The 57,671-nt window shown below is 40.5% G+C and carries 56 protein-coding genes, 1 pseudogene and 1 other annotated feature (2 of these 58 running past the window's edge); of the genes and pseudogenes, 49 read left to right on the top strand and 8 right to left on the bottom strand.

Annotated elements, in window-relative coordinates:
* The 4 genes and pseudogenes from kduI to BW961_RS01875 form a co-directional block, all read left to right on the top strand.
* Positions 1 to 60: pseudogene (gene kduI / locus BW961_RS01895) on the top strand (5-dehydro-4-deoxy-D-glucuronate isomerase); it begins 743 nt to the left of the window's first position.
* Between the two features lie 30 nt (positions 61 to 90).
* Positions 91 to 738, top strand: coding sequence for a bifunctional 2-keto-4-hydroxyglutarate aldolase/2-keto-3-deoxy-6-phosphogluconate aldolase (locus BW961_RS01890; protein ID WP_068589725.1), 648 nt, complete (start codon positions 91 to 93; stop codon positions 736 to 738).
* A gap of 1,234 nt (positions 739 to 1,972) precedes the next feature.
* Positions 1,973 to 3,292, top strand: a complete 1,320-nt coding sequence (locus BW961_RS01880; protein ID WP_068589727.1) for an NtaA/DmoA family FMN-dependent monooxygenase — start codon at positions 1,973 to 1,975, stop codon at positions 3,290 to 3,292.
* Positions 3,293 to 3,599: 307 nt separating this feature from the next.
* Positions 3,600 to 4,097 (top strand): Crp/Fnr family transcriptional regulator, encoded by a 498-nt coding sequence (locus BW961_RS01875; protein ID WP_068589729.1) that lies wholly within the window; start codon positions 3,600 to 3,602, stop codon positions 4,095 to 4,097.
* 100 nt (positions 4,098 to 4,197) lie between these two features.
* Here the strand turns inward: BW961_RS01875 and hmpA are convergent, their stop codons facing one another.
* The gene (gene hmpA / locus BW961_RS01870) at positions 4,198 to 5,403 is read right to left on the bottom strand and encodes an NO-inducible flavohemoprotein (protein ID WP_068589731.1); all 1,206 of its coding nucleotides are present in this window, start codon (positions 5,401 to 5,403) and stop codon (positions 4,198 to 4,200) included.
* Between the two features lie 517 nt (positions 5,404 to 5,920).
* Between hmpA and BW961_RS01865 the strand changes: the two genes are divergently transcribed.
* Positions 5,921 to 6,619, top strand: a complete 699-nt coding sequence (locus BW961_RS01865) for a YitT family protein (RefSeq protein ID WP_068589733.1) — start codon at positions 5,921 to 5,923, stop codon at positions 6,617 to 6,619.
* Between the two features lie 175 nt (positions 6,620 to 6,794).
* Positions 6,795 to 7,094 carry a hypothetical protein gene (locus BW961_RS01860; RefSeq protein ID WP_082867613.1) on the top strand — a complete coding sequence of 100 codons (300 nt, stop codon included), beginning with the start codon at positions 6,795 to 6,797 and terminating at the stop codon, positions 7,092 to 7,094.
* 101 nt (positions 7,095 to 7,195) lie between these two features.
* Here BW961_RS01860 and msrA read toward each other — a convergent pair whose 3' ends face one another.
* Positions 7,196 to 8,164 carry a peptide-methionine (S)-S-oxide reductase MsrA gene (gene msrA, locus BW961_RS01855; RefSeq protein WP_068589737.1) on the bottom strand — a complete coding sequence of 323 codons (969 nt, stop codon included), beginning with the start codon at positions 8,162 to 8,164 and terminating at the stop codon, positions 7,196 to 7,198.
* A 100-nt stretch (positions 8,165 to 8,264) separates the two neighbouring features.
* The gene (locus BW961_RS01850) at positions 8,265 to 8,825 is read right to left on the bottom strand and encodes a TVP38/TMEM64 family protein (RefSeq protein ID WP_244555836.1); all 561 of its coding nucleotides are present in this window, start codon (positions 8,823 to 8,825) and stop codon (positions 8,265 to 8,267) included.
* Positions 8,826 to 9,033: 208 nt separating this feature from the next.
* On the opposite strand from BW961_RS01850, the gene BW961_RS01845 reads away from it, so the two are divergent.
* The gene (locus BW961_RS01845) at positions 9,034 to 9,351 is read left to right on the top strand and encodes a hypothetical protein (protein WP_068589742.1); all 318 of its coding nucleotides are present in this window, start codon (positions 9,034 to 9,036) and stop codon (positions 9,349 to 9,351) included.
* A 50-nt stretch (positions 9,352 to 9,401) separates the two neighbouring features.
* On the opposite strand, the gene BW961_RS01840 is transcribed toward BW961_RS01845, so the two are convergent.
* Positions 9,402 to 10,229 carry an AraC family transcriptional regulator gene (locus BW961_RS01840; protein ID WP_068589743.1) on the bottom strand — a complete coding sequence of 276 codons (828 nt, stop codon included), beginning with the start codon at positions 10,227 to 10,229 and terminating at the stop codon, positions 9,402 to 9,404.
* Positions 10,230 to 10,490: 261 nt separating this feature from the next.
* Here BW961_RS01840 and BW961_RS01835 point away from each other — a divergent pair, with 261 nt between their 5' ends.
* From BW961_RS01835 to ric, 7 genes are all read left to right on the top strand, one after another.
* Complete coding sequence (locus BW961_RS01835; protein WP_068589745.1) at positions 10,491 to 11,261, top strand: sugar phosphate isomerase/epimerase family protein; 771 nt, start codon at positions 10,491 to 10,493, stop codon at positions 11,259 to 11,261.
* Entirely contained in the window at positions 11,254 to 12,333 is a 1,080-nt protein-coding gene (locus BW961_RS01830) for a Gfo/Idh/MocA family protein (RefSeq protein ID WP_068589747.1), read from the top strand. Before BW961_RS01835 ends, BW961_RS01830 begins: the two co-directional genes overlap by 8 nt.
* A gap of 48 nt (positions 12,334 to 12,381) precedes the next feature.
* Complete coding sequence (locus tag BW961_RS01825; RefSeq protein WP_068589749.1) at positions 12,382 to 13,350, top strand: sugar phosphate isomerase/epimerase family protein; 969 nt, start codon at positions 12,382 to 12,384, stop codon at positions 13,348 to 13,350.
* Between the two features lie 269 nt (positions 13,351 to 13,619).
* Positions 13,620 to 13,937 carry a winged helix-turn-helix transcriptional regulator gene (locus tag BW961_RS01820; RefSeq protein WP_068589751.1) on the top strand — a complete coding sequence of 106 codons (318 nt, stop codon included), beginning with the start codon at positions 13,620 to 13,622 and terminating at the stop codon, positions 13,935 to 13,937.
* A gap of 160 nt (positions 13,938 to 14,097) precedes the next feature.
* Positions 14,098 to 14,775: a hypothetical protein gene (locus BW961_RS01815; RefSeq protein ID WP_068589753.1), complete on the top strand. Its 678-nt coding sequence runs from the start codon at positions 14,098 to 14,100 to the stop codon at positions 14,773 to 14,775.
* Positions 14,776 to 14,817: 42 nt separating this feature from the next.
* Positions 14,818 to 15,276, top strand: a complete 459-nt coding sequence (locus BW961_RS01810) for a hypothetical protein (RefSeq protein WP_068589755.1) — start codon at positions 14,818 to 14,820, stop codon at positions 15,274 to 15,276.
* 132 nt (positions 15,277 to 15,408) lie between these two features.
* Positions 15,409 to 16,128, top strand: coding sequence for an iron-sulfur cluster repair di-iron protein (gene ric, locus BW961_RS01805; RefSeq protein WP_068589757.1), 720 nt, complete (start codon positions 15,409 to 15,411; stop codon positions 16,126 to 16,128).
* Positions 16,129 to 16,259: 131 nt separating this feature from the next.
* Here ric and BW961_RS01800 read toward each other — a convergent pair whose 3' ends face one another.
* Positions 16,260 to 18,020 carry a sulfatase family protein gene (locus tag BW961_RS01800; RefSeq protein ID WP_068589759.1) on the bottom strand — a complete coding sequence of 587 codons (1,761 nt, stop codon included), beginning with the start codon at positions 18,018 to 18,020 and terminating at the stop codon, positions 16,260 to 16,262.
* Positions 18,021 to 18,272: 252 nt separating this feature from the next.
* Between BW961_RS01800 and nirB the strand changes: the two genes are divergently transcribed.
* Genes nirB through BW961_RS01785 form a run of 3 tightly spaced genes read left to right on the top strand, consistent with a single transcriptional unit; the run spans position 18,273 to position 21,926 of the window.
* Positions 18,273 to 20,714 carry a nitrite reductase large subunit NirB gene (nirB, locus tag BW961_RS01795; protein WP_068589761.1) on the top strand — a complete coding sequence of 814 codons (2,442 nt, stop codon included), beginning with the start codon at positions 18,273 to 18,275 and terminating at the stop codon, positions 20,712 to 20,714.
* 37 nt (positions 20,715 to 20,751) lie between these two features.
* Entirely contained in the window at positions 20,752 to 21,078 is a 327-nt protein-coding gene (gene nirD, locus BW961_RS01790) for a nitrite reductase small subunit NirD (RefSeq protein WP_068589763.1), read from the top strand.
* A 56-nt stretch (positions 21,079 to 21,134) separates the two neighbouring features.
* The gene (locus tag BW961_RS01785) at positions 21,135 to 21,926 is read left to right on the top strand and encodes a formate/nitrite transporter family protein (RefSeq protein WP_068589765.1); all 792 of its coding nucleotides are present in this window, start codon (positions 21,135 to 21,137) and stop codon (positions 21,924 to 21,926) included.
* 115 nt (positions 21,927 to 22,041) lie between these two features.
* On the opposite strand, the gene BW961_RS01780 is transcribed toward BW961_RS01785, so the two are convergent.
* Positions 22,042 to 22,758 (bottom strand): Crp/Fnr family transcriptional regulator, encoded by a 717-nt coding sequence (locus BW961_RS01780; protein WP_068589767.1) that lies wholly within the window; start codon positions 22,756 to 22,758, stop codon positions 22,042 to 22,044.
* Between the two features lie 339 nt (positions 22,759 to 23,097).
* Here BW961_RS01780 and adhE point away from each other — a divergent pair, with 339 nt between their 5' ends.
* The 15 genes from adhE (at position 23,098) to BW961_RS01705 (ending at position 43,097) form a co-directional block, all read left to right on the top strand.
* Positions 23,098 to 25,710, top strand: a complete 2,613-nt coding sequence (adhE, locus tag BW961_RS01775) for a bifunctional acetaldehyde-CoA/alcohol dehydrogenase (protein WP_068589768.1) — start codon at positions 23,098 to 23,100, stop codon at positions 25,708 to 25,710.
* A 264-nt stretch (positions 25,711 to 25,974) separates the two neighbouring features.
* On the top strand, positions 25,975 to 28,236 hold the full coding sequence (gene pflB / locus BW961_RS01770) for a formate C-acetyltransferase (RefSeq protein ID WP_068589770.1): 2,262 nt from the start codon (positions 25,975 to 25,977) through the stop codon (positions 28,234 to 28,236).
* Between the two features lie 61 nt (positions 28,237 to 28,297).
* Positions 28,298 to 29,023 carry a pyruvate formate-lyase-activating protein gene (gene pflA / locus BW961_RS01765; protein ID WP_068589772.1) on the top strand — a complete coding sequence of 242 codons (726 nt, stop codon included), beginning with the start codon at positions 28,298 to 28,300 and terminating at the stop codon, positions 29,021 to 29,023.
* A 193-nt stretch (positions 29,024 to 29,216) separates the two neighbouring features.
* Positions 29,217 to 30,818 carry a glycoside hydrolase family 3 protein gene (locus BW961_RS01760; protein ID WP_068589774.1) on the top strand — a complete coding sequence of 534 codons (1,602 nt, stop codon included), beginning with the start codon at positions 29,217 to 29,219 and terminating at the stop codon, positions 30,816 to 30,818.
* Positions 30,819 to 30,962: 144 nt separating this feature from the next.
* Positions 30,963 to 33,065, top strand: a complete 2,103-nt coding sequence (locus tag BW961_RS01755) for a copper amine oxidase N-terminal domain-containing protein (protein WP_068589776.1) — start codon at positions 30,963 to 30,965, stop codon at positions 33,063 to 33,065.
* 188 nt (positions 33,066 to 33,253) lie between these two features.
* Positions 33,254 to 33,721 (top strand): Fur family transcriptional regulator, encoded by a 468-nt coding sequence (locus tag BW961_RS01750; protein WP_068589778.1) that lies wholly within the window; start codon positions 33,254 to 33,256, stop codon positions 33,719 to 33,721.
* Between the two features lie 2 nt (positions 33,722 to 33,723).
* Complete coding sequence (gene yidD, locus BW961_RS01745; protein ID WP_068589779.1) at positions 33,724 to 33,954, top strand: membrane protein insertion efficiency factor YidD; 231 nt, start codon at positions 33,724 to 33,726, stop codon at positions 33,952 to 33,954.
* Between the two features lie 83 nt (positions 33,955 to 34,037).
* Positions 34,038 to 34,306 (top strand) — a binding site (T-box leader).
* A gap of 77 nt (positions 34,307 to 34,383) precedes the next feature.
* Positions 34,384 to 36,354 carry a methionine--tRNA ligase gene (metG, locus tag BW961_RS01740; protein ID WP_068589780.1) on the top strand — a complete coding sequence of 657 codons (1,971 nt, stop codon included), beginning with the start codon at positions 34,384 to 34,386 and terminating at the stop codon, positions 36,352 to 36,354.
* A gap of 211 nt (positions 36,355 to 36,565) precedes the next feature.
* A complete protein-coding gene (locus BW961_RS01735) occupies positions 36,566 to 37,483 on the top strand; it encodes a metal ABC transporter solute-binding protein, Zn/Mn family (RefSeq protein WP_068589939.1) in 918 nt (305 codons plus the stop codon).
* A 32-nt stretch (positions 37,484 to 37,515) separates the two neighbouring features.
* Entirely contained in the window at positions 37,516 to 38,274 is a 759-nt protein-coding gene (locus tag BW961_RS01730) for a metal ABC transporter ATP-binding protein (RefSeq protein ID WP_082867614.1), read from the top strand.
* A gap of 28 nt (positions 38,275 to 38,302) precedes the next feature.
* Positions 38,303 to 39,112, top strand: coding sequence for a metal ABC transporter permease (locus BW961_RS01725; protein WP_068589782.1), 810 nt, complete (start codon positions 38,303 to 38,305; stop codon positions 39,110 to 39,112).
* A gap of 11 nt (positions 39,113 to 39,123) precedes the next feature.
* A complete protein-coding gene (locus BW961_RS01720) occupies positions 39,124 to 39,834 on the top strand; it encodes a cytochrome c biogenesis CcdA family protein (protein WP_455430247.1) in 711 nt (236 codons plus the stop codon).
* Between the two features lie 171 nt (positions 39,835 to 40,005).
* Complete coding sequence (mntR, locus tag BW961_RS01715) at positions 40,006 to 40,431, top strand: transcriptional regulator MntR (RefSeq protein WP_068589784.1); 426 nt, start codon at positions 40,006 to 40,008, stop codon at positions 40,429 to 40,431.
* A gap of 88 nt (positions 40,432 to 40,519) precedes the next feature.
* Positions 40,520 to 42,103: a family 10 glycosylhydrolase gene (locus BW961_RS01710; RefSeq protein WP_068589786.1), complete on the top strand. Its 1,584-nt coding sequence runs from the start codon at positions 40,520 to 40,522 to the stop codon at positions 42,101 to 42,103.
* A gap of 73 nt (positions 42,104 to 42,176) precedes the next feature.
* Positions 42,177 to 43,097, top strand: coding sequence for a patatin-like phospholipase family protein (locus BW961_RS01705; RefSeq protein WP_068589788.1), 921 nt, complete (start codon positions 42,177 to 42,179; stop codon positions 43,095 to 43,097).
* Between the two features lie 79 nt (positions 43,098 to 43,176).
* Here the strand turns inward: BW961_RS01705 and BW961_RS01700 are convergent, their stop codons facing one another.
* Together BW961_RS01700 and BW961_RS01695 are read right to left on the bottom strand one after the other, a co-directional pair.
* Positions 43,177 to 43,506: a hypothetical protein gene (locus BW961_RS01700; RefSeq protein WP_068589790.1), complete on the bottom strand. Its 330-nt coding sequence runs from the start codon at positions 43,504 to 43,506 to the stop codon at positions 43,177 to 43,179.
* A 7-nt stretch (positions 43,507 to 43,513) separates the two neighbouring features.
* Entirely contained in the window at positions 43,514 to 44,506 is a 993-nt protein-coding gene (locus BW961_RS01695; RefSeq protein WP_068589794.1) for a DUF1385 domain-containing protein, read from the bottom strand.
* Positions 44,507 to 44,712: 206 nt separating this feature from the next.
* On the opposite strand from BW961_RS01695, the gene BW961_RS01690 reads away from it, so the two are divergent.
* The 17 genes from BW961_RS01690 to BW961_RS01610 all read left to right on the top strand — a co-directional run.
* Entirely contained in the window at positions 44,713 to 45,207 is a 495-nt protein-coding gene (locus tag BW961_RS01690; RefSeq protein ID WP_068589796.1) for a YqhR family membrane protein, read from the top strand.
* A gap of 81 nt (positions 45,208 to 45,288) precedes the next feature.
* The gene (gene aroQ / locus BW961_RS01685) at positions 45,289 to 45,735 is read left to right on the top strand and encodes a type II 3-dehydroquinate dehydratase (protein WP_068589799.1); all 447 of its coding nucleotides are present in this window, start codon (positions 45,289 to 45,291) and stop codon (positions 45,733 to 45,735) included.
* A 49-nt stretch (positions 45,736 to 45,784) separates the two neighbouring features.
* A complete protein-coding gene (locus tag BW961_RS01680) occupies positions 45,785 to 46,861 on the top strand; it encodes a M24 family metallopeptidase (RefSeq protein ID WP_068589801.1) in 1,077 nt (358 codons plus the stop codon).
* 113 nt (positions 46,862 to 46,974) lie between these two features.
* Complete coding sequence (gene efp, locus BW961_RS01675; RefSeq protein WP_068589803.1) at positions 46,975 to 47,532, top strand: elongation factor P; 558 nt, start codon at positions 46,975 to 46,977, stop codon at positions 47,530 to 47,532.
* Positions 47,533 to 47,707: 175 nt separating this feature from the next.
* Entirely contained in the window at positions 47,708 to 48,955 is a 1,248-nt protein-coding gene (locus BW961_RS01670; protein ID WP_068589804.1) for an aspartate kinase, read from the top strand.
* Positions 48,956 to 49,125: 170 nt separating this feature from the next.
* On the top strand, positions 49,126 to 49,392 hold the full coding sequence (locus tag BW961_RS01665) for a YqhV family protein (RefSeq protein WP_068589943.1): 267 nt from the start codon (positions 49,126 to 49,128) through the stop codon (positions 49,390 to 49,392).
* Between the two features lie 193 nt (positions 49,393 to 49,585).
* Complete coding sequence (spoIIIAA, locus tag BW961_RS01660; protein WP_068589807.1) at positions 49,586 to 50,584, top strand: stage III sporulation protein AA; 999 nt, start codon at positions 49,586 to 49,588, stop codon at positions 50,582 to 50,584.
* The gene (gene spoIIIAB, locus BW961_RS01655; RefSeq protein ID WP_068589809.1) at positions 50,577 to 51,095 is read left to right on the top strand and encodes a stage III sporulation protein SpoIIIAB; all 519 of its coding nucleotides are present in this window, start codon (positions 50,577 to 50,579) and stop codon (positions 51,093 to 51,095) included. The genes spoIIIAA and spoIIIAB overlap by 8 nt, the downstream gene beginning before the upstream one ends.
* Positions 51,096 to 51,108: 13 nt before the next feature.
* Positions 51,109 to 51,312, top strand: coding sequence for a stage III sporulation protein AC (gene spoIIIAC, locus BW961_RS01650; protein ID WP_044876328.1), 204 nt, complete (start codon positions 51,109 to 51,111; stop codon positions 51,310 to 51,312).
* 10 nt (positions 51,313 to 51,322) lie between these two features.
* Positions 51,323 to 51,712, top strand: coding sequence for a stage III sporulation protein AD (gene spoIIIAD / locus BW961_RS01645; RefSeq protein ID WP_068589810.1), 390 nt, complete (start codon positions 51,323 to 51,325; stop codon positions 51,710 to 51,712).
* A gap of 11 nt (positions 51,713 to 51,723) precedes the next feature.
* Positions 51,724 to 52,920: a stage III sporulation protein AE gene (gene spoIIIAE, locus BW961_RS01640; protein WP_068589813.1), complete on the top strand. Its 1,197-nt coding sequence runs from the start codon at positions 51,724 to 51,726 to the stop codon at positions 52,918 to 52,920.
* A gap of 19 nt (positions 52,921 to 52,939) precedes the next feature.
* The gene (gene spoIIIAF / locus BW961_RS01635; protein WP_068589816.1) at positions 52,940 to 53,692 is read left to right on the top strand and encodes a stage III sporulation protein AF; all 753 of its coding nucleotides are present in this window, start codon (positions 52,940 to 52,942) and stop codon (positions 53,690 to 53,692) included.
* Positions 53,693 to 53,706: 14 nt separating this feature from the next.
* Entirely contained in the window at positions 53,707 to 54,345 is a 639-nt protein-coding gene (spoIIIAG, locus tag BW961_RS01630; protein WP_068589818.1) for a stage III sporulation protein AG, read from the top strand.
* Between the two features lie 42 nt (positions 54,346 to 54,387).
* On the top strand, positions 54,388 to 55,143 hold the full coding sequence (locus BW961_RS01625; protein ID WP_068589820.1) for a SpoIIIAH-like family protein: 756 nt from the start codon (positions 54,388 to 54,390) through the stop codon (positions 55,141 to 55,143).
* 156 nt (positions 55,144 to 55,299) lie between these two features.
* Positions 55,300 to 55,797, top strand: coding sequence for an acetyl-CoA carboxylase biotin carboxyl carrier protein (gene accB / locus BW961_RS01620; protein ID WP_068589823.1), 498 nt, complete (start codon positions 55,300 to 55,302; stop codon positions 55,795 to 55,797).
* Between the two features lie 192 nt (positions 55,798 to 55,989).
* Positions 55,990 to 57,333, top strand: a complete 1,344-nt coding sequence (gene accC / locus BW961_RS01615; protein ID WP_068589824.1) for an acetyl-CoA carboxylase biotin carboxylase subunit — start codon at positions 55,990 to 55,992, stop codon at positions 57,331 to 57,333.
* A 133-nt stretch (positions 57,334 to 57,466) separates the two neighbouring features.
* Positions 57,467 to 57,671, top strand: the 5' portion of a protein-coding gene (locus BW961_RS01610; protein ID WP_068589944.1) for an Asp23/Gls24 family envelope stress response protein. Its footprint extends 203 nt past the window's final position; only the first 205 of its 408 coding nucleotides appear in the window; it begins with the start codon at positions 57,467 to 57,469; its stop codon lies beyond the right edge, outside the window.

Raw genomic sequence — 57,671 nt, 5'->3', positions numbered from 1 at the left:
TTCATTTGGGCAATGGCAGGAGAGAACTACACGTACAAGGATATGGATGAGATTAGCTAATCTTTTTAACAGGGGAGGGACTTACACGAAATGCAGAAAATTAGAGTATTACAAAATATCTCATCGGTTGGGGTTGTTGCTGTTATTCGAGCAGATACGGCCGAAGCAGCTGTTCGAATGTCTGAGTCCTGTATCGAAGGGGGCCTTAATAATATTGAGGTGACCTTTACAACACCTGATGCAGATCAGGCTATTAAAAGTCTCGCTAAGAAATACGGAGATAAGGCTGTTATTGGAGCGGGTACGGTACTTGATCCATTAACAGCCAGAATTGCCATTTTGGCAGGTGCTGAATTTATTGTGAGTCCCTCTTTTGAAGAAGAGACAGCTAAGATGTGTAATCTGTATGGTATTCCTTACATGCCAGGTTGTTTGACTTTGAATGAAATGAAAGAAGCGTTGAAGCTGGGAGTTGATGTACTGAAATTATTCCCAGGTAGCGCCTTCGGACCCGATTACATTAAGGCTGTTAAAGGACCTATGCCTCATGTGAACATCATGCCAACAGGTGGCGTGGATCTGAATAACATGGAACAGTGGATTCGTAATGGTTGTATCGCTGTTGGAATTGGTGGGAACTTAACTGCTCCTGCAAAAGATGATCGTTATGACCTCATTACTGAACTAGCTGCACAGTATGTAGCCAAATTCCAAGAGATCATAACTTCAAATAAATAATAATAAACATTAGGAGGAACAAATGATGAGTTTAAATGAATTTTCATTGGATTTTTTCAGCTTGAAATGAAAGACAGTGATTGTTCTGGAGGAAATGCAGGTCTAGGTCAAGGTTTATGCAGTGGCATTAGCTAAAGCAGAAGCAGATCTATTCGTGGTTATTTATGACACGAACTGGGATGAGACATCCTTGATAGTCGTTCTCGGATTTTTTATCTAGTCTGTTAAAGCTTAGCAGTGCTTCCGCTAAGCCACCCACTACCAAAACCGCCAACGGCTCCCCTTACAGGTAAGTTGTTGTTAACAGCAATTGATAGAATATCAGGAGTTCCTAAGTTAAAGAACCCACCATAACGATATATGTAGTAGTATAATCGCAACAATGGAGAACATAGCAGTAAACGGAGTTGAGAATATCTGAAATATAATCGGTGATGATGATTAAACAAAGGATGTATTTTTTTCTGATTCAGATGTATAAATGATGGAATTTATGTTCATGATGTAACTATTAGTGCATTAATTGAAGATAGACCTCGATACAAATTAAATGAGTTCAAAAAGCTCAAGTTAGCATATGGTTTTATGATCTGCCTATCATTTTCTGCTTTGCAAAGATAGATTCCTTACTTGTTCAAGATTGTAGCAATTTAATAATCAGTGCTTAACGTTGACTGGATACGTCAAAGTTAAGCACTTTTTTGTCTGTATTTAATTTAAAAAGACTAGCATAGAATCAAAATGTATACAGTGCATAAATTTATATTTTGTGCTTTGCGGATATTCTCATCAATTATGACACCACACAGGCGGCGAACGCGTCATCATTTGCCATTTCTTCGACGTAAAATAAGATAGCGATATTCCGAACCTAAATTCTAATTTCTAAAAATAACGTAGACATCAAAATGGATTGGACGAACCGGTTGCTTAGTAGTGAAGATGCCGATGCTGGTTGATTGGCACTCATGTATCACTCCCCTTCTTTTTCCCCTTTCATTGAAATACTGTAGTACTCCTTATGAATATCACTGGAAAATACAACTACCAACAAGGTTCGCCAGAATGAAAGATCACTCCGTCTCGAGACCGATTCGTAAATGAATTGGAATAAATCGGCTTTGATTAATCTTAGAGAACTTGATATATTTAGCATATAATTTGATTGTGCACAATTTAATAGTTCAACATATATTGTTGGTTCTAAAACAATAGTAGATTGGAGACATAGCTAATGGAAAACAGAACAAACATGCAAATAGCCATGCAGTTAGGTGCAGGGTATGGGATAGATTCGGGTGCATGGAGAATGCCAGGTGGCGATCCGACGGCTTACACGAATATGGATAGCTACGTAAAACTAGCACAAACTGCTGAACGTGGAAAGATCCAAATGTTATTTATGGCAGATACACCGGCACTAGGTGTTGACTTAACTAATCGACCACCCCAAAGCCCCATGGATCCTATGTTGGCATTAACAGTGATTGCAAGAGAGACAGAGCGAATTGGACTCGTGGCAACCTTGTCCACTACATTTAATGATCCTTATAACGTAGCCCGGCAGTTTAAAGCATTAGATGTCATAAGTCATGGCCGTGCAGGATGGAACGCAGTAACTACTTCAAATCAAGCAGCTGCGGCAAACTTTGGTAGTCAAGTTGCGAGCCGTACGGAAAGATATGAGAGGGCGCACGAGTTCATTCAGCTGGTTCAAGCATTATGGGGCAGTTGGGAAGAAGGCGCAATGACTCTAGACGTGGAAAACGGTATTTACGCTAATATGAATAAGATTAAACCCATTAATTTAGGTGGGAAATACTTGTCTTCTCATGGTCCATTACCGATTCCTCCATCTGAACAGGGACAGCCTGTCATTTTCCAAGCAGGTGGTGGGCAGGAGGGACTAGAGCTTGCAGGTCTTTACGCTTCCGGCGTGTATGCTAGTCCTTACGATATTCCCTCGGCTAAAGCTTACCGAGAAGTGGTACGTCAGAGCGCAGTAAACTTTGGGCGTAACCCTGATGAAGTAAAAGTGTTACCAGGTTTTATCCCTTCGATTGCGTCAACTGAACATGAAGCACTAGAACGTCGAAAACATCTTGATGGATATACCGATTTGACTGGTAAAGTGAGTTATTTGGGAGCAATGCTCGGAGTTCCGTTGTCGTTTGACGATATAGATCGCCCTTTATCACCAGAATTACGGAAGTATGCTAATGCAAACCCACAGGACCCTCGGTCTCCACGGGCGTTAGAATTGGTGATGCGAGGTATGACCATTCGCGATGTTTTGGCACATGGGGTTATTAATTATCACCCAATAATTGCGGGAACTCCTGAGCAGGTAGCCGATTTTATGGAGGAATGGTATGTTTCAGGAGCCTGTGATGGTTTTGCAATCCAGCCAGATGCCAGCTTTGACGGCGTTTCCGCTTTCGTAGATCAGGTCATACCGATTCTACAAAAGCGTGGCCTGTTCCATAAAGATTACGAAGGGACTACTTTACGTGAACATATGGGAGTGTCCTATCAATATGGACTCAGGTTATAGGAAAATAAACTCCACCATTTCCGTTATTTTCATTAGAACTGAGAAAGCATCTCCAGATACTGAGGAGATGCTTTCTTAGTTCTATGTAGCTGAAAACCGGTCTTTTTTACTACATTCCCAATAACATCATTTGAATCGTTCCATTAAGCAAAGAAAACAGTAGTGGAATGTTATATGTGAATATCTCCGTTTTTGTTATAGGATTAGTATTGTTGAGGATTATTTGGGAGCGGGGCAACGTTTAGATATAATAGAATCAGAGCATAACAGCGGCTTGTTGAAAATCTATACATAACGGAGGGCATAGATGATTGTACATAAAGGTGAGATTTTGTTCCGACAAGGAGATAGTGGTGAATATCTATATCACATTAAGCGAGGGCTATTTAAGGTGACTCGCCTGCACGAGAACGGGAATATGGTGTTGTTCAACATCTTATATTCGGGGGAAACCGTTCCGCACCACTCGCTTATAACGGCTAAGGAGACACATGGTACCGCTATTGCATTGATGCAAAGCGAGGTAGAAGTGATACCTGCAAAAGAATGGTATAGCCAACTGGTGGAAAATCCCACAAAACCTATGGAGATTGCACTTTTACTTCAGGAGAAATTACGATTTATGCAACAACGAGTAGATCATCTGACCGCTGGAACGCCTGCAGAACGTCTAGAACTACTAACTGAATGGCTATACGATTACTCGCATGGGGTAGATGTCACAGAACTGCTGACACAAGAAGAGATCGGGCAATTGATTGGTGTGCGTAGAGAAACGATAAATCGCTTGATGCGTTTAAAATAATGAACTACTCAAATAAAGGTCTGTTCCTCAGGTAAGTATATACCTGAGGAATAGACCTTTTATGAATACATTCTACGCTGAAATTGTAGTTACCTCTTTATTATTCTTCTAAGCTACCTGCTGGACCGAAGAATTCAAAATGGATTCTGTCCTGTGGTATTGACCATGCTTGTAATGCTTTAAATATAGTACTCATAAAAGGGGTAGGACCACAGAAATAGAAATCAGAGTTCGAGTCTACGACCTTCTGCAGCCATGGTAAATCAATGTACCCGGATTTGTCGAAAGTGTCCCCTTCAGTTGGAGATTCATAGCACACATAGGATGACAGAAGAGGATGGGATTGATTTAGTTCATCAATTAATCCTTTCATTGCATGAAGTCTTCCGTTGATAGCGGCATGAATATACGTTACTTTACGCCCAGGTTGTTCATTAGCCAACGTCTCTAACATGCTTACCATTGGCGTTAGTCCGACGCCCCCACCGATAAGAACTACTGGAATGTCTATACTTTGATCTAGTGTGAAGTCTCCAGCTGGGGCGCTCACTTCTACTACAGTACCAACATCAACGGCTTCATGTAGGTAAGTAGATACGATTCCTGCTGGTTTATTGGCGGCACCGTCTTCTCGTTTGACGGTGATACGATAATAAGGTTGTCCTGGGGCGGCAGACAGACTGTAGTGACGAATGTGGGTGTATTCTTCACCGTCTGGCTGAACACGTAAGGTAATATATTGTCCTGGCAAATAAGCGGATATAGCTCCTCCGTCTTGAGGAGAAAGGTAGAAGGAGGTGATAAGTTCACTCTCTTTTATTTTTTTACTTACGATAAAGTTTCTGAATCCACTCCAGCCACCTGGCGCATCCGCTACTTTATGATACATATCTGCTTCAACACCGATAAATGCATCAGCGATTACGCCATAGGCCTGAGCCCAAGCATCTATGATTTCTGGTGTCGCTGCATCGCCAAGGACTTGAGAAATAGCAGCTAATAGCGTTTCACCGACAATTGGATAATGTTCAGGTAATACACCGAGTGCACGGTGCTTCTCGGAAATCTGTTTAACTACAGGTAGGATGTTCTCTAATTTATCAATATTGACAGCCGCAGCAAGTACAGCGTTTGCAAGGGCGGTCTGCTGTTTACCTTGACGTTGGTTAGCATGATTGAATATATTCAAAAGTTCTGGGTGGTTCTCAAATAACATTCCGTAGAAAGCGGTGGTGATGGTCTTCCCATAAACTTGTAATACGGGAACGGTTGATTTAATAATCTCAATAGTATGTTGGTTTAACATATATATGACCTCTTTCTTACAATGTATTATTATATTTGCTACGTATAAAGCATATAAGAGACATGAAAGAGGAAGTGTGTTCTTCGTCACAGTAAAAGTTGATAAAATGTGAACGAAATGAATATTGCAATGATATTACTCACGATCTACTTCATTATCCTGCACAAGGGGAGGAGACTTGATACAAAGTGTTCTGTTACCCGAAGGGTAAGGTTGGTTTTGAAATTAGAGGTTCAGAAACGCTCTGGATGGTGATATAATAGCAATAGAACACATCCCAAAAGAGAAAGGATCAGGATACCATGTGTCCCCGAAGGAACATTCCCCAAAGGACGATCTGGAAACGTTATGATCACTCATACACTTAGCGTCTCTCGTAGAGAACCGTCGGATAATTCATGACAACCTCTGCGAAAGAAGGGAACTAAGTATGCGAAGGACCGTGTCATATAAGTTTTCTCCAAGTAGAGGGTTGTCTCATTTATGACAAACAAACTACGATAAAGAGGGAACTTGTATGAGGAAAAGAGAACAACTGATTTCTACGTTACAACATATCGCTGTACTACTGTTTGGAACATTTTTATTAGCTTTTACGTATTATCACATTAATTTTCAGAACCATTTAACAGAAGGTGGATTTGTCGGCCTTGCCCTACTGGGTAAGTACGTATTAGGTTTGCCGCCAGCATTAAGCATACTGGCATTGGATATTCCGGTAATGGTGATTGCGCTGTTTCTAAAGGGTCGCAAATTCCTTGTGAGTACGATGATCGCAACAACATCCTTTTCGATTTTTTATGCATTATTAGAGCGCTATTCTGTTATCGTTATCGATCTACAGCATAATTTATTCATCGCTGCACTCTTGTCAGGAATACTGACGGGATTTGCTACTGGTATTGTACTACGCGTTGGTGGTGCAAGTGGTGGGGATGACATACTGTCGCTTCTTGTCAGTCGGTGGACTGGTATAAAGCTTGGTACAGTGTTCTTCCTATTTGATGGTATTGTTCTATTGCTTTGCCTATTCTATATGCCATTAAGAGAAACGTTGTATACGATTCTGGCTGTTAGTATTGCTGGGCAAATGATTACGTTGACTGTCACGTTTGGTGCTAAAAAGACTGCAACGAACCCCGTGTTACCTAAAGGGATTTCACCTCAACCCGTTAAGTCGAAGACTGTACAGGTTATGCAAAGTGCACATTTATGATGTGGTACGATGGAACGCCCTTTTTCAAAATATAAGTAGTCCAAGGGCAGTCGTGTCCAATCCATGATAACCACTAAGTTGTTGAACTTAGTGGTTATTTGCTGTCTAAGAACGCATGGATGGGCATGTGCATATGTTGTGCTATATGAATGCTCAATAAATGGAGGTAAGAAAGATGGAGAATGCTCCGGCTCAGCATATTCTTTTTCAGGCCGATCCTAATATGACGCAACAATTCCGACAAGTTAGAGAACATATTCATCATCAGATCAAGGGATGTGTAAATCGAACGATTCGTGTCCAAACGATCAATGGTTGTACGTATGAGGGAGTACTCATGAATGTTGAAGGAGGCATGTTATTCCTAAGCGTTCCAGCAACTCCATCGATGTCACGAGCCTACAATCCTTATTATAACAATGTGATTCTGCCGCTCGTTTTATTTGAATTATTGGTTATCGTATTACTCATGTGATGGACGTTGCATAAACAGCAATGCATATCATTGTTTGAATATAACAAAGAGGCAGCCCCTTTTCTGAAAAGGAAGCTGCCTCTTTGTGTATTTACGAAATATTACTCAAACAACGAACGATACTCAGGATATCCTTCTTCTTCTAGCTCCTCGATGGGGATAAAGCGAAGTGCTGCAGAGTTAATACAGTACCGTAAGCCGTTCGGTCCCGGTCCATCGTTGAATACATGGCCTAGGTGAGAATCTCCCTCTTTACTACGCACCTCTGTACGAACCATAAAGTGGCTGGAATCGACTAATTCTCGAACCGTATACTCCCGAAGAGGACGAGTGAAACTTGGCCAACCGCAACCGGAATCGAACTTATCAAGTGAGCTGAATAACGCTTCACCAGAGACGATATCTACGTAAATTCCTTCTCCATGATGGTCCCAGAACTCATTGCTGAACGCAGGTTCTGTGCCATTTTGTTGCGTAACCTGATATTGGATAGGGGTTAAACGTTGTTTGAGTTCATCTTTGTTCACGGGTGTTGACCAGACGCTTTCGAGGTAATCTTCACGTCCTGAACCTTTGCGATAGCGCTTATAATGACCTGGATTCTTCTTATGATAACCTTGGTGATAACCCTCGGCTTCATAGAAAGGACTAGCAGGTAAGATTGGCGTTACAATGGGTTTGTCGAAACGTTGACTCTGCCCTAATGCCTCTTTAGATTGTTCGGCTTTTATGCGTTGTTCCTCAGTATGATAGAAGATAGCTGTTCCATAGGATGTCCCTCTATCGTGGAATTGTCCACCCGCATCGGTAGGATCGATCTGTTGCCAGAACAGTTCAAGTAACTTGTCATATGAGAACACGTTAGGATTGTAAGTTATTTCAACGGCTTCTAAATGTCCAGTTGTATGCGTACATACTTCTTCATAGGTAGGATTCTCTGTGTGTCCACCTGTATAACCAGAGACGACTTTTATAATGCCTGGAAGTTCCTCAAACGGGCTTACCATGCACCAGAAACATCCACCTGCAAAAGTAGCTTTTTCATGTATAGTTGATTGAGAATTGCTCATGTTATCACTCCGTTTCTTTGACTGTAAATGATATAAGTCACTTCTATTATAAATCATTTGGTTTCCAAAAACCAAGAAAGTGGATAGAGGGGTCGTGTGTTCAACTGATTTTCGACTTGTTCCTCTGTCTATATACAAGGAGAATAATAGTAACCAAAAGCAGGTATCCCAATATAAGGGCTACGGAAACATAGGGTCTTGCAACTAGATTTCCACCTAAATAAGCGTAAAGGAGTATGGCTGGAATTTTGCCAAGGATGGTAGCCAGAGTAAATGTCCAGAAGGGAATAGACGCGACACCTGCAAAGACATTCACAACCATTTGTGGCACGATAGGTAATAGACGAGCGACGATAATAGCCATGAAAGGGTGAGACTCCATTGTACTCGTAAAGGATTGAATAGAACGCCTTTTGCTCAGATAACGCCGCCCTTGTTCACGAAATGCATATCTCACGATGCCATACACAAGGACTGCGGCAAGTGTGGTTCCCAACCAGGCGATGGTGGTTGCCCACAAGGTGCCATAGGCATATCCCAAAGCGGCGATGACTACTTTATATGGAATGATGGGAAAGAGGGCTAATAAAGTCGCCATGAGAATCAAGAAGGTCGGGGAGTCATTGGTGTTCATCCAGTCCCAAATAGTGTTTTTGTACATAAATGCTACTCCTAATAGGAGCACATAGACAAGCGGTAGCAGTAGCTTCTTCATAAGGAGTCCTTTCTTTGAAAAGGTGTCACTGTGTATCATACCAAATTTGGTGGAGTAAAATGCTAGTCAACTTTAAAGAGCTTCATAAATACAATGGTTTGCTATAATATAGAAAAGCATCATGATTTATTTTGTTGTAGAAAGGTTGAGACAAATGGACGAAGATTACGATAAATATAAGGAACTATCCATCGAAGAACAGGTTATACAAAGCTACCGACAAGACGAGGATATGATGATTCTGGTCTTTGCCCAGTGGTGTATTAACCACAGCCTAGATCCTGAAACGTTGTATAGAGAAGCCTATCCACAACAAATTAACAATGAACGATTAATACACGTTCTGGGGCTCACGGTATCCAAAGAAGAAGCAGGAGATATTCCGGATGAGACTTTACTAGGTGTACTCTCGCTTTTCGGAAATGATGATCTTGCTTGTGTTGTTACGGAAGCTATAAGTCGCAGGGCATAAGGTTATTATATTTCTCATTATTGAACTCACATCACATCGTCCGATATCCATTACTTCAGTTGTTCACGATTAGCAATTCGAAATTGTTTCGGAGACATGCCAAAACGTGCTCTGAAGACACGATAGAAGTAAGTGTAATTGGCAAATCCTGAAGTTTCCGCTACATTCTCAAGAGACATAGGGCTGAATATAATGCGTTCTCGTGCCATATCTAGCTTTACGTCAATCGTGTACTGCATAATGCTAGTATCGAATGTTTCCTTGAATAGGTGTACAGCACGGGAGACGCTGATACCGACGTGGCTAGCTACATCATCTAATTTGAACATATGCGAGGCATTCTCTTCAATATAATGTTTAATTTGATAGGCTAAATAACTCTTGTGCGTCGTTGTTGGTTGTTCTTTGAGTTGACGATCTAATTCTAGGCACAGAATCTTCATATAGTATCCTGAAATTTCGGGATATGGATTCTCCATTCGGCGTTGCTCAAGTGCAATCTGTCGAAAAAGAATCAAGAAACCTTCATTAAGCGGTAATTTCATACGCGTAGGTCGAACTTGGGACTTCCACCATTTGTCTATCCATGGGCCCCCGAAGAAAATATGGTAATCCCCACTTTCAATTGTTAATTCGCCGAGTGAATTGAGTTCTTTATCTATTTTTAATTCATAGGGCTCAGAGGGAGAATATAGCAGTAAATCTCCTGTTTCAATCAGACCTAACTGACCATCGTATCTAGCACGACAGCGGCCATCCGTCTGGAAGCGCATGAGATAGGTATTAATGCCATCTACGTCTAGTGTGGAAGTGTAAAAAGGTTTTTTATGGAAGGAGAAGCCGGCTACATACACTTGACATGAGTCTTCATTGATCATTTTTCAGGCTCCTTTTTAAAAATTATGACCAGATTGTTCATGTTTGGATCATATTATTCATTTTAATATAAATGAATTTGGAATACCATGTAACTAGATAGATTGAACTAAAGAGTAGACCTCATATTCATGGTTTTTTTACAAATAATTGAACTTGGGGAGAGCGAAGTATAGTTCACTCTATATCGATTGATATTGCTTCACCTGGCTTGATTCTAAAGGAATTACTTATCGTGTGTAAAATTAAAGGGGGAAAAGTCAATGTTACAATTAGGATTACAACTTTATACAGTTCGCGAGCAAATGGAGCAGGATTTCAAAGGTACTTTGAAAGCGGTTGCTGAACTAGGGTACAAAGGCGTAGAATTTCATGATTTCTTTGGACATAGTAGTGCTGAAGTAAAGAGATTGCTTGATGAGAATGGTCTTGTAGCAATTGGAACACATACGCAATACGCGAGCATGTTAGAAGACTTAGATTCGATTATTACTTATAATAAAGAAATTGGTAATAAATACATCATCGTTCCTTATTTGTTAGAAGAACAACGCAAATGGGATGACGTGTTTGCCAACCTTAAGGTACTTGGTGAGAAATGTAAGGAACAGGATATGGTGCTTCTATACCATAATCATGATTTCGAGTTCACTGAATCTTATGGTGAAGATAAGACGGTATTCGATGCGATGTATGATGAAGTACCAGCAACATTACTTGAAGTTGAAATGGATACGTGTTGGGTATACTTTGCTGGATATGACCCAGTTGAATACATTCATAAATATGCAGGCCGTTTACCCATCGTTCACTGGAAAGATGTGAAGAAATTAGAAGATGGATCACCACAGACAGTTTCATTTGGTGAAGGTGAAGTAGATTTGGCAGCAATTGCTGACGCTGCAAATGAAGTAGGAGCAGAGTGGATTGTTGTTGAACAAGATATGTGTCAGAATCCACCACTTGAAAGTATCGCTACAAGTATGGAATGGATAAAAAATTACGCAAAAAACGGAGGAACTATAAATGTCTAAGTTAAGAATCGGTATTATTGGTTGTGGAGGTATTGCAACAGGGAAACATATGCCAAGCCTTGCGAAACAATCTACAGGAGAAATGGTTGCTTTTTGTGATATCGTTGAAGAACGTGCAGTAGAAGCAGCTGAGAAATATGGCGTTGAAGGCGCTAAAGTCTATACTGATTTCCGTGAATTACTTCAAGATGGAAGTATTGATGTCATTCATGTATGTACACCTAATGACTCTCACTCCGTGATTACAGTTGCTTCTCTAGAAGCAGGCAAACACGTGATGTGTGAGAAACCAATGGCTAAAACAACGGCAGAAGCAAGAGAAATGCTTGAAGCTGCGAAACGTACAGGTAAAAAACTGACGATCGGATATCAAAATAGGTTCCGTAATGACAGCCAGTACTTGAAAGAAATGTGCGAGAATGGTGACCTAGGTGACGTTTATTATGGTAAAGCGCTAGCAACTCGCCGTCGTGCTGTTCCAACTTGGGGCGTATTCTTGGATGAAGAGAAGCAAGGTGGAGGGCCACTTATTGATATCGGTACGCATGCACTTGATTTAACATTATGGTTAATGGATAACTATAAACCGAAGAGTGTTATGGGTTCAACGTTCCACAAGCTTGGACATCGTGAGAATGCAGCGAATGCTTTTGGTCCCTGGAATCCTGAAGAGTTCAAGGTGGAAGATTCAGCATTTGGTTTCATTACGATGCAGAATGGAGCTACCATTGTTCTTGAAGCTAGTTGGGCTCTGAATGTACTTGATTTCGCTGAAGCGCAGACGATACTTGCAGGTACAGAAGGCGGAGCAGATATGAAAGATGGTTTACGTATCAATGGTGAGAAGATGAGCCGTTTGTATGAGACTAAAATTGACTTGGGTGCTGGTGGCGTTGCATTCTATTCTGGAGAAACGGAAAGCGATTCAGATCGTGAAGCAAGATTGTGGTTGCAAGCCGTGATTGAAGATACTGAACCTGTTGTTAAACCAGAACAGGCATTGGTGGTCACTGAAATTCTAGAAGCTATCTATGAATCTGCTAAGTCAGGTAAAGCTGTTTATTTCGAATAGATCGATGACGGTTTCATATAATGTAAGTGTAAATAAGGAGGATTAACGATGAAATTAGGCGTATTCATGGTATTGTTTGGCGGTCGTAAGCTTGAGGACGCGTTAGATTATGTAGCTTCTAAAGGTCTGAAGGCTGTTGAGATCGGTAGTGGAGGGAATCCAGGTAAAGCGCACTGTACACCAACGGATCTACTGAACAATGAGAAAGAACTTAAGAATTTCAAAAAAGCAGTAGAATCACGTGGACTTACGATCAGTGCACTTAGCTGTCATGGTAATCCACTTCATCCACAGAAGCATTTAGCTAAAGCGGATCATGATGATTTCGTGAACTCAGTTCTACTTGCTGAGAAACTTGAAGTACCCGTAGTAAATACATTCTCTGGATGCCCTGGGGACCATGAGGATGCTAAATATCCGAACTGGCCCGTTGCTCCGTGGCCGAATGATTTCCAAGAAATATTGAAATGGCAATGGGAGAACAAAGTTATTCCTTACTGGACCGAACAAGCGAAGTTTGCGAAAGACCATCATATCAAGATCGGCCTTGAGCTTCATGGAGGTTTCTCTGTCCATACACCAGCTACACTACTTCGTCTACGTGAGGCAGCGGGTGAGACGATTGGTGCTAACCTAGATCCAAGTCATATGTGGTGGCAGGGTATTGATCCTGTGCAGGCTATACACATTCTAGGGCGTGAAGGAGCGATTCATCATTTCCATGCTAAGGATACCGTAATCGATCCAATTAATGTAAATAAACATGGTCTTACTGATATGCAATCCTATGAGAAAATGTTAGACCGTGCATGGCAGTTCCGTAGTGTAGGTTATGGTCATGACATCAAGACATGGGCAGATATTATGAGTGCACTTCGTTTAGTAGGCTATGATTATGTTGTGAGTATTGAACACGAAGATGGCTTGATGTCTGTTGAAGAAGGCTTCTCTAAGGCTGTTCAGAACCTTCAACAAGTTCTTATTGAAGAGCCACTTGGCGATATGTGGTGGGTCTAGAAGGAGTTAAGCTAACAGTAAAGATGGAAGGACAGTTACCTAAGAGGTAACTGTCTATTTTTTTGAAATGAGAGGTTATATGTTTACTGTTTGGTGTGATAAAAGTTAAATTTAAATGCGGTTAGTTGTGTTATAGTTTTTTTGTTGAATGTTTTAAAGTAGCGGGAAATGTGGTAAAATGAAATATACTAACTAATCGAAAGCTTTTCCATACTGTAATTCATTTGACTTGAAATCAGTAGGTTTTCCAATAAAGAGGTGATTGTTTCATGGGAATTGATGAAATGAATTTGTGTCCACGATTTGAATCAGCTTTTTCTTTTCTGGGCAAACGTTGGAATGGGTTAATTATTCAGACTTTGATGAGTGGCCCGAAGCGATTTAAGGATATCTCTAGTCTAATCCCTTCAATGAGCGATAAAATGTTGTCAGAACGGATGAAGGATTTGGAAGTAGAGGGAATCGTTGTTCGCCATGTTTATCCCGAGACCCCGGTACGAATTGAGTATGAATTAACTGAAAAAGGCAAAGGACTGCGCTCTGTCATGGAACAGATACAACTCTGGGCCGAGAAGTGGGTAGACTAAGCCTACGATAGATTATGGCGGTCCACTCCGTTGCTAACCCCCTTTTCATTTATTGAAATGAGGGGTTTTATTGTTATCTGTCTAAGGCCATGCACCATATTGAGGAAGTTGTAGTATAATTGGAAAAAAATGATTTAACCGTATTGAAGGAGGGAATGAATTGCGAGAACTAGTGCCCGCCCATGAAGTCGTATATGGTAAAGAAGATATTGCTGAACTTGAGAATGCTTCGATTAAAGTTCAAGATGTCTATGATAAAGCGTTAGCTATGCTCCGTCGTTATTTACCTCAGTTGGTATGTAATGATCCAGATTCGCACAATTCTACTCGTTCTCAAATGGTAACAGATCAAGGTGTTTTTCAAAAATGGATTCAAGGCCCAAAGGGTTGGAAGTGTATCGGTTATGAATGGCAAACTGACGTGGAGCATAATGTGGAACAAGCATATCTACCAAATGCCCAATTACAAAGTATGATTCTACAAATCATGATATGGTCTCAATTTGAAAAGATCATTCTACTTCACCCCTTTTTGGGGCAAGAAGCCTTTTATAATAAAGAAGAACTAGAGACAATCTCTTCGTACTTCGTACCTACTTATACTAGTGTTACTCCTCTTATTGAACTCGGTAAACCCTACAAAAAACACAAAACGAAGCTTCCGATCTACCAAGAACTCATTCCAGCACCCTCTCTATTGATCCAATCTGAAGGCATTCCGTTAAAAGGCACATGGATGACGGGTGTATATGTTAAGCAAGCAAGTTTTCAGAGAATTGGCCCGTATATCAAAAATAGTAATGGATACAGAACATTCATGGAAGCGTTGATAAATTGAATCCACAAATAATTCGACAGGTATCTCAATAGGGAAGCATTAGTGAATAGCGAAATAATAGAACTTACACAGCAAGGCATGCAAGGAACGAATATCCAGTCCATTCACGGAGTTACATTGGATCCGTCACTACGCTGGGCTATTAGTATCAATGGAGATCGTATAGACGCTGGCGATTGGGACACAAAAGTGAATAATAATGATGTTATTTCGATATCTATCCTATTTTCAGGTCATGTGAAGGATGTAGAAATCGTCATTGAGAGTGTAAACGGGAGTAGGCTACAACCAGAACTTACGCATTCATATGTAAGTCCATATACACAAGAAGTCGTGATTAGGAATCTATTGAAACAAAGTGGAATTGTCGTATTAAGTGATAATAGTAAAACGATCAGTACAGTACAAGGGTATAATCCGAAAGCTAATGAAAAGTGGATTCTAAAAGTTAATAATAAGCTTCTTAATGCAAATGGATTGGATATGAAACTTAAGCCTTAGGATGAAGTCACAATGGAATTGAATAATTCATAGATTAAATATATATTTCGTGATTAGAATCACAAGCCGTTCTTTCTCCTAGGTGTAGCCTGAATAGGTAGATCAAGAAAAGATACCTAGGAGGAATTTAGAATGTCAATTGAGCCCCTTGTTTTTAGTGTTAATCATATCGTAAGTGATATTGTTATAAAGTTTCCAAAGGCCAGTGACTATTTCCGAGATCATAAGATTGATTTCTGTTGCGGCGGTAAGCGTCCACTCATGGAGGCTGTTCAAGAGAGAGGTCTGGACATTGATCAAGTACTAGAGGAGTTACATTATCTAGCTGCTAACCATTCAGGTCTGGATGATGATATTGATGGAATGAACCACTTTGTTGAAATGGACTCTCCATCTTTGATCCAATATATTGTGAGTAAGCATCACGATTACTTACGCAAGGAACTTCCTGAAGTCTACAAGAATGTTGCGAGGGTTAACCAAGTTCATGGTGATCATGATCTTCATTTGGCACAATTGTATGTTCTGTATACAAAACTGAAGGATGAGTTACTTGAGCATACCACGAACGAAGAAGACCAAATTTTCCCGCGGATGGTTGATCGAGATCAATCATTTGAACAATCTGCTCAACAAGGTCTTTATGATTCGATTGTGGGATTAGAGGACGAGCATGACAAAGCAGGTAACATTCTAAAAGAAATCAGGGAATTAACGAATGATTTCACGCCGCCTACACATGCTTGTACTACGTACCGTATAACGTATGAAAGACTTGCTGAGCTTGAACGTATGACATTTGAGCATGTCCATTTGGAGAACAATATTTTGTTCCCACGTTATCAAGTCTGATTCTGAAATGTGTCGATTCATGGCATCATATACATTAGTAATAATTGTAAACAGACCTAAGAGAGGACACTATGTATAAGTGTCCTTTTTAGTACTTCCCTGAATGGCTGAAGTAGTGCAATAAGTATCCATTATGCGTCGGATTTGACGGGATATAAGCGCTTTTGTTTTCGCTGTTCTTCCAGTAGTCGCATCATCCATTGTTGAATGCTTCTGGTATGCTGCGTTGCAAATGCATGATGTGAAAGGTTGCGTGTTTCTAAAGGATCATCGGTTAAATTATATAGTTCATATTCATCACGAACCGGTTGCGTTTTGACTTGCGTGACCCAAAGGGTATCGCGACCGTGAGATGTTGGATCGATAGGCCTGACAGTTTCATCTTCTATCCCAGGATGACTCCAGAATTGAACGTTATCGAAATAGCGTGAGAACTTCCACAATTCTTTTCTGCCGTTCATATGGAGGTTCGTGATGATGGATTCGACGTGGTTAGGCTGAATAACAGATGGATACGCTTCTCCCAGCGGGTTTACTTGATGTTGACCTCGGGTAACATCGTCGTCGGTCATGAAGTAGATCGTTTCATCGGCTATTGCAGATGGATTCTGTCTTAAGATAAGAGGAGAGAGGTCGCGTCCCACGAAGGGATGGACTTCGCTGAAGTCACTTTTTAAGTGCTTCTGAATGTCTGCTATATTAATATTTGCAAGTCCGAGCATGGTAGGCAGGAGGTCCACATGGCTTGTAAGTGAATGAGAATGATTATGCTGCGGGAAAAGATGCTTTTGATGAATGACGAAAGGAACGTGTAGAGCCTCTTCGTAGGCACAGTAAAATTTCTGATGAAGGTTACCATGAGCACCTAATAAATCCCCATGATCAGATGTGAAAATAACAATCGTATTATCATAGAAAGAGGACCGGGTAAGCGCCTCGAATACCTTAAACATTTGCTGATCGGCATTTTTTTGCAATTGGTAGTAAAGCTTACGGTAAAATGACTGATCGATAATGGGCTGTAGAGCTCTTGGATAGATATCCCGATAGCTTGCTTGACAGCGTGGTTTCGTGATTAGGGGTTCATGTATGGTTGGAGGAGGAGCGACATCTGGCATGGGTTCTACTTCAAACCGAAATGTTGGCAGATGGGACGTCAGAGCGCCATATAACACAATATCGTGAGGGTTCACAAATGAAGCAACCATACACCAAGGTTTGGAATTCGTATCAAGAGTATTCTGGCGATCAAGTGATTCGATGAGTTCAACGACTTCTGCAGCATATACTTCGTCTCTACCACTTACGGGATTAGAAGCGGAGGAACCAGAATTTCTGGGGTCCTTGCCATGAGGCTCTGGACCGATCCAACCGGAAAAGCCAAAATTGTCTAAGCGATCGGCATGACTATATAATTGTCCTCTTTTTTTATCTGGTACTCCTGTCGATGGATTATAACTAGAAAGGCTTTTATGTGCCCCCGGAATGATAATATCTTCAAAGGATATATGCCATTTCCCTTTGTAGTAAGTCTGGTATCCAGCTGCGCGAAAATAATGGCCCATCGTAGGAACTGTGTTTCGATCTAACCATAACATATCAGAGTCGAAGGGTTCCTTGGCGATTCCGGTTGTCTGGCTAACGCCATGAAGCGACGGATAATGACCGGTGAATAGGGTAGCTCGACTAGGGCTACATGCAGTGCTCCCAACATAATGACTGTGGAATTCAATGCTATGTGACTTTAAAAGTTCTTGTGTAATAAGGTTTTGTTTGCGCCATTCTTTTATTTCAGCATTCTCATAAAGGGGAGGATACCGTTCTTCATCTACGAGAAATACTAGAAAGTTAGGCTTTTCAAGATGTCGAGAAAGAGGTTGAGTATCGTTCATGAAAACACATCCTCGTCAGATTTTAACCTTAGGTTATGTTGGGAATCCCTAAAACAGTATTGAATTTCAGGGAAGTTCTAACCACGCTGCAACATATGGAAAGAATATCAGCATGGAGTGTTCACTTTTTATACAAAATTGTGAACTTATTTGTGATTTCATTCACAAATAATGTGAATGAAATCACATTATAGGTATGTGAGGATGCTATACTGATTTTATAAAGCAAGGCACAGAAGGAGGTTTTCTAGAATGCAAACACCAAAAAGAGAAAAGCTTGTAGTTATTGGGAATGGTATGGCAGGAATAAGTACCGTTGAGCAAATTTTGAAACTAAGTGATTCATTTGATATTACGGTATTTGGTAGTGAACCACATCCTAACTATAATCGCATCATGCTCTCCTATGTTCTGGAAGGTAGCAAGACGGTCGATGACATTGTCTTGAACGACTGGAGCTGGTATAAAGACAATCGAATCACGTTGCATACGACAACAACGGTGAAGCGTATTGATGCGGTAAACAAGCAAGTCACTACGGATAATGGTGTGACAGAAGGCTACGATAAGATCATTATAGCGACAGGATCTAATCCATTTATTCTGCCGATTCCTGGTAGCGATAAGGAAGGAGTAGTTGGTTTTAGAGATATTAGCGACTGTAACCAAATGTTAGACGCTTCTCAGAAATATAATAAAGCTGTGGTCATCGGTGGAGGATTGTTAGGATTAGAAGCTGCTAAAGGACTCGTGAATTTGGGCATGGATGTAACAGTGGTCCATTTGATGGATGACATTATGGAACGTCAACTAGATCACAGCGCTTCGTCCATGTTACAAGCGGAATTGGAACGTCAAGGCATTAAATTCGCTATGGGAAGACAAACCTCTGAACTAATTGGAGAAAACCGAGTAAGTGGACTAAGGTTTAGCGACGGTAGCGTATTAGATGCAGAGCTTGTTGTAATGGCTGTTGGTATTAAACCAAACATAGGGCTTGCGAAAGATAGTGGTATGGAAGTAGAAAGAGGTATTGTTGTAGATGATTATATGCGTACTTCATTTGAAGATGTATATTCTGTCGGTGAGTGTACACAACATCGGGGAGTGTGCTATGGACTCGTAGCTCCGTTATTTGAACAAGGACATGTGTTGGCTAAACATATTTGTGGAGTAGACACATTACCTTATGAAGGTTCTATTGTGGCAACCAAGCTCAAAATTTCTGGAGTTGATGTATTCTCAGCAGGTGAGTTTGTCGAAGGACCGGAACACACCGTAATTTCTGCCAAAGATGAGTGGAAAAGAACCTATAAGAAAGTACTTCTTCGTGACAATGTCATTGTAGGAGCTGTATTATTCGGAGATGTAACAGAGTCTTCCAATCTGCAGAAGTTGATTAAGCAACAATCCGAAATGACAGATGATATTTATAATACAGTGATGGGAACAGGATGCTGTGGTGGTGGGGCTAAGAAACAATCCTCTGTAGAAACGATGGCTGATGATGAGATCGTGTGTGGATGTAATGGGATAACTAAGAAAACAATTGTAGATGTCATTACAGATCAGGGGTTAACGACGGTAGATGAAATAAAAGCATGTACTGGTGCAACCCGTTCGTGTGGAGGATGTAAACCCGTTGTTGAGCAAATATTGCAGTACGTTCTTGGCGATGGCTTCAAGGTTGCATCGAAACAAGGGATTTGTGGGTGTACATCGCTTGATAGGGATGAAGTAGTAGCAGAGATTACGGCCAAAGGTATGACAACGACACGTGAAGTAATGAATGTACTTGGTTGGAGTAATGCGGAAGGCTGCTCGAAATGCCGTCCAGCAATCAACTACTACTTGGGTATGATTTATCCAGAGAGTTATGAAGATGAGAAGGAATCGCGTTTTGTTAACGAACGAATGAATGCAAATATTCAAAAAGACGGGACCTATACAGTTGTTCCCCGGATGTATGGTGGCATTACAACACCAGAAGATCTTAAAAAGATAGCTGAAGTTTCCTTGAAATATGATGTTAAGGTCGTTAAGGTGACAGGTGGACAAAGGCTAGCTATGATTGGAGTGGCAAAGGGAGATATTCCTAAAGTATGGGAAGAACTTAATATGCCTTCAGGTTATGCGTATGCTAAATCGTTACGTACGGTCAAAACATGTGTGGGTTCTCAGTTCTGTCGATTTGGTACACAAGATTCCATGGCAATGGGAGAACTCTTAGAACGTAAATTTGAGCGTCTCGATTTACCTGCCAAATTTAAATATGCTGTGAATGGTTGTCCACGGAACTGTGCTGAAGCATGTACCAAGGATATTGGTATCGTTGGAAATGATGGAGGCTGGGAAATCTTTATCGGAGGTAATGGTGGGATTAAGCCTCGTATTGCTGATAGCTTCTGTAAAGTTAAAACGGATGAAGAGTTGATAGAGATTTGTGGAGCAATTATGCAGTATTATCGTGAAACAGGCAAATATTTAGAGAGAACTTCGGAATGGGTAGAACGGATAGGTCTTACACAGATTCAATCTGCGATATTGGATAATCTGGATAACCGTAAAGAACTCGTTGATCGAATTGAAATTGCCCTGCAACAGGTTGAAGATCCTTGGAGAAAGATGCTAAATGATGGCAAAACGCGTACAGCCTTGTATGAAGATAGTAAATCTGCCATTTTAGTGGAATAACTCAATAGTGTGTTGAATGGAAAGGGGAAGAGTTCAAATGGAAATGACAACAAATTATTATTCTATTGGTTCGATTGATGAGTGTTTAGTACAGGTAGGACGAGTGGTTATTATTGAAGGTCATGAGATCGCTATATTCCGCACTACGGATGGGAACGTATACGCATTGGAGAACAAGTCTCCACATCCTAAGGGAGGGCCATTGGCCGAAGCCATCGTATCTGAACATTATATCTATGATCCCCTATATGACTGGAAGATTGATCTAACGAGTGGAGCAGTGCAAGCACCAGATACAGGGCAAGTCGCAACATATCCTGTTATTGTGAAGAACGAAGAAATTCAAGTTGGTTTGTATGCATAACATTCTAGCCATGATAACAAGAAATAACGAATCAGATCATTTCAGGAGGTGGCCACTTGTATACACAAAGTGTAGAGACAATAGTAGATTCTGCAGTTAAAAAAAAGGAAAAGATGAACGAAAGTCTAATTCGCTATACGATTGCTGCTGCCTTAGCGGGTGCCTATGTGGGAATTGGGATTATCTTAATATTCACATTAGGTGCCCCTTTAGCCGCAATAAAGTCACCATTTCAATCTCTCATTATGGGAGGATCTTTTGGAATCGCACTCACGTTAGTTATATTTGCAGGTTCAGAGCTATTTACGGGTAATAATATGTTTTTTACAATGAGTACATTAGCAGGGAGAACGACAGTAAAAGATACACTTAAGAACTGGAGTATTGTTTTTATAGGTAACGTACTTGGAGCTATTGTACTTAGCTTATTAATTCTAGGCGCGGGTCTGTTCAAGGGGATACCTGCTGAGCATCTTCTCTTTGCGGCAGCAGCTAAAAAGATGCACCTACCTATAATGGAACTGTTTTTTCGAGGTATTCTTTGTAACTGGTTGGTATGTCTAGCTATTTGGATGTCCATGCGGGCCAAGGAGGAAGTCGCTAAATTAATCCTTATCTGGTGGTGTCTATTTGCATTTATTGCGAGTGGTTATGAGCATAGTGTGGCTAATATGACGTTATTAAGTATTGCTACGTTACTACCGAATCACCCAGAAACCATATCTGTTGCTGGATGGTTACATAATATGATCCCGGTTACTTTAGGTAATATTGTTGGGGGAGGTCTGTTCGTTGGTATGGCATACTGGGTTATTTCTCCAGTTCGAAAAATAAGAAATAAAACATAATCAGTGCAATGTGCTTACATGAGATTGTTAACAATTAATTTAATTTATTAGAGTAAATAAGGAGCCATATCGAATATCCGATATGGCTCCTTATGTTATTTTAGTATGAACAAGACTAGACCCGGCAAATTTCATTTGGGCAAAACTCACAGTGGCAGATTTCTTGAAGCATGGAGATATTTTTAATTACAATCATTCCGCTATCATATTCAACAGCATCCTTTTTCCGAAGATCACTAAGCATGCGATTGACACTTTCACGAGTAGCACCAATCATGTTGGATAAATCAGTATGGGTAATCTTTTTGTTTATTAGAATGTTATCTCCTTGTGGCTCACCATAAGTGTTACCTAGTCGGATTAACGTGGAGCAAAGAGCACCTGGTTTACCATACAACATCAAATCACGGAATTTAGTTTGTGTTAGACGATGGTGAATACCCATCCATTTCATGAAATCAATCGCAAATTCACAATGCTGACAGATCAATATTTCTAAATCTTTATGTTCGATGACACCAATTTCGCTTTCTTCTAGAACTTCAGCATTAAAGCTATGTTTGGTGCTAAAGAATGGATCTGCCTGGCCTACCATATCACCTGCTTGATACATATATAGGATGAGTTCCTTACCTTCGTCTGTAGATTTGGTTAGTTTTACGCGTCCGCGTTTAATATAGTATAACTTATCAGATAAATCGCCTTCCCAAAAGAGATGTGACCCTTCTGGAACAATACGGTCCTTCATACTTACTAGTAGATGGTTAAAGTTTGATTCGGAAAAGCAACTTGTATTTCCATGGGCCTCGATAACATTTAGATTTTCACTCATGATCGTTATCCCCTTATCTTTAATTTTCGGTAAATTTTAAACTAATTATACCGTTAAAAATCACATTTGTGGGAGATTAAAAGCGTCTATAAGTGGCAAATTTAAAAACTTTGTGATAAATTTCACTTTTTAAGGTTGATTTTATGTTGAAACGAAGAAAAGGGGAGCCCTTATTAATAATCTATATCTTTAAAGATTAAATATAAATGAAAACGCTTTTGTAAATAAAACAAAAAAAATATAAAGATTGTGAAACTTTTCACTATTAATCACTTAATGAATGTGTTATGATTAATCCAAGAAATAGGAAAACAAATATTGACAGGGGAGCTGAGAGAAATGGCAGTTAAAAACGAAGTAGTCCAGGAGAAGAAACAAGGAGCAGAGGAATACATTCAGTCCTTGATTGACAAAGCTAATATCGCTCAAGCAGCATTCATGGAAATGAATCAAGAACAAATTGACAATATTGTTCAAGCTATGGCACTTGCGGGTTTAGATCAACATATGTACCTTGCAAAGTTAGCAGTTGAGGAGACAGGCAGAGGTGTTTATGAAGATAAGATCACGAAGAATATGTTCTCAACGGAGTATATTTACCACAGCATTAAGTATGATAAAACTGTGGGCGTGATCGAAGATAATGAATATGAAAACTTCCAAAAAATAGCTGAGCCAGTCGGTACAATTATGGGGATTACACCGGTAACTAACCCTACTTCAACTACGATGTTTAAAGCACTCATTTCCATTAAGACGCGTAACCCAATCATTTTTGGTTTTCATCCATCTGCACAAAAGTGTAGTAGCGAAGCGGCTAGAATTCTTGTAGAAGCTGCTGTGAAGCACGGTGCACCAGCTAACTGTATTCAATGGATAGAAGAACCTACAATGGATAAAACAAACGTTCTAATGAATCATCCTGGTATCGCGCTTATTTTAGCAACAGGTGGATCCGCAATGGTTAAAGCAGCATATAGCTGCGGTAAGCCTGCACTTGGTGTAGGACCTGGTAACGTTCCTTGTTTTATTGAAAAAAGTGCCGATATTGATCAAGCGGTAACCGATCTTATTCTTTCTAAATCGTTTGATAATGGTATGATTTGTGCTTCTGAACAAGCGGTTATTATTGAAGAACCTATTTTTGATCAAGTGAAGAAGAAAATGATCGCGAATGGTTGCTACTTTGTGAACAAAGAAGAAGCTGCTAAATTGACAGCAGGCGCTATGAACGTTGAGAAATGTGCAGTGAATCCAGCCATTGTGGGTCAATCCGCATTGAAGATTGCTGAAATGTCAGGCATAACCGTTCCAGCGGGAACGAAGATTCTAGTCGCTGAAATTGAAGGTGTAGGTCCGAAATATCCGTTATCTGCTGAGAAATTGAGTCCTGTTCTAGCGTGCTATAAAGTGAAGAACGCTGAACAAGGTATCGCTCGTGCAGCTGAAATTGTTGAATTTGGTGGTATGGGTCACTCATCGGTCATTCACTCGAATAATGAAGAAGTTATCATGAAGTTCTCTGAACGCCTGCAAACAGGAAGAATCATTGTGAATTCTCCTTCGACACACGGAGCTATTGGGGATATCTATAATACAAATTTACCATCATTGACACTTGGTTGTGGATCTTATGGTCGTAACTCGGTTTCTACCAACGTGGGCGCAGTCAACTTAGTCAATGTGAAAAGGGTGGCGCGTCGTACCGTGAATATGCAATGGTTCAAAATTCCAAACAAAATTTATTTTGAAAAAGGCGCAACTCAATATCTTGCTAAAATGCCTGACATCACTCGTGTAGCTATTATTACAGATCCTATGATGGTGAAATTAGGATACGTTGATAAAGTAGAGCATTACCTTCGTCAACGTCAGACACCGGTTGCCATTGAAGTGTTCTCAGAAGTAGAGCCTGATCCATCGACAGATACAGTAGACCGTGGTACAGCAATGATGAATAGATTCAAACCTGACTGTATTATCGCGCTTGGTGGTGGATCACCAATGGATGCAGCCAAAGCGATGTGGTTGTTCTATGAGTATCCAGATACAGACTTCAACGGATTGAAACAGAAATTCATGGATATCCGTAAACGGATTTACAAATATCCACGTCTAGGTCAAAAGGCTAAATTTGTAGCTATCCCTACAACATCGGGTACGGGTTCGGAAGTGACTTCTTTTGCAGTCATTACGGATAAGAATCAAGGAAATACCAAATATCCATTAGCAGATTATGAGTTAACACCAGACGTTGCGATTGTTGACCCTGAATTCGTGTACTCTCTACCACGTGTGGCTGTAGCTGACACAGGTATGGACGTACTGACACATGCCATTGAAGCGTATGTATCTGTTATGGCCAATGATTTCACTGACGGACTTGCGATTAAAGCGATCCAATTGGTGTTCGAATATCTTGAGAAGTCGGCATTGGAAGGCGATAAATTGGCTCGTGAGAAAATGCATAATGCATCAACCATTGCGGGTATGGCGTTTGCTAACGCATTCTTGGGCATTAACCACAGCTTAGCTCACAAATGGGGCGGTAAATACCACACAGCTCATGGTCGTACGAATGCAATTCTATTGCCTCACGTTATTCGTTACAATGCGAAGAAACCAACGAAATTTGCTTCGTTCCCTAAATATTCGCACTTTGTAGCTGATGAACGTTATGCTGAAATTGCTCGCATTCTTGGATTGCCTGCACGTACGACTGAAGAAGGTGTAAATAGCTTGATCAACGCGATTCGTAAGATGAACAAAACGTTGGGTATTGAGGAAACGTTCCAACAACTTGGCTTTGATCCTAAGGAATTCGAATCAGGCGTTGACTACTTGGCAGATCGTGCATTTGAAGATCAATGTACAACAGCGAATCCTAAACTTCCTTTAGTTACAGAACTGGCAGATGTATATAGAGATGCGTTCTACGGCAGATTTGAATAAAGTTTAATCATTCAATTTACTTGAGAACGGAGTGACAAATATCACCTTGAAAGTGATATTTGTCACAGTTATTTTACAGGATTCAACGTAAGATTGATTGTAGATAGAGGCCCGAGGGTAATGACTTCTATCGTGACGATACCGCAGAATCAGATGTGAAAAAAGTTACAATGTTCTATCAGTTCTATGATCCAAAGAGACCTGAGATACCTTCAAACTCATGATCTCTAATACCAATATAAATATATAGATGGAGGGATTAATATGTCGGTTACAGAAAAAGAAATGAAAGATGTACAGTCAGGTTGGAGAGGGTTTCAGAAAGGTAAGTGGGCAAGAAAGGTTAATGTAAATGACTTTATTATCAACAACATTACTCCTTATGTAGGCGATGAAGCTTTCTTAGTTGGTCCAACACAGAACACAACTGACTTGTGGAAAATTGTATCGGATTTAACGAAACAAGAGAGAGAAAACGGTGGCGTGTTAGATGTTGATGTGAATACACCAGCTACGATTGTCTCCCATAATCCAGGATATCTTGATAAAGATAAAGAACAAATCGTTGGCGTACAAACAGATGCACCGTTCAAACGTTCCATTCAACCATTGGGCGGCATTCGTATGGTCATTGATGCGTGTGAAGAATATGGTTTCAAACTAAATGAAGAAGTCATTGAAATATATAGTAATATCCGTAAGACCCATAACCAAGGTGTATTTGATGCATATACATCAGATATGAGAGCAGCTCGTAAAGCGGGTATCATTACAGGACTTCCTGATGCATATGGTCGTGGTCGGATCATTGGCGATTATCGACGTGTTGCACTATATGGTATTAATTTCTTGGTTAAGGATAAGAAGAATGAATTGAATGACCTGGAAGTTGATGTTATTGACGAAGATGTTATTCGATTACGCGAAGAACTGTCGGAACAAATACGTGCTCTTGCTGAACTGAAGAAAATGGCTGAAATGCATGGTTTTGATATTTCAGAACCGGCTAAGACGGCTAAAGAAGCATTTCAATGGCTGTATTTCGGATACTTGGCTGCAATTAAAGAACAAAATGGTGCGGCTATGTCCCTTGGACGCGTCTCTTCATTCCTTGATATCTATGTACAACGTGATGTAGCTGAAGGTACGTTGACAGAAGAACAAGCACAAGAAATGGTTGATCATTTTGTTATGAAATTGCGTATGGTTAAATTCCTTCGTACACCAGATTATAATGAATTGTTCAGTGGAGATCCTACTTGGGTTACAGAATCCATTGGGGGAATGTCCGTTAATGGGCAGACACGTGTAACGAAGAGTAGTTTCCGTTTCCTTCATACGTTATATAACTTAGGTGCAGCTCCTGAACCTAACTTGACAGTATTGTGGTCAGAACAACTTCCAGAGGCATTTAAGAAATATTGTTCTAAAGTATCTATTGAAACAAGTGCGATTCAATATGAGAATGATGATCTTATGCGTCCGATTTACGGCGATGACTATGGTATTGCTTGTTGTGTATCCGCTATGCGTATTGGTAAACAAATGCAGTTCTTTGGTGCTCGTGCTAACCTTGCGAAATGTATGTTGTACGCAATCAATGGTGGGATAGATGAGAAATCAGGAGCGCAAGTAGGACCTGAATATCCAGCTATTACGGCAGATGTTCTGGACTACGACGAAGTGATGAAACGTTTCAAACCTATGATGCAATGGTTGTCTAAGCTGTATATGAACTCTCTTAACGTCATCCATTATATGCATGATAAGTATGCGTACGAAAGAATTGAAATGGCGCTACATGACCGTGATATTCTGCGCACGATGGCTTGCGGAATTGCTGGATTGTCTGTCGCAGCTGACTCACTTAGTGCTATCAAATATGCAACTGTTAAACCGATCCGTAACGAGAAGGGAATCGCAATTGATTTCATTATTGAAGGGGAATATCCTTGCTACGGAAACAATGATGATCGCGTTGATAGCATTGCCGTAGAACTTGTAGAAACGTTCATGGGTATGCTTCGAAAGAACAAGACTTATCGTAATGCTTTACCTACGCAATCCATATTGACGATTACATCTAACGTTGTATATGGTAAAAAGACAGGTACTACACCAGATGGACGTAAAGCAGGCGAACCGTTTGCACCAGGTGCTAACCCTATGCATGGACGAGATAAGAAGGGTGCGCTGGCTTCACTAAGTTCTGTTGCCAAACTCCCATATGAAGACAGCCTAGATGGTATTTCTAATACATTCTCAATCGTTCCTAAAGCATTGGGTAAAGAGGAAGAAACGCGTAAATCTAATCTCGTATCTATGATGGATGGCTACTTTGGTAGTGGTGCTCACCATTTGAACGTCAATGTATTCAATCGTGAACAATTAATTGATGCCATGGATCACCCTGAAGAATATCCGCAGTTGACTATTCGTGTCTCGGGATATGCGGTTAACTTCATTAAATTGTCTCGTGAACAGCAATTGGATGTTATCAATCGTACATTCCACGGTTCGATGTAAGAGGTAACGGGTAATATTTACTATACTTTTAAGTCAGCGGATACAGAAAGGGTGACTTCATATGATCAAAGGACATGTTCATTCTTTGGAGACCTTTGGAACGGTTGACGGTCCAGGAATCCGCTTTGTCCTATTCATGCAGGGTTGCCTGATGCGGTGTCAATACTGTCACAATCCCGATACATGGGAGCTGAATGAGGGCAAAGAAATGACAGTTGAAGATGTGCTGTCAGAGATTGAGCCATATATTAATTACTACCGTTCCTCTGGAGGCGGCCTTACGGTCTCAGGAGGAGAGCCTAGTTTACAAGCTAAATTTGTTGCCGAATTATTTAGAGAAGTCAAGCGTCGTTGGAATCTTCATACGACATTAGATAGTAACGGCTTCAATGATGCGGATAAAATTAAAGAATTATTGGATGTTACGGATTTGGTGCTGTTAGATATCAAGCATATTGATGACGAGAAGCATATCAAACTAACCGCGAAAAGTAATGAGCGAACGCTCAAAACAGCGGAATGGTTATCAGAACATGGTCACAAGATGTGGATTCGACATGTTTATGTACCAGGCATTCATGATCTTGAAGAAGACCTTGTCCATTTAGGTGAGTTTATTGGTACATTAAATGGTGTAGAGAAGTTCGAAATCTTACCTTATCATCAGATGGGAATTTATAAGTGGAAATCATTAGGAATAGACTATCCGCTTGAAGGGGTTCCATCTCCTTCTGATGAGGAAGTACAACGTGCCTATCAACTTATTGAAAAGGGCCGTAATAATTAGTAGTTACAGTAAATTAAATTGAGGGCACTTTTTCATTTGAAATCGTGCCTTCTTTTTAAATTTATAATTGAAAAACTTCCACGTTACGTACATAATTAGATTTGTTCAACTAGACTTACTCATATGTGTTACATATCTAAAGTAAAACCCCTTTTTACAACGATGCGTCATTTATGAAAGGATTTGATAAACGATGAGTATTCTCAAGATGTCATTAGAACAAAAAATAGGTCAAATGTTTATGTGTGGCTTTGCAACGAAGGGGCTTAATGATCATGCGAAGACGCTAATTACAGACTATCATGTTGGCGGTATTATTTACTTCCGCAGAAACATTAATGATGTTAAGCAAGTAGCTGACTTGTCTATCGCTCTTCAAGAAATTGCTGCTAATGAAGGTCTTCCTCCATTATGGATTTCTACGGATCAAGAGGGAGGCATGGTAGCTCGTATTGATGTGGATGGTATTGATCTTATTCCAGGGAATATGGCCTTAGGAGCTGCGGATAATACCGAATATACATATAAAGCTGCACAATTGAATGCTTCGCAATTATTATCTTTAGGAATAAATATGAACTTAGCACCTAGTCTGGATGTAAACAATAATGCTAAGAATCCGATTATTGGCGTACGTTCATTTGGTGAGCGAGCAGAGAAAGTAAGTGAACATGGTGTAGCAGTAGTAAATGCTTATCAGGATCTGGGGCTCTCTGCAGTGGGTAAACACTTTCCAGGGCATGGAGATACAGACGTGGATTCACATCACGGACTCGCCGTTGTAGCACATGATATTACTAGACTTAAAGAGGTAGAATTGTTACCTTTCGTAAAAGCAATAGAGTCAGGTATTGATGCTATTATGACAGCTCATGTTATTTTCTCAGCGATTGAACCTAATGATATTCCTGCTACGTTGTCATCTGCCGTTCTAAATGATTTACTTCGTGTAGAAATGGGATTCGAAGGAATTATAATGACGGATTGTTTAGAGATGCATGCCATTTCTAGAAATGTTGGAATAGCAGAAGGGGCAGTGCAAGCCGTATTGGCTGGTGCAGATTGTATCTTGGTCTCACATAACTTAAGTTCACAGATCGAAGCTATTTCTGCTGTGAAAGAAGCTGTTGAAAGCGGTAGAATTTCAGAAAGTATCATAGATGATTCCGTAAAAAGAATTTTGGAAGTGAAACACAGACGTGCGCAACAATTAGGTGTAATCAGTAGCGAAGATGAACAAACGAAGAGCTTATTGACTGAAATTGCTTGTAAGAGTATTACTCTTGTTAAAGATGAAGGTCAATTGCCATTGAAATCCGATGAATCATTGCTGGTCATTTGGCCTGAGGTATCATTAGAGAATCAAATGGATGAACGTTGGAACCGCTTACTAACATTAGGGATGGCGCTTCAAGGTCAGGTGTCTGAATTGAAGGAGTTAAGGATTTGTTCAGAACCATCCGAGGCTGAGATTGAGAACGCTGTGAGTACTGCCAAGGGATATTCTCAGATCGTTATGGCAACGTATACCGCTGGAGGTGTGCTTCCAATCGGACAAAGCGATATCGTAAACCGCTTGTTAGAGCAAGAACATACTCGTTTTGTCGTAACGGCAACACGCAATCCGTATGATATTAATGAAATTGAGAACGTCCCTGCATACCTATGTTGTTATGATAATACATCAATAATGATACAATCATTGGCTTCTGTTCTGATGGGTTTACAAGAGGCAGAAGGTTCTTTACCAGTGACGATAAATGATCTATATACCGTAGGTTGGAAAAAAGCATAACTCGAATATGCAATTATAGGAAGGCTACTCTGGGTTTGGGAGCCTTCCTATTTTCTGCTGTGTAGCAACTTTTTGTGTTTTTATGCGTCTATTAGAATATGATGAGATTTTTATACAGAAATAATGGGATAGAGGAGCAAAATAATGAATTTCAAGAAAATTACAATATTGGCAATATTAGCGGTGTTTTCGTTGTCTCAGACGGCACTTCTCAATACTGCAAGCGCGGATAATAACTCCGTAGAATTAGAGCAAAATGGAGTAGTAACACAAGATGTATATGGTGGTGGAGCAGGTGGAACCAATCCTTTGGAGATTACTTCCCCACTCGATATAGATGGTGTACAGCCGATTTCAGCTAGCCCAAGTGACCTAATTCTTATGATGAATAGCGATAAAATGTATCAGAATGGTACGTTATATACATCAAGTCAACCGATGATGGTGAAACAAGGCGTCTCGTATGTGGCTGTTCGTTCTATGGTGGATCGTGTTGGTCTTAAGCTTACATATGATGGTAAGACGAAAGAGACAATTATTATAAGTGGCAGTAATGAATTACGGTTTAAGCTCAATAGTAAGATCTATACAGTTAACGGTGTAGCGAAAGAAATGAAAGGGGCGGCCTACCAACAGAAGAATGTATTTATGGTTCCGCTGACGTCCATTACGCAAGCACTTAATATTCCATATACCGTAGATGCAGTACAGAAGCGAGTTATTCTGAGTCTATCTACTAAACCAGTGGCTTTGTTCACGATTCAGGAGAAAGAAGTCATTGCAGGAGAGACAAAGGTCACTTATCAATCGAAAGCTTACTCCCCTAAAGGACTACCTATTGTTGAAGAGCGCTGGGAAGGGAATCAAGAAATCTTTCAGGAGGTTGGTCCTCACACGGTAACCTACTCCGTACTTGATAGTAATGGAGACTGGAGCGATCCCTACTCATTGACGATTCAAGTGAAGGCACCTAATTTACCGCCTGTAGCTATATTTACGACAGATAAAACAGATTATAAAATGGGTGAAATCATTACCATAACAGATCAAAGTACCGATGATGAGAATGATATTGTAAAACGTGAATGGGTTAATAAAAAGTTAGCATTCTTCAAACCAGGACCAGTGACGATTCAACTTAAAGTAACGGATGGACATGGTGCAGTAGGCGTTGTTGAGAAAACAATTAATATTACTGAAGAATTGTTGTACAATGAGACGGATTTCAATAAGTTATTCGCACCAATAGGAAATCAATACAAATTTGATGGATCTGTCGTACCTACGATGCCTCAAGTGCCGTATACTGTGACCTCGGAGCAAGTAACATTAATTCGTAGTAATAGCCCTGAAACAGTCTACTCCGAAGGTGTGGTGTATCGTGAGACGACATCAGGTGCTTCGCGGTTTATGATTCATCATGTTAATGCAGTAGGTAAAGATGTGAAGATGTATGTGGTAGCTACGAATAAGAATTTGGAACCAACAACTATAAATATTCAGGATTCTGGATTTGCAGGTCCTAATATGTATGCAACATTAGTAGGTAAGTTGTCTGCACAACGTTATTTCCAATCCATGCGAAATAGTTCTGCAAAACAGGATATCGTACTTGCTCCTGGTGAGAGTAAGATTATATTTAACGAATTAAATGAACTGAAGATGAGACCAATGCAAGTTATTTCATTATTGGCGGATATGTACAGTGAGTCTCCTGTTGAATATAAGGTCATTATGATTGATGCTAACAAAGATGTTCTTACAAGTCTGCCGTACTTACAAGATCTCGCAAGAGATGGCGTACACAATCGCGGAACCTATCCAGATGCTACTCGTCTTATTGAATATAATGAGCTGATTGGTTCAACGGCTCAACGTATCTCTTTAGGTGATAACAAAGGAGATCCAAATCTTGGCGGTGTAGATGGTATGACAGGTTTAACAGAATCCAATCTTGGTAATTTTGGGGTTATGTATAAGATTAGTATGAATCGAGTTGCGCCAAATACACTTATCACGTTTAATCCACGTGGTGGAGAATATTCCGGTATGGTCCTCATCAATGGAGAAATTGTATCTGTACCTGAAGGTAATGGGGCAGAGGGATCGCTCGCTTCTCCAAATGATACGAGTGTACTCTATCGCACAGGCAATTTTGAACAAAAAGTTGAGATTTGGTTCACAGCAGCACCAGGTAGTAATTTACCAGTGAATTTCATCTTCTCACCATTACCAGTACAAAAGTAAAGCACTCATATATTATTATAAAATAGAGGATCTCACTAAAATGTGAGGTCCTTTTTTATTTGGTTAATGAATTGAATAGGGAGTTACTGAGTGCACAATTGACGATAGTGTCGTTTTGTTGCATTATTATTAATAGTAGTAATGATTACGTAGAGGTATACTTACAAACCTTTAGGAGGGTGAGCGTAGTGTTGTCCACAGAACATATCATTGAAGTGATGTCGGCTCAAGGACTTCGTATAACGGACCAACGTAAGACGCTTGCCAAGTTATTTGGTGAACAATCAGATTTTTTATCGGCAAAAGAAGTTTACGATTATATGGGTAAAAAATATAGTGGTCTCAGCTTTGATACAGTGTATCGTAACCTGCGTGTTATGGAGGAACTGGGCGTATTGGAGCAGATTATTTTTGAAGATGGTGCCAAATTTAAAGTGCATTGCAGTGAAGTCCAACAACATCATCACCATATGATTTGCTTGCAGTGCCAGAAGACGCACCCCATTGAATTCTGTCCAATGAATTTAACGGATATTCCGGAACACTTTCAAGTGGTTAAACATAAATTCGAAGTGTTTGGATATTGTGAAGATTGCCAGCCCCTTATGAAAGAAGAGGGTAAGGTAGGTTTCGTGGGTGCGAATGGAGATCGTTAAAGATGACTTTATCTCGTAAAGTAATAAAGGGACCGATTGTTATTTACCGTAAATTCATATCCCCCTTAAAACCACCGACTTGTAGGTTCTATCCAACATGCTCTGCGTATGCACTTGAAGCCATTGAGGTCCATGGCGCAGCTAAGGGCACTTGGCTTGCTGTGAGAAGAATAGCTAAGTGTCATCCTTTCCACCCTGGAGGCGTTGATCTAGTACCTCCTTGGAAGGGCTGAGGGGATGCTTTAGCCTCTTTAGAGTAACCTGGTGTGTAACTTGACAAGTAACAACAATCTTAAGTATATTGAATTATATATGTTGATTTCCGAGGAACGGATGAGTACGAGAATACTGTTTAGTACAGAGAGCCGGGGTAGCTGTAAACCGGTCTAGGTGGATTCTCAGAATATGGTCCGGGAGGAATTGTTTTCGAGCTTGAAGGATCCCTATGGGTTATTCTTCGTGAGGGGACAACGTGTGCCAGCGTTAATGGACAGTTTCGAGTCATATCGGGACTGATGGAGCCTGTCACCTGCAAAGGTGAAGGGAATTTGGGTGGTAACACGTGAGATAACTCTCGTCCCATATGGGGATAGGAGTTTTTTTGTGTTTTTAGGGTTTACCAAGCAGACAAACGAACTATATTTTGAAAGGAATGATGACAAATGACTGAGAAGAAAACATTTTATTTAACAACTCCGATTTATTATCCAAGTGACAAGCTACATATTGGTCATGCATATACGACTGTAGCTGGAGATGCAATGGTTCGTTATAAGAAACTGCGTGGGTATGATGTTCGTTATTTGACTGGGACAGATGAACATGGGCAGAAGATTGAACGCAAAGCGGCTGAAGCAGGTAAAACACCTCAACAATTTGTAGACGATATCGTAGCAGGAATTAAGGAACTATGGGGAACGTTAGATATCTCTAATGACGATTTTATTCGTACGACAGAAGAGCGCCATAAGAAGGTTGTTCAAGATGTATTTGAACGTTTGTTACAACAAGGCGATATCTATAAAGGAGAATACGAAGGTTGGTATTGTACCCCTGATGAATCCTTTTTCCTTGAACGTCAACTTGTAAATGGGAACTGTCCTGACTGCGGTAGACCTGTAGAACGTGTGAAGGAAGAAAGTTATTTCTTCAAGATGAGCAAGTATGTCGATCGTCTATTGAAACATTACGAGGATAATCCTGATTTCATTCAACCGGTGTCTCGTAAGAATGAAATGATTAACAACTTTATCAAGCCTGGGCTTGAAGATTTAGCAGTATCACGTACGACTTATGACTGGGGTATCAAGGTTAAAAGTGATCCCAAACATGTCATATATGTATGGATTGATGCTTTGCTTAACTATATTACGGCTTTGGGATATGGGTCAGACAATACGGAGTTATTTGATAAGTACTGGCCGGCTGATGTTCACTTGATGAGTAAAGAAATTGTACGTTTCCATACCATTTATTGGCCGATTATTCTAATGGCATTAGACATCCCGTTACCGAAGAAAGTGTTTGCTCATGGATGGTTACTCATGAAAGACGGTAAAATGTCTAAATCGAAAGGGAATGTCGTAGATCCAGTTACGTTGATTAGTCGTTATGGATTAGATTCTCTACGTTATTATTTACTTCGTGAAGTACCATTTGGTTCAGATGGAACATTCACACCTGAGAGCTTCGTTGAACGAGTGAACTCAGATCTTGCTAATGATTTAGGGAACCTGTTGAATCGTACTGTAGCTATGGTAGATAAATATTTCGACGGAATTGTGCCTGCCTATCAAGCGGGTGTAACACCATTCGATCAAGCGGTTGAAGAATTAGCCAAAGCGACCTATGACAAAGTGGAAGAGTCCATGGAAAATATGGAGTTCTCTGTTGCATTAACTGTGATTGGACAATTTGTAAGTCGTAGTAACAAATATATTGATGAGACTCAACCTTGGGTTCTTGCCAAAGATGAATCAAAAGTGAATGAACTTGCTTCAGTCATGACACATCTTGTCGAAAGCTTGCGTATTGCATCGATTCTATTACAACCTTATCTAACTCAGGCCCCTCTAAAGATTTGGGCGCAACTTGGATTAGAGCAAGGCGAACTTACATCATGGGATAGTGGTAAAGTGTTCGGGTTGTTCCCAGCAGGAACGAAGCTAGTGAAGGGTGATCCTATATTCCCTCGTCTAGATGTAGAGCAAGAAGTTGCTTATATTGCAGAGGCTATGTCCGGCGGAGTAAAGGCGGCAGAAGCGGCAGTGCTAGAGCAAGCTAAGGATCAAGAACCTGTTGAGCATAGTGAAGAAATTGGGATAGAGGATTTCGCTAAAGTAGAACTTCGCATTGCTCAAGTCATTTCGGCTGAACCAGTGAAGAAAGCTGATAAACTACTGAAGCTACAATTGGATCTAGGATTTGAGCAACGTCAGGTCGTATCTGGGATTGCTAAATTTTATACGCCTGAGGAATTAGTAGGTCGTAAAGTGATTTGCGTTATTAATCTGAAGCCAGTTAAGCTGCGTGGAGAATTGTCACAAGGTATGATCTTAGCTGCTTCGCATGGTGATCAACTAACATTAGCGACTGTTCCAGATAATATGCCTAACGGGGCTATTGTAAAGTAATACGGTTAAATGGATAAGAATAGTGTAAATAGAGAACGGTATCCTCATCTGAGGATACCGTTTCTTCTTGGGCGTTCCTGTTGACAATTGAATCTAGCCTATTCTATAATTAGTTAACGGTAATGATTACGATTAAAGGTAGGAGTTGAATTTGAAGTTGAAAAAAAGAAACTATGGGATTACGCCCTTCATTGTAATATTAATCTTTATAATGATGTTAACCGGATGTGGGAGCACCTCAAACGGTGGTATGGAAGAAGGCAAAGTGAATGTGGTGACGACGTTCTATCCTATCTATGAGTTCGCTCAATTGATCGGTGGAGAGAATGCCCATGTCATTAATCTGCTTCCAGTGGGTGTAGAACCTCACGATTGGACACCGAGAAGCCAAGAAATTGTTAATACGTCGAAGGCTCAATTATTTATGTATAATGGGGCAGGATTAGAAGGCTGGGTTCCTGGTTTTCTAAAAGCACTTGATAAAGATAGTAAAGTTAAGGCTGTGGAAGTAAGTAAAGGTGTGAAACTGATTGAATCCGAGAACAGTGATGACGCTCATGATCACGGCGAAGTGACTAGTACTGAGAATATAAATGCAGATCAGCATCATGTGGATCCACATACGTGGGTGAGTCCCAAATCGGCGCTCGTGATGGCTGAGAACATTAAGAATAGTTTCATAGAAGTTGATCCAAGTCATCAGAGTCAATATGAACAAAGGTACCAAGTCTTGAATGATAAATTGTTAGCGTTGGATCAAAAATTTGAATCTGAACTAGCGAAAATGCCAAATAAGGAAATTGTAGTCTCTCATCAAGCATTCGGGTATTTGACACGTGATTACGGTCTCACACAGCATTCGATTATGGGATTATCTCCCGATGCAGAACCTCGTGCACAGGATTTAATCAAATTAGCCAAACTCGTGAAAGAAGAAAAGATTAAGTATATCTTTTTTGAAGAATTGGTATCAGATCGATTAGCGAAGACGCTGGCTGGTGAAGCTGATGTAGAGACTATGGTACTTAACCCTCTAGAGGGTTTGACGCAAGAACAGGAAAAGAATAAAGAGGATTACTTTACTTTAATGAATAGAAATTTGCAAAATTTAATTATAGCCTTAAAATAAAGGTAGAATTTAATTAGAAGGGCGGAGTACTTGTGAAGTCACTGACGGCCCAAAATTGTCATCAGAACATCATTGAAATAGATAACGTATCTTTCTCATATAGAAATCAGAAGGTATTGTCAGATGTGAATTTTGCTGTGAAAGAGCGCGACTTTGTGGGTATCATTGGATCTAATGGAGCAGGGAAGTCTACTTTGATGAAAATGATTGTAGGGCTACTACCTACGGAAAAAGGGAATATAAACTTATTCGGTCAACCCATTGAAAAGTTTAAAGACTGGGAGAGAATTGGCTATGTCCCGCAAAAAAACAATTTCAATCCGTTATTCCCAGCCACTGTGCGTGAGGTCGTACTCTCAGGAATGTACAACAACAAATCACTCTTCCGACGTGTTAGTCGTGCCATGCAACAACAGTGCGATGATGCATTAGAAGTCATGCGTATACAGGATATTGCGGGTAAGCGGATAGGAGAGCTCTCTGGTGGGCAACAACAACGTGCGTTTCTAGCACGAGCTCTCATTAACCATCCGGATTTACTTGTGTTGGATGAGCCTACGGTTGGTATTGATGCGCAGACGCAGGCGAGTTTTTTTGAACTTATAACTCACATGCATGCACATCATCATATGACCTTCTTAATGGTATCTCATGATCTGGATATGATTGAAGGATACTTAGGAACAACACCGAAACAAAAGAATGGCAATATTCAATTTTTTGTTAGACATTCTCATGATCTGCAAAATTGCGATGAGCGTAATTTAGAACATTCATTATCTTTTAGTTAAATGGAAACAGAATAAGGAGACGTTATTATTGCCACTTGAAATTTTGTTTAGTGATTTTTTTCAACGAGCGCTTGTCGGTGGAATACTTATTGGATTAACAGCCCCTCTCATTGGTATCTTTCTAGTGCTTCGGAGGCTTTCCATGATTGGAGATACCATTGCTCATGTGACCATCGCTGGTGTTGCGCTAGGTTTTCTAATTGAAGTGTATCCTCTTGGAGCAGGTTTGGTATTTGCGGTACTTGCATCCTTCGCTATTGAGAAATTGCGTAAAGCTTATAAAAGTTATGCTGAGTTATCCATTGCGATTATTATGTCCGGTGGCGTTGCGTTGGCCTCTCTCTTTTTTACATTAGGAATGGGGTATAATACGGATGTCATGAGCTATTTATTCGGAAGTATTTATACGTTAGATACGATGGATTTGTATGTGGTTGGAGGCGTTACAGTTATTGTAGTGCTTGTAATATCCCTGTTCTTTAAAGAGTTCTTTGTATTAAGTTTCGAAGAAGATGCTGCTAGTGTAAGTGGACTACCCGTGAAGTTGCTTAATATGTTAATTACGATCCTTACAGCTCTCGTAGTTAGTACAGCGATTAAAATAGTAGGGGCTTTATTAGTATCGGCTCTATTAACGATTCCTGTAGCGATTAGTCTACTGATTGCACGAAGTTTCAAAACTTCGGTCATATTGTCTGTCGTATTTGCGGAGACAGCGGTTGTGATCGGCTTGATGGTGGCGGGTATATGGAATCTAGCTCCAGGTGCAACAATTGTTCTACTATTGATAGCAATGCTGATTATAACGATGATCGGAAAAAAAGGTCTACCTAATTAGGAGGTGAAGGCGTGGAAATTAATATAACTCTTGCGTTTATGGCAGGTTTGGCTTCATTTATTTCACCATGCTGTTTGCCTCTCTATCCTTCGTATCTCTCTTATATTACAGGGATGTCAGTCCAACAGATTAAGACTGAGCAGAATAAAAAAGAAGTCCGATTCCGGACCATGACTCATACCTTGGCTTTTATTCTTGGATTCTCTGTTGTGTTCTATTCCCTTGGATTGGGTGCTGGATTCTTTGGTCATTTTTTCTCAGATAACAGAGGATTAATTAGACAGTTGTCTGCTATTTTGATCATGTTGATGGGTCTCTTCTTAATGGGTATATTTCAACCGAAATTTTTAATGAGAGAACGTAAGATGGATTTGAAATTTAAGCCAGCAGGATACATAGGGTCATTTATATTTGGAATTGGCTTCTCAGCGGGTTGGTCTCCATGCATAGGGCCGATTCTTGCTGCCATTATTGCAATGGCGGTTAGTGAGCCTGGAACATGGTTAGCGTTGATCACAGCATATACGGTTGGATTTGCGATTCCGTTCTTTATCCTTGCGTTCTTTATTGGATCGACGAAATGGATTCTGAAGTATTCCAATCTGATGATGAAGATCGGTGGAGCATTGATGCTGTTGATGGGGGTCTTGCTATTTACAGATCAAATGTTTAAAATTACGATTTGGCTACAACAAATAACACCTGATTGGCTGAAATTTTAATTTGACTTCAGAGTTATCCATCAACGTCGGGACTTGCAAAGTGTCTTGTTAAACATGTATCATTACATAAGCAGGTATTCGGAATTTGGAATCACGTTTATTAGAGATGGATTATCGAGTTACGTACGAATGTATCTTAATAATCTTCGTCAAGAGAAAAGAGGGAAGAAGATGCCAACGCCAAGTATGGAGGATTACTTAGAGCGCATCTATAAGCTAATCGATGAAAAAGGTTATGCGCGTGTTTCGGATATAGCCGAAGGATTAGAGGTTCATCCTTCATCCGTTACCAAGATGATTCAAAAATTAGACAAAGATGAATATCTCATTTATGAGAAATATCGTGGTCTTATTTTAACGACAAAAGGGAAGAAAATTGGTAAGCGCCTAGTAGACCGCCATCAATTGTTAGAACAATTCTTAACGTTGATCGGCGTTCAACATGAAAATATATATAATGATGTTGAAGGAATTGAACACCATTTAAGTTGGGACTCAATTACTCAGATTGAGATGCTTGTAGAATATTTTCGTCGGGACGAACAACGTATCCAACAATTACGTGATGTTCATAAGGAATTAGTCAGTGATTCGTAAACATAGCATCTGTCCCCCCATCAGAGACAGGTGCTTTTTTTATTGTTTATTACATATATAATCTATGGATTGAAAGGAAGGGATAGTTTTGAAGTTTAATAGATGGATCATCATGGCACTCATTGCAATCATCATGCTACCTTTAACAAGTTTTACAGCTCAAGCACAGACTAGTAAAAGTATTAAGATTCTACTAGATGGGGTTGAACTTACAAGTGATACTCCACCCTATGTGCTTCCCAAATTAAATGTAACATTAGTTCCATTACGCGTGATTAGTGAGGGGTTAGGGGCTACAGTAGCTTGGTCTCAAAGTACGAAGACAGTCACGATTGAGAGTGATACAGCTTCTATTCAACTCGTTAATGGGAAGAAGACAGCGTTGGTAAATGGTTCTGTGGTACCTTTGGAAACCTCGGTACAATCCAGAAATAATCGTACAATGGTGCCTTTGCGGTTCGTAGGAGAGTCACTTGGACTACAGGTGAATTGGAATCAGTTAGAACAAAGTGTGACATTAATAAGCAGTGCTACATCATGGCCTGACAACGGTGGTGATACCGGAACAGATCTCTCTTCTCTTCGAGGAGCTTGGGTATCTAGTGTGTATAACTTGGATTGGCCTTCAGCAGCTTCCTATGGAAAAGTGGAAAAGCAGAAAGAAGAGTATACTACTATGCTTGACCGTCTACAGGCCATCGGCTTCAACGCAGTATTCGTTCAAGTTCGTCCAGTAGGAGATGCATTATATCCATCGACATTAGTGCCATGGTCTAAAGTATTAACAGGGAAGCAAGGGATGGATCCTGGCTATGATCCACTTCAATATATGATAGATGAGACACATGCGAGAGGTATGGAATTTCATGCGTGGTTTAATCCGTTTCGTGCGAATACGGATACAGTGACATCCAAATTGGCAAGCAATCATGTTGCGATAGAACATCCAGAATGGATTGTGAATGCCAAAGGCCAGCTTATTATTAACCCGGGCATTCCGGAAGCACGTGCACATGTGAATGAAGTCATTATGGAAGTTGTTTCGAAATATAACATTGATGGTGTTCACCTCGATGATTATTTCTATCCAACAGGCGTTACGTTTGATGATGACAGTACCTTTAGAACATATAATCCAAATCAAATAGCGTCGAAAGATAACTGGCGTCGTGACAATTTAAATCAATTCATTGCACAATTAGATCAATCGATTCATGCGGTTAAGCCTCAAATAGCCTTTGGAGTAAGTCCATTTGGAGTATGGCGTAACAAGAGTGTGGATATTACGGGTTCTGATACCAAAGCTAGCATTACAGCCTACGATAATTATTATGCAGATATTCGAACCTGGATTAAGAATGGCTGGGTTGACTATGTCGCTCCACAAATATATTGGAGCTTATCTAGACCCGAAGTGAAATATGATACGTTGGTGAGTTGGTGGGCAAATGAAGTGAAGGGGACAGACGTAAGCCTGTATATCGGTCAGGCACCTTATAAACTGGGTACCACCGAAATTGGTTGGCAGAGTGCACAAGAAATTATTAACCAACTGAAATTCAATGCAAGTAAGCCTGATGTGGGTGGAAGTATATTTTTTAGTGCCAAAGATATACTGAAGAATCCACTTGGATTAGTTCCCGAACTGACTTCATATTACAGCCAGCAGTAATTATCATAATTAGTCATCAAAAGTCCCCCGTGCTCATAGATAACATTATCATGAGTAAACGGGGGATTTGTGTATGCTAATTAATGCCGTCTTTGAAGGAGGCGGGGTGAAAGGGATTTCACTAGTCGGTGCTGTTAAATCTGCGGAGAGGGCGCATGTGGTCTTTCACAGGCTTGCTGGGACGTCTTCAGGTGCCATCGTAGCGTCATTATTGGCTGCAGGATTTACTGCAGATGAAATGAACGAGATCATCAACCAGACGCCTTTTACGTCCTTTCTAAAGAGGTCAGCTTTATTTAATACTAAATTTATTGGTCCACCACTTCGAGTATTATTGAAAAAGGGCTTATATTCAGGAGAGGCACTTGAACAATGGATACGAAATGTGTTGTTAGAGAAACAAATATCAACCTTCTCTGATCTTCCTCCCGGGAAATTACAGATTGTCGCTTCTGATATCAGTAATGGAAAAATATTAATTCTACCTGATGGAGTGAAGGAATTTGGATTTAGCCCTGACAAGTTTGAAATAGCGAAAGCCGTGAGAATGAGCACAAGTATTCCGTATTTCTTCGATCCGGTGAGACTCAGACAAACGGGGATTGCAGCTAAGGATAAATCGTTCGCAGAGCAGTTCGTTTATATCGTAGACGGTGCGCTATTAAGTAATTTCCCACTTTGGTTATTTGATGATGAGGTATCGAGGGCGACGGGGCTACCCATTCCTACCATAGGTTTTCAGATGGTTGGTAAGAAAGAAGGACGGCCGCACACCATTCGAGGACCTTTTACGATGCTACAGGCGTTGTTTGAGACGATGCTGTCAGCACATGATGAAAGGTATATCGAACGGGATACGAGTGTTCGTACAATCAAAATTCCTACGTTGGGTGTGGGCACTACTAATTTCCATATGACGAAAGAGGTGAGCAAGGCATTATTCCAATCGGGGTTTGAAGCAGGAAATAAGTTCTTTGGTACGTGGAAATCTTAAAATGATATTTTTAAAAAATAAAAAGAAGGTAATCGTTATTATCCATAGGGATGTAACGATTACCTTCTTTTTATAGGCTTTAATGATATTTAGGCATTTGATCATCATTTTTACCCTTTTTGCCTTCAATTACTTGAAAAGGATAGTTTTTTTTCTTTGCAGAAGCTGGGCTTGAGGAGCTCTTATTGATCCCAGATACTTTATCCATGGTCTTACGCGATGGCTTGACTTTGGGCTGCTTGAATCGTTTAGGTTGATTGAATTTGAATAATAAAAATATCACTACAAACACAAGGACTGGGAGAAGAAGATGTTTGAGTAACTGGAAATTCCCGTATACGACATCGTTCAGTAAACCTAATGCTGCTAGTATGATTACTGTCCACGAGACAAAAGATTGACTCTTCATCGTATCCTCATCCTTTCACAGCATCTAATACTCCGTTTCGGAGGGATGAATTAACCTTTGAGTTCTCAATCTCAACGTCTAATTCTCTCATTCGATTAAAGGAAGCAATGGAGACTTCTACTTGTTCGTCTAACGGTTCTTTCGTTGTAAGTAACTGCAACCAGAGTCCAGGATACCCTAAGAATCGTAAGACTGGAATATCTCTCATCGCATTCGTGAACTTCAGAAATTCAAAAGAAACCGCCATAACGACTGGTAATAAAACAAGACGTTGTAAAACACGGTCCACCATATTGTCCCACGGTACGACCGAATAAATGATAACGCCCAGTAAAATGGTAAGCATCATAAAACTGCTACCGCAACGATAATGAAGACGGCTATGCTTCTGTACATTCGCTACTGTCAATTCTTCGCCAGCTTCGAAGGTGGTAATGACTTTGTGTTCTGCGCCATGATATTGAAATAAGCGCTTAACAACGGGTGTTAAAGTAATGATCCAAAGATATACGAGGAGAAGTGCAAGTTTGATTACACCTTCTACTAAGTTATGCAGAATGTAATTATTAAACAACTCGCCAAAGATGAAATCTTCAAGGAATACAGGCAGGAGTGTGAAAATTAGCTTACCTACGATAAAAGAAAGTACTCCGACCGCAGCAACACCAATCATCATCGTAAGACTCATGCTGGATTTTTCCTTGTTCTTCTGCTGGACACGTTCTTCTGGTGAAGTCTCATCATCCGCATAGGCATCCGCTGAGTAATTCAAATGCTTTGATCCCTTTGCACTGGAATCTATAAGGCTGACAATACCTCGAATAAGAGGAATCTTACGTAATTTCTTTATCCATGATTTATCTTCACGGGGCACTTCTAAAAATGTGATTTCATTGTTTTTACGTCTCACAGCGGTAACGTTGATATTCTTTCCGCCAAACATGACACCTTCAATGACGGCTTGGCCACCATAGCTGATAGACTTAGACTCTTGAGGCAACCAGTTCACCTTCCCTATATGGGTTATTTTTTTGATTCTTTAATACTATTGTATCGAATTTCATCTTCAATATCTAGTTAACTAAAATATAAGGTTTGTTTTCATTGGAATGATCCTAAGGATAGTTGTGGTTTACTCAAGAACGAAATGAACATACTAGGCATAGAAGATTTTTAAGAAATGAACACAATATTAGGGGGATGACTATGAATCAGCATCAACAATCAACGCATACATATACCAACGCATATACATTCGCTTTAGAGCTTGGTTTTTTTGCTGGTGTATTTTGGGGAACCATGCATTGGATTTTTTATATTTTCAAATTTACAAAAGTCATTCCTGCTTATTTAGCTGAACCCTTTTTTAAGAATCAGTTTTTAAAGAGTGGAGCGGGTCAGCTCGTGGGATTATTATTTTTTATAGCGTTTTCGATTCTAGTAGCACTTATCTATGCTGCAGTTTGTCGAAAATTGAAGGGGCCTTGGCCTGGAATAATATATGGGATTATTTGGTGGATCATTATCTTTGTGGTGGTAGGTCCGTACTTTGATATGATGAAGCCTTTATCAGGTCTTTCTACAACAACGATTATTAGTGAATTCTGCTTGTTTCTATTATGGGGGTTGTTCATTGGATACACGATTGCGATGGAATTTACAGACGAAAGGGTACGGGAACCTAAGAAAGTAGAAGGCTGAGCTCGAAATAGCTTCTCAAGAATACATTCCCTATGGTAAAATAGCAGATGGTTATTTGATTATAAGGGTGGGATTATCAATTTGAATACCATATGGGTGATCAACGGACCGAACCTTAATCTCTTGGGTGTAAGGGAACCTGGTATTTACGGGTCACAAAACTTACAATCTATTGAAGATAGTATTCGGAAGCAAGCAACTAATCTGGGTGTTGATATTTCCTTCTATCAATCTAATCATGAAGGAGTTATGATCGACTGGATTCATGAAGCAATGGAGAAAGCAAACGGGATTATTATTAATCCAGGTGCGTTAACCCATTACAGCTATGCGTTACGTGATGCGATTAGTTCTGTACGCATTCCGACAGTAGAGGTACATTTATCCAATATTCACTCTAGGGAGTCTTTTCGACACACGTCCGTGATTGCTCCTGTTGCGCTCGGGCAAATTGCCGGATTCGGTGCATTAAGCTATGAACTTGGACTAATTGCACTGGTACGTCATTTGGAAGATCAAGGACAGTAGTCTTGTATTGCTCTCCTTGGAGTCTGTCTTTAGAGAGGGAGATCACATAATGGAAAATTTAAGAGTACTTAAGTTACGTGAAGGTATGCAAAAGAAGAATGTGGAAGCTATATTTATCACGAGTCCAATTAATCGTCGTTATTTGACAGGATTTACTGGATCATCAGGATATGTTCTAGTGACGTTGTCTAATGCATATTTGCTAACAGATTTCCGTTACATGACACAAGCACCGCAACAAGCTAAGGGCTTTACGGTTGTGGAACATGGTACTAAAGTGATGGATAATGTGAAAGAGTTACTTGTGAGCAGTAAGATTACACAGCTTGGTTTCGAACAGGATGATGTATCTTATAACGCATATACTACGTACAAGGAACAGTTGGAACCTGAGATTGAACTTATCCCTGTTAAGGGGCTAGTAGAGCAATTGCGGATATTTAAGGATGAGGAAGAAGTTAAGATCATGCAACGTGCTGCTGACCTTGCTGATGAAACATTCAATTATATTCTGAATGTTGTGAAGCCGGGGATGACGGAACGTGAAGTTGATCTTGCGATGGAATTCTATATGCGTAATCATGGTGCAACCTCATCTTCATTTGATACCATTGTTGCTTCAGGAGAACGTTCTTCTATGCCTCATGGAGTTGCGAGCGAACGTGTGATTCAAGGTAATGAATTTATTACCTTCGATTTCGGTGCATTACTCGATGGGTATTGCTCTGATTTGACACGGACGATAGCTTTAGGAAATCCACAACCTGTATTGAAAGAAATTTATGATATTGTACTGGAAGCACAGCTCTTTACACTGGCGAACATTAAGTCAGGTATGACGGGGCGTGAAGCGGATGCACTTGCACGTGATATTATTACGAAATACGGATATGGAGAGCAATTCGGTCATAGTACTGGACATGGATTGGGTATGGAAGTACACGAATCTCCACGCTTATCTAAGTTGAGTGATGATATTTTGCAACCAGGGATGGTCGTTACGGTAGAACCAGGTATTTATTTACCGGGCATCGGCGGCGTTCGCATCGAGGACGATATTCTGATCACAGAGACGGGTATTGTTATTTTGACGAAAAGCAGTAAAGATTACACCGTGTTGGGGTAATTAAGAATTAACGCTTATAAAAAACTTAAGCTTATGCTTTCGACGCGAGTTTTTTTTATCGAAGCATATTCAAGAAGTAACGCTATAAAAAACTTTCAGGAGGTTATTATTTTATGATATCAGTAAATGATTTTAAAACAGGATTAACAGTTGAGGTTGAGGGTGATATTTTTACGGTTATTGATTTCCAACACGTTAAACCAGGTAAGGGTGCGGCATTTGTTCGCTCTAAATTGAAAAACTTGCGTAATGGTAACACTGTTGAGCGTACTTTCCGTGCAGGTGAAACGATTGGACGAGCAATTATCGAGAACCGTCCGGTACAGTATTTGTATGCCAGTGCGCAAGAGCATGCTTTCATGGATAACGAAACCTATGACCAATTCACGTTGACTAGTGATCAACTTAAATGGGAATTGAACTTCATCAGAGAAAACATGAACGTAAATATTATCAGTTATAAAGGTGAAATTCTAGGTATTAACTTGCCTCACAGTGTTGAGTTGAAAGTAGCTGAAACTGAGCCAGGTGTTAAAGGTAACACAGCTCAAGGTGCTACTAAGAATGCTACACTTGAAACAGGTCTTATTGTTCAGGTTCCACTTTTCATTAACCAAGAAGATGTGTTGTTGATTGATACTCGTGACGGTAAATATATTTCCCGCGCTTAATCAGCCAACTTTTTGTGTGAATTAATTCCACATTATCCTCCACCGCGCACTGCGGGGGAGGATTTTTGTTGAAATTATCTAAAAAACATTGACGAAACTGCTTACTTTCGTATTATACTGATTTAAAGTACGACAGAAAGATAGATGTTTAAAATGAGTGGGGAGTGAATCGAAGTTGTCACTGTACGTCATGAAATTCGGAGGCAGTTCCGTTGGTAATACGGAGCGAATGCAGCGTGTAGCAAGACGGATCGTTGAGAAACAAGATGAAGGTCATCAATGTGTCGTGGTAGTCTCTGCAATGGGAGATACGACGGATGAGTTAATTGATCAAGCTATGCTTTTGAACCCAGAGCCACCAGCTCGGGAAATGGATATGTTAATGACTACGGGAGAACAAATGTCGATGGCTTTGTTATCGATGGCTATTCACCAACTTGGTCGGGAGGCCGTTTCCTTTACAGGATGGCAAGCAGGATTCCGCACAGAGCCCGTACACGGTAAAGCACGTATTATGGATATTATCCCGGATCGTATTCAAGCAGCACTAAGTCAAGGGAAGATTATTGTGGTTGCGGGATTCCAAGGTATGACACCTGATGGAGAAATCACAACATTCGGTCGTGGTGGTTCTGATACTACAGCTGTTGCATTGGCTGCAGCAATCAATGCTGATGTATGTGAAATATACACCGATGTAGATGGCATTTATTCTACAGACCCTAGAGTTGTAAAGTGCGCTACAAAACTTAAGGAAATATCTTATGATGAGATGCTGGAGCTTGCTAGTCTTGGAGCCGCTGTACTTCACCCTCGCGCGGTGGAGTATGCGAAACATAATAAAGTTCGGCTAGTTGTAAGGTCCAGTTTTAATAATAATGAAGGTACGGTTGTGAAGGAGGAAGCAAGTATGGAACAAGGTGTTGTCGTAAGTGGGATCGCCTTTGATAAAAATGTCGCACGTATTAGTATTCTAGGTGTATCGGATACGCCTGGAGTGCTTGCACAAGTATTTGGTGCATTAGCGCAAGAAGGCATTAATGTGGATATCATCGTACAAAGTGGCGTTAAGAATGGCGAAGCAGACTTCTCATTTACGGTGTCTGAGTGTGATCGTGCTGTAGCGGTCATCGAGAGTATCAAAGGCCAACTTCCTTACCGTGAAGTGACTTCTGAAGATCATCTGGTTAAGGTGTCTATTGTTGGTGCGGGCATGATAAGCCATCCAGGAGTTGCTGCTCAAATGTTCGATGTTATATCCAAACAAGGTGTTAGTATTAAGATGGTAAGTACATCTGAGATTAAAACCTCTTGTGTAATTGATGGTAACAACTTGGATGAGGTAATTAAAGCACTGCATACGGCGTACAATTTGGATGCTGAGCAACAAGTATTTGTTGGAGGTCCTCAGGACCGTCGTTAATCATGACATGATATATACATTCGTATAATTTCAATTAATAGATGAAGACCCGAATATTTTCGGGTCTTTTTTTCGTTGTCTATAAATAAATGATTCTTCCAAAATTCACATCTAAAAAGAGAGATTCCTGCATATCATGAGTGTTAGTAGTGAAAATAAAGGAGGGTATCATCTTGGATAAGTTCGTGGTCAGTATGGCTACCCTGAGGATCATCTCTGGAAGTATTGAGATTGCTGCGGCTTTGTTCATGTTAAAAGTTGGACAGGTAGATAAGGCACTTACGATTAACACCGCATTAGCTTTTGTTGGACCTACGGTGTTGATTCTCACCACGTCTATTGGATTATTAGGAATGGCTGATAAGTTATCTTGGGCAAAAATGGCTTGGATTTTGCTAGGCGTATCATTTCTCTTAATAGGTATTCTGAAAAAATGATAGACTCTGTGGTCATAAAAATGGAGTACAGGCATACATATGAGGTAAGAAACCAACGAGCAGACTCTAGCGGCCGCTGATTACAAAATGAGAAGCTTCACAAAATACGGAGTGCTTACGAAGTGATTTTTGTTTCACAAAAATTTAGGTACTTGCTTACGAAGTATTCGAAAAAATTTAGGAGGTGGCATTCATGAAAATGAACTGGTTGGAGTTATTTCCTGAACCGATCAGGTCGCTCCTTGAACAACTACCCTCCACCTTGTTGGATCGGTTGGAAGAAATCAGAATCCGCGAAGGAAGACCATTAGAGATTAATGCTGGGGGCGAGCATCACTTTCTTACGTTGGGTGGAAAATTGACGCATCGTGTCGAGGAATCGTACAAGCCAGGCGGAGTAGAGACTCATCGGCTGTTAGACAGGATTAGTAATCACTCTCTTTACACCATGGAGGAAGAGTTGCGCAAAGGGTTTATTACCATACCAGGAGGTCACCGCATCGGCTTAGCAGGAAGAACGGTTCTAAGCGGAGGCAAAGTAGAACATTTGCGTGATATTAGTGGGTTTAATGTTCGGATCGCGCGCGAAATTTGTGGAGCTGCTGATGCGATCCTGCCTCATTTGATAGATAAGAAAGAAAAGAGGATGAAGCATACCCTCATTCTTTCACCTCCTCAGCACGGGAAAACGACGTTGATTCGGGATATAGCCAGGCAGATTAGCAGTGGCAGTTATGGAGATTCAACGGTGAAAGGGTCAGGTATGAAAGTTGGAATCATTGATGAAAGATCTGAAATTGCAGGAAGCTTGCGCGGCGTACCGAGCTTTGATGTTGGTCCAAGAACCGATGTCATGGATGGGTGTCCTAAAGCAGAAGGCATGATGATGATGATCCGGTCCATGTCTCCTGAAGTGGTGATTGTGGATGAAGTAGGTCGTCCTGAGGATGTGGAGGCCATCATAGAGGCGCTACATGCAGGTATCTCCGTTATCGCGACCGCTCATGGCTCGTCTGTGGACGAACTCTCACAACGTCCTGCGATGGCTGCACTTATGACAAACCAGCTGTTTGAGAGGTATGTCATTCTAAATCGGTCGGCGGGTAAGCCTACCTATCGTATACTCGATCGACAGCAACGTTCTATCCAGATGTCCTTGCCTCATCAGAAGGGAGTTGATGCCTATGGTTAAACTTCTCGGGATGTTGATTATCGTTCTAGCGGGAACGTTAGCAGGGTTTAACAAGGCCAGGCAATTTGAAAGAAGGCCACAGCAGATTCGCGAACTCATCTTAGTCATGCAGCGACTAGAGACGGAAATTTCTTACGGATTTACACCGCTACCTGAGGCGCTGAACAAGATGGGGTCGCAGATTCGCGAACCTTTGAAATCATTTTTTATAAGCGCTGCTAATGACATGAATTCATCCAAAGGTTTGACCGCTCAAGAGAGTATACAGCAGGCATTATCTGCACATTGGAAACGAACTTCAATGAAAGATGCAGAGAGAGAGGTCCTTCACCAACTGAGCTTTACTTTAGGTACAAGTGATCGTCAAGATCAGATTAAACATATTGCATTGGCGGCACAGCAGTTAAAACATGAGGAAGTTGCGGCAAGGGAGGAACTGGACAAATACGGAAGACTAAGTAAAAATCTAGGACTTCTGGTGGGGATATTGGTCGTCATTTTGATCTTTTAGCGAGGTGCAGGAAATGAACATTGACGTGAACGCTATCTTTCAGATCGCGGGGATCGGGATCATCATTGCCATGATTCATACGGTGCTCAAACAAATGGGAAAAGAGGATATGGCTCATTGGGTGACGCTGATCGGTTTCGTCGTGGTGTTGTTTATGGTCGTTCGTATGCTTGACACCCTGCTGCAAGAGATCAAATCTATCTTTCTGTTCCAGTAGGAGAGCCGTTATGGAAATTATTCAAGTTGTTGGATTGGGACTAATATCTACCATAATAATTCTAATTATTAAAGAACAAAAACCGATGTTTGCCTTTCTAATCGCGGCATCAACAAGCATTTTAATCTTTCTATTTCTAATTGGGAAGATTGGTAGCGTAATTGATGAATTAGAAAAAATGGCAGAATCAGCAGGTGTTCAGATGATCTACTTAAAGACGATTCTCAAAATCATCGGTATTGCTTATATTGCTGAATTTGGGTCCCAAATTGTAAGGGATGCAGGACAGGAAAGCATTGCATCCAAGATTGAATTAGCAGGTAAGGTATTGATTATGGTGCTCGCTATCCCAATCATTGGAATCATTATTGAAACTGTCATGAAGCTACTTCCTGCCTAAGAAAGTGGGATATGACCATGTTAGGAAAACAACGTTCTCCAGACGTGAAATATATATTTATATTCATATTTTTATTGTTATTTACTTGGGGGAGCAGTGTATATGCTGATTCACCCGCAGATCAACTTATACAACAACAGGCCAAAAATTTACCCACTGATCAGGTGGAAAGTTATTGGGATAAATTGATGAAAGATTACGGTGGATTCTTTCCGGATCAGAAGACACCTTCCTTTATGGATATGTTACTCCCCGGTGGAAAAGGGCTTGGAATAAAGAATGTTATGTCTGGCCTAACCACTTTTTTCTGGCATGAAGTGCTCTACAATGGGAAACTGCTAGTCAGCATTGTGATGTTAAGTATTATGAGTTTGATTCTTGAGACATTACAGACCGCATTTGAACGAAATAACGTTAGTAAGATCGCGTATTCATTATGTTACATGATCGTTATGGTTATTGCGATTAATAGCTTCTCTGTAGCCATTGGGTATGCCAAAGGGGCTATCGATAACATGATGGACTTCATGATGGCGATGGTACCGCTGCTCTTCTCACTCCTGGCGTCCATGGGAAATATCGTTACTGTATCCGTCACACATCCTTTGATCGTATTCATGATTCATACGGTGGGGACTGTTGTTCGAACGACTGTATTTCCACTCCTTTTCTTCTCAGCCGTATTACACATTGTAAGCTCCTTGTCAGATAAATATAAGTTAACGCAAATGGCTAATCTGCTTCAAAGAATCAGCGTTGGGTTGCTAGGAATACTCTTAACTATTTTCCTTGGAGTCATTTCTGTTCAGGGAATTACAAGTTCTGTGACAGATGGTGTGACGATACGTACAGCCAAATTCATATCGGGTAGTTTCATTCCGGTTGTGGGTAAAATGTTCGCAGATGCGACGGACACGGTCATATCGGCATCATTACTAGTGAAAAATTCGATCGGATTGGCCGGCGTCATTATCATTCTCTTCATCTGTGCCTTTCCGGCTATCAAAATATTAACACTTGCACTTATTTATCAAGTAGCAGCAGCAGTGATGCAGCCACTTGGAGATACACCGATTGTTACGTGTTTACAAACGATTGGTAAAAGTATGATCTATGCATTTGCGGCAATGGCGGTTGTTGGATTGATGTTCTTTCTAGCCATAACCATTCTGTTAATGGCTGGTAATGTAACGGTCATGATGAGGTGAAGAAGGAGGTAGGTAACCTATGAGCTGGTTAAACGAATGGATGAGAGAAGTCATTATGGTTGTGCTTTTGGCAACTTTCGTAGATCTCATTCTACCCAGTCGTTCTATGGAACGTTATGTCAAGCTGGTCCTTAGCCTACTTATCCTTCTCACCTTATTGCAGCCCATTATCAATCTGTTTACGGATTCACCTGAATCAAAGTTAACGGAAGCATTTCAAGCACAAGCTATGAATTCAGCTAATTTCACGAATGGTAAAGAGACCACATTACAGCAAATTTTATCTCAGGCAGAACAAATGAAACATCAGCAACAAACGCAAAGTCTTCAGTGGGCTGGAGAAGAGGTTGCAAGGCAAATGAAGCAACAAATTCAAGAGTCAACAGGGTCAATGGTTCAAGAAGTGAAGGTTATTCTCGCTCTTGCTCCTGCTAAAGCGGCGAATGAACAGGATTCACCTTCCATTACATCTGTAGATGTTGTGTTGCAGCAAGAACCACAAGATCTTGAGGAACAATTAGATCAAGATCACAACGCATCACAGCCAATTGCTATAGCACCCATAGCTCCGGTTAAGGTGGACGTAAATGTGGAGCCTGTTAAGCCAGATAGTAGTCCATCCGATGGTGGTGTAGCAGATAAGAAATCTGCAGAGGCTTTGAGTCGAAATGAGAGTAAGGCAGAAGAAATCGAGAAATTACTCAAGATGAAGTGGAATCTACAGTCTGAGCAAATCCAGATTAAACAGAATGAAGACAACGGCAAGATATAAGGGGGTGAGTGAACTTGGGGAACTGGTTTAAGAGGGTAGAGCAGTGGATAGGTGGAGGAAATGGCGGAGCAAAAAAAATATCTGTTTTTCGTTGGCTCATTATTCTAGGTTTAGTGGGCGTTGCGATTGTGTTATTTAGTTCCTTCGTTAATGTCAAGAAGGTTGATAATGAGAATATTGGACGGGAGCCACCGAGTTCAACGCCTGCACAGTCAACATTCCAAAATACAGACTCACAAGCGGACTCATTTGGAAGTATTGAAGAGGTGTTCGAGAACAACATTAAAGAGATTTTGGAAAAAATAGTGGGCGTAGGCACGGTCGATGTTTTGGTCACTGTTGATTCAACGGAAGAAATTATCATTCAACGTAATGTGAAAGATTCTCAACAGACATCTGAGGAAACTGACGCTAACGGTGGCAAACGGAACACGACCCAATACACGCGAGATGGTGAAAGTGTGACATACGATTCATCAGGTAGTGAGACGCCAGTCATTACCAAAAAAGTCAAACCGCAAATCCGGGGTGTGCTAATCGTAGCTAAAGGGGCTGAGAACCAAGTGGTTCGAAACCTTGTAATAGATGCAGTAGGCAAAGGATTAAATGTACCGAGCTATAGAATATCAGTTGTCCCCCGCAAACAGGAATAATGCTTCAATCATTTTTTGAGAAGACAAAGGAGGAAATTGGGAATGAATAATAAAAGACAAACAATTTGGTTAGTATCGATGTTGAGTTTGATGGTGGTATTGTCTGCATATTACCTGTTCACAGGTGATTCAGGCACATCAAAAATTCCAGTAGCAGATAGTCAACAGGTTGTAGATCAAAAATCAAATGAGAACAAAGAGCTTGTTACAGAAGTGGTTGTAGATGGACAAAATAGCGATCATACAGAAACACCAAAAACGACAGATACGGTCAAGAAATCGGATGATACGACAGTAGCTACAGATACGCTTAAGGAAACGGATAAAGCAGTAACTAAGGATACATCAAAGGATACAACAAAGGTGACAGCAAAAAAAGAAACAACGAAATCAACCGAGGCTAAAAATGATGACGAGGTACTTAAAGAAGTTGCATCCCAAGCTACTTCAGGCAGAAGTATTCTTGATTCTTATCAACTGGAACGTAAAGATAATAGTATGAAGAAACAAAGCGACTTGTACGCGTTGTTAAATGAGACGAATACACCTGAAGAAGTGGCGAAAGCAAACGATGAACTGAGAAGTTTAGATGAGAAAGAATCTAAGATTACGGGCATTGAAGAAGCACTTCATCAGCAATTTGAAGAGGTCGTAGTTAAAGAAGAAAATGATAAATATCAAGTGCTTGTTCTGAGTGATAAACTAGATGTGAAGCAAGCTGTAAACATCGTACAATTAGTCATGAAAGAGCTAAATGTATCTCAAGATAAAGTTAGTGTACAGCATGTAGCACCTTAATGAATTCCTATATTTCGCCATAATCATACATTTCAGGAAAGAGTCCGGGTCAGTCTGGACTCTTTCCATTTCTTGCGTTTATGATATAATACATATCGGTATGGATATGCAAGTTAAGTGTAAGGCGGTTCTGAAAGTTAAAGGAGTGAATTGACAATGTTTAAGTTGAGTGAGATTAAGGAATTGATCAAGTTAGTAGACCAAACATCTGTTCATGAGTTGGAGATTGAAATGGAAGGTACGCGTGTATCTATTCGTAAACCTGGGAAAACGGAAGTCGTTTCGTATCAACAATCCATCCCACAAGCATATCCAACAGCACCATTGCATGTTCAGCCAATGATGCACTCCACAGATCAGGGAACTGGTCTAAGTGTGACTGATCAATCGACATCAGCAGATTTATCGTCCACATTACATAAAATTGTTTCGCCTATGGTGGGAACATTCTACAGATCTGCTTCGCCTGATGATGCTCCCTTCGTTAGCAGTGGAGATAAAGTAGACTTGAAATCAACGGTCTGTATCATAGAAGCTATGAAATTAATGAATGAATTGGAAGCCGAAATAAAGGGCCAAATCGTAGAGGTATTGGTTGAAAATGGCCAGTTGGTTGAATATGGTCAGCCTTTATTCTTGGTGAAAACGGAGTAGAACGGAAAACTTGAGTTAATGCTTACGAAGAAAGTTATCCGTAAGAAAACTTTGGTTAATACTTATGATGTAAGTTTTCCTACGGAAAACTAAGTTAATGCTTACGAAGAAAGTTTTCCGTAGCAAAACTTTAAGTGAACGCTTACGAAGAGAGTTTTCCTACGGAAAACTTTGAGGAGGATGGTACCTGCAATGAAATTTCATAAAGTGCTCATTGCGAATCGTGGAGAAATCGCGGTTCGTATTATCCGGGCTTGTCGAGAACTTGACATATCAACGGTTGCGGTCTATTCAGAGGCAGACAAAGATTCTTTGCATGTTCGTCTAGCCGATGAAGCGTATTGTATTGGACCTATCCTATCAAAAGATAGCTATCTAAATGTTACTAATATTATGAGTGTAGCCACACTTACAGGGTGTGATGCGATTCATCCTGGATATGGATTTTTAGCTGAGAACGCAGATTTCGCTGAGATTTGTGAATCATGCAACATTACTTTTATCGGGCCTTCAGCATCTGCTATTAGAAGAATGGGTGATAAATCTGTTGCTAAACTGACTATGAAAGAAGCGGGTGTACCTGTAATTCCTGGTTCTGATGGAATCGTAGATAGTCTAGATGAGGCAATTATTATTGGCCGTGATATTGGCTATCCCCTCATTATCAAAGCGACTGCTGGTGGCGGCGGTAAAGGGATACGTATTGCGGAGAATGAGTCGGATCTAATTAAACAAATAACTGCAGCTCAGCAAGAAGCTCAGAAGGCTTTTGGCAATGCAGGGGTGTATTTAGAGAAATATCTGACGGGTATGAAACATGTTGAAATCCAGATTATCGCTGACAATTATGGTCATGTGGTGCATCTAGGAGAGCGAGATTGTTCTATACAACGTCGTAGACAGAAGTTAATAGAAGAAGCTCCATGCCCTATACTTTCTCCGGAAATTCGTACAGAAATGGGTGAAGCAGCTATTCGAGCTGCACAGTCAGTTCAGTACTCAGGAGCGGGAACGCTTGAATTTTTACTTGGGACTGATGGACAATTTTATTTCATGGAAATGAACACTCGTATTCAAGTCGAACACCCTGTGACAGAATTAGTGACTGGTGTGGATATTATTAAAGAAATGATCTCTGTGGCAGAAGGTCATGCTCTTTCCTTCAGTCAAGAAGATATTGTAATCAATGGTTGGGCTATCGAATGTCGGATCAACGCAGAGGATCCTGCTAAGAACTTTATGCCTGCACCTGGGAAAATTTTATTCTATCTTCCTCCAGGCGGTCCTGGAGTGAGAATCGATAGTGCTGCTTATCAAGGGTATACGATCCCACCTTATTACGATTCTATGATTGCTAAGTTGATTGTCTGGGCGCCAACACGTCAAGAAGCCATTGCAAAAATGAAGCGTGCGTTATCTGAATTTATGGTGGAGGGAATTCATACAACGATCCCTTTCCATCAAAAATTACTGAAACATCCTACGTTCATCGACGGCGATTTCGATATCAAGTTTCTTGAGGAGAACGAGATTTAATTTCTTGAACTTTGTTTGTCTAAATGATGCCTAAATGATATAGTATGGATAACAAAATTGGCATGCCTAGTAAGTGCTATGCGATTATCTATTGATGCTAAAGAATTTACTTGAAGGGTGTGATATGGTCAGTATGAGTACAATACCGAATGAATTTGAACGAACGGATATCGGTGAGATCCAAATTGCTCCTGAAGTCATTGAAGTTATTGCTGGATTAGCTACAGTTGAGATTAAAGGCGTAGCTGGAATGAGTGGAGGATTTGCAGGTGGAATTGCAGAACTTCTAGGGCGTAAGAATCAATCCAAAGGCGTTAAAGTTGAAGTAGGTCAACGTG

The sequence above is a fragment of the Paenibacillus macquariensis genome (assembly GCF_900156375.1).
Classification (GTDB): Bacteria; Bacillota; Bacilli; order Paenibacillales; family Paenibacillaceae; genus Paenibacillus_AQ; species Paenibacillus_AQ macquariensis.
Note: the sequence above shows the minus strand (reverse complement) of the source record. Positions and strands in the feature narration are given on the sequence as shown.

Bases quoted from the DNA above. Each gene is read 5' to 3' on its own strand.
- BW961_RS01890 (WP_068589725.1), top strand. From the start codon at position 91: ATGCAGAAAATTAGAGTATTACAAAATATCTCATCGGTTGGGGTTGTT.
- BW961_RS01880 (WP_068589727.1), top strand. From the start codon at position 1,973: ATGGAAAACAGAACAAACATGCAAATAGCCATGCAGTTAGGTGCAGGG.
- BW961_RS01875 (WP_068589729.1), top strand. From the start codon at position 3,600: ATGATTGTACATAAAGGTGAGATTTTGTTCCGACAAGGAGATAGTGGT.
- hmpA (WP_068589731.1), bottom strand. From the start codon at position 5,403: ATGTTAAACCAACATACTATTGAGATTATTAAATCAACCGTTCCCGTA.
- BW961_RS01865 (WP_068589733.1), top strand. From the start codon at position 5,921: ATGAGGAAAAGAGAACAACTGATTTCTACGTTACAACATATCGCTGTA.
- BW961_RS01860 (WP_082867613.1), top strand. From the start codon at position 6,795: ATGGAGAATGCTCCGGCTCAGCATATTCTTTTTCAGGCCGATCCTAAT.
- msrA (WP_068589737.1), bottom strand. From the start codon at position 8,164: ATGAGCAATTCTCAATCAACTATACATGAAAAAGCTACTTTTGCAGGT.
- BW961_RS01850 (WP_244555836.1), bottom strand. From the start codon at position 8,825: ATGTACAAAAACACTATTTGGGACTGGATGAACACCAATGACTCCCCG.
- BW961_RS01845 (WP_068589742.1), top strand. From the start codon at position 9,034: ATGGACGAAGATTACGATAAATATAAGGAACTATCCATCGAAGAACAG.
- BW961_RS01840 (WP_068589743.1), bottom strand. From the start codon at position 10,229: ATGATCAATGAAGACTCATGTCAAGTGTATGTAGCCGGCTTCTCCTTC.
- BW961_RS01835 (WP_068589745.1), top strand. From the start codon at position 10,491: ATGTTACAATTAGGATTACAACTTTATACAGTTCGCGAGCAAATGGAG.
- BW961_RS01830 (WP_068589747.1), top strand. From the start codon at position 11,254: ATGTCTAAGTTAAGAATCGGTATTATTGGTTGTGGAGGTATTGCAACA.
- BW961_RS01825 (WP_068589749.1), top strand. From the start codon at position 12,382: ATGAAATTAGGCGTATTCATGGTATTGTTTGGCGGTCGTAAGCTTGAG.
- BW961_RS01820 (WP_068589751.1), top strand. From the start codon at position 13,620: ATGGGAATTGATGAAATGAATTTGTGTCCACGATTTGAATCAGCTTTT.
- ric (WP_068589757.1), top strand. From the start codon at position 15,409: ATGTCAATTGAGCCCCTTGTTTTTAGTGTTAATCATATCGTAAGTGAT.
- BW961_RS01800 (WP_068589759.1), bottom strand. From the start codon at position 18,020: ATGAACGATACTCAACCTCTTTCTCGACATCTTGAAAAGCCTAACTTT.
- nirB (WP_068589761.1), top strand. From the start codon at position 18,273: ATGCAAACACCAAAAAGAGAAAAGCTTGTAGTTATTGGGAATGGTATG.
- nirD (WP_068589763.1), top strand. From the start codon at position 20,752: ATGGAAATGACAACAAATTATTATTCTATTGGTTCGATTGATGAGTGT.
- BW961_RS01780 (WP_068589767.1), bottom strand. From the start codon at position 22,758: ATGAGTGAAAATCTAAATGTTATCGAGGCCCATGGAAATACAAGTTGC.
- adhE (WP_068589768.1), top strand. From the start codon at position 23,098: ATGGCAGTTAAAAACGAAGTAGTCCAGGAGAAGAAACAAGGAGCAGAG.
- pflB (WP_068589770.1), top strand. From the start codon at position 25,975: ATGTCGGTTACAGAAAAAGAAATGAAAGATGTACAGTCAGGTTGGAGA.
- pflA (WP_068589772.1), top strand. From the start codon at position 28,298: ATGATCAAAGGACATGTTCATTCTTTGGAGACCTTTGGAACGGTTGAC.
- BW961_RS01760 (WP_068589774.1), top strand. From the start codon at position 29,217: ATGAGTATTCTCAAGATGTCATTAGAACAAAAAATAGGTCAAATGTTT.
- BW961_RS01755 (WP_068589776.1), top strand. From the start codon at position 30,963: ATGAATTTCAAGAAAATTACAATATTGGCAATATTAGCGGTGTTTTCG.
- yidD (WP_068589779.1), top strand. From the start codon at position 33,724: ATGACTTTATCTCGTAAAGTAATAAAGGGACCGATTGTTATTTACCGT.
- metG (WP_068589780.1), top strand. From the start codon at position 34,384: ATGACTGAGAAGAAAACATTTTATTTAACAACTCCGATTTATTATCCA.
- BW961_RS01735 (WP_068589939.1), top strand. From the start codon at position 36,566: ATGATGTTAACCGGATGTGGGAGCACCTCAAACGGTGGTATGGAAGAA.
- mntR (WP_068589784.1), top strand. From the start codon at position 40,006: ATGCCAACGCCAAGTATGGAGGATTACTTAGAGCGCATCTATAAGCTA.
- BW961_RS01705 (WP_068589788.1), top strand. From the start codon at position 42,177: ATGCTAATTAATGCCGTCTTTGAAGGAGGCGGGGTGAAAGGGATTTCA.
- BW961_RS01700 (WP_068589790.1), bottom strand. From the start codon at position 43,506: ATGAAGAGTCAATCTTTTGTCTCGTGGACAGTAATCATACTAGCAGCA.
- BW961_RS01690 (WP_068589796.1), top strand. From the start codon at position 44,713: ATGAATCAGCATCAACAATCAACGCATACATATACCAACGCATATACA.
- BW961_RS01680 (WP_068589801.1), top strand. From the start codon at position 45,785: ATGGAAAATTTAAGAGTACTTAAGTTACGTGAAGGTATGCAAAAGAAG.
- efp (WP_068589803.1), top strand. From the start codon at position 46,975: ATGATATCAGTAAATGATTTTAAAACAGGATTAACAGTTGAGGTTGAG.
- spoIIIAA (WP_068589807.1), top strand. From the start codon at position 49,586: ATGAAAATGAACTGGTTGGAGTTATTTCCTGAACCGATCAGGTCGCTC.
- spoIIIAB (WP_068589809.1), top strand. From the start codon at position 50,577: ATGGTTAAACTTCTCGGGATGTTGATTATCGTTCTAGCGGGAACGTTA.
- spoIIIAC (WP_044876328.1), top strand. From the start codon at position 51,109: ATGAACATTGACGTGAACGCTATCTTTCAGATCGCGGGGATCGGGATC.
- spoIIIAD (WP_068589810.1), top strand. From the start codon at position 51,323: ATGGAAATTATTCAAGTTGTTGGATTGGGACTAATATCTACCATAATA.
- spoIIIAE (WP_068589813.1), top strand. From the start codon at position 51,724: ATGACCATGTTAGGAAAACAACGTTCTCCAGACGTGAAATATATATTT.
- spoIIIAF (WP_068589816.1), top strand. From the start codon at position 52,940: ATGAGCTGGTTAAACGAATGGATGAGAGAAGTCATTATGGTTGTGCTT.
- BW961_RS01625 (WP_068589820.1), top strand. From the start codon at position 54,388: ATGAATAATAAAAGACAAACAATTTGGTTAGTATCGATGTTGAGTTTG.
- accB (WP_068589823.1), top strand. From the start codon at position 55,300: ATGTTTAAGTTGAGTGAGATTAAGGAATTGATCAAGTTAGTAGACCAA.
- accC (WP_068589824.1), top strand. From the start codon at position 55,990: ATGAAATTTCATAAAGTGCTCATTGCGAATCGTGGAGAAATCGCGGTT.